The sequence below is a fragment of the Pseudomonas sp. I3-I5 genome (assembly GCF_022699445.1).
Taxonomy (GTDB): domain Bacteria; phylum Pseudomonadota; class Gammaproteobacteria; order Pseudomonadales; family Pseudomonadaceae; genus Aquipseudomonas; species Aquipseudomonas fulva.
This window is the reverse complement of sequence record NZ_CP093940.1, coordinates 1,954,904-2,011,574: the sequence shown is the minus strand read 5'-3', so window position 1 is coordinate 2,011,574 and position 56,671 is coordinate 1,954,904. Positions and strand designations below refer to the sequence as shown.

General features: G+C 60.8%; 57 protein-coding genes and 2 pseudogenes (1 of these 59 only partly in view). 32 read left to right on the top strand and 27 right to left on the bottom strand.

Features of this window, described 5'->3' with window-relative positions; genetic code table 11:
- From MOP87_RS09145 to MOP87_RS09135, 3 genes are all read left to right on the top strand, one after another.
- A protein-coding gene (locus MOP87_RS09145; RefSeq protein WP_128611111.1) for a catalase family peroxidase crosses the window boundary here: on the top strand, positions 1-404 show its final stretch. The gene continues 649 nt to the left of window position 1, outside the view; the window shows 404 of its 1,053 coding nt (coding positions 650-1,053); its start codon lies off the left edge, out of view; it ends in the stop codon at positions 402-404.
- Positions 401-928, top strand: coding sequence for a cytochrome b (locus MOP87_RS09140; RefSeq protein WP_027915557.1), 528 nt, complete (start codon positions 401-403; stop codon positions 926-928). Before MOP87_RS09145 ends, MOP87_RS09140 begins: the two co-directional genes overlap by 4 nt.
- 139 nt (positions 929-1,067) lie before the next feature.
- Positions 1,068-1,613 carry a cupin domain-containing protein gene (locus tag MOP87_RS09135; RefSeq protein WP_027915556.1) on the top strand — a complete coding sequence of 182 codons (546 nt, stop codon included), beginning with the start codon at positions 1,068-1,070 and terminating at the stop codon, positions 1,611-1,613.
- A 50-nt stretch (positions 1,614-1,663) separates the two neighbouring features.
- Here the strand turns inward: MOP87_RS09135 and MOP87_RS09130 are convergent, their stop codons facing one another.
- Positions 1,664-2,656 (bottom strand): bile acid:sodium symporter family protein, encoded by a 993-nt coding sequence (locus MOP87_RS09130; protein ID WP_027915555.1) that lies wholly within the window; start codon positions 2,654-2,656, stop codon positions 1,664-1,666.
- Between the two features lie 119 nt (positions 2,657-2,775).
- On the opposite strand from MOP87_RS09130, the gene ampC reads away from it, so the two are divergent.
- Both ampC and MOP87_RS09120 read left to right on the top strand, forming a co-directional pair.
- Complete coding sequence (gene ampC, locus MOP87_RS09125; protein ID WP_110607490.1) at positions 2,776-3,918, top strand: class C beta-lactamase; 1,143 nt, start codon at positions 2,776-2,778, stop codon at positions 3,916-3,918.
- A 297-nt stretch (positions 3,919-4,215) separates the two neighbouring features.
- Positions 4,216-4,548: a hypothetical protein gene (locus tag MOP87_RS09120; protein WP_023533476.1), complete on the top strand. Its 333-nt coding sequence runs from the start codon at positions 4,216-4,218 to the stop codon at positions 4,546-4,548.
- A gap of 41 nt (positions 4,549-4,589) precedes the next feature.
- Here the strand turns inward: MOP87_RS09120 and MOP87_RS09115 are convergent, their stop codons facing one another.
- The 3 genes from MOP87_RS09115 to MOP87_RS09105 form a co-directional block, all read right to left on the bottom strand.
- Positions 4,590-4,889: a hypothetical protein gene (locus MOP87_RS09115; RefSeq protein WP_027915553.1), complete on the bottom strand. Its 300-nt coding sequence runs from the start codon at positions 4,887-4,889 to the stop codon at positions 4,590-4,592.
- Positions 4,890-5,018: 129 nt separating this feature from the next.
- On the bottom strand, positions 5,019-5,903 hold the full coding sequence (locus MOP87_RS09110) for an EamA family transporter (protein ID WP_028687733.1): 885 nt from the start codon (positions 5,901-5,903) through the stop codon (positions 5,019-5,021).
- A 192-nt stretch (positions 5,904-6,095) separates the two neighbouring features.
- The gene (locus MOP87_RS09105; protein ID WP_028687732.1) at positions 6,096-6,707 is read right to left on the bottom strand and encodes an FMN-dependent NADH-azoreductase; all 612 of its coding nucleotides are present in this window, start codon (positions 6,705-6,707) and stop codon (positions 6,096-6,098) included.
- Positions 6,708-6,837: 130 nt separating this feature from the next.
- Between MOP87_RS09105 and MOP87_RS09100 the strand changes: the two genes are divergently transcribed.
- Positions 6,838-7,740, top strand: coding sequence for a LysR substrate-binding domain-containing protein (locus MOP87_RS09100; RefSeq protein WP_049696089.1), 903 nt, complete (start codon positions 6,838-6,840; stop codon positions 7,738-7,740).
- A gap of 75 nt (positions 7,741-7,815) precedes the next feature.
- On the opposite strand, the gene MOP87_RS09095 is transcribed toward MOP87_RS09100, so the two are convergent.
- Together MOP87_RS09095 and MOP87_RS09090 are read right to left on the bottom strand one after the other, a co-directional pair.
- Positions 7,816-8,229, bottom strand: coding sequence for a DUF1294 domain-containing protein (locus MOP87_RS09095; protein ID WP_049696090.1), 414 nt, complete (start codon positions 8,227-8,229; stop codon positions 7,816-7,818).
- Positions 8,222-9,052: an undecaprenyl-diphosphate phosphatase gene (locus MOP87_RS09090; protein ID WP_242810539.1), complete on the bottom strand. Its 831-nt coding sequence runs from the start codon at positions 9,050-9,052 to the stop codon at positions 8,222-8,224. The genes MOP87_RS09095 and MOP87_RS09090 overlap by 8 nt, the downstream gene beginning before the upstream one ends.
- A 297-nt stretch (positions 9,053-9,349) precedes the next feature.
- On the opposite strand from MOP87_RS09090, the gene MOP87_RS09085 reads away from it, so the two are divergent.
- The 10 genes from MOP87_RS09085 to MOP87_RS09040 all read left to right on the top strand — a co-directional run bounded on the left by MOP87_RS09085 (position 9,350) and on the right by MOP87_RS09040 (position 20,210).
- Complete coding sequence (locus tag MOP87_RS09085; protein ID WP_028687728.1) at positions 9,350-10,984, top strand: methyl-accepting chemotaxis protein; 1,635 nt, start codon at positions 9,350-9,352, stop codon at positions 10,982-10,984.
- Between the two features lie 112 nt (positions 10,985-11,096).
- Positions 11,097-11,663: a nicotinamide riboside transporter PnuC gene (gene pnuC / locus MOP87_RS09080; RefSeq protein ID WP_242810427.1), complete on the top strand. Its 567-nt coding sequence runs from the start codon at positions 11,097-11,099 to the stop codon at positions 11,661-11,663.
- A complete protein-coding gene (locus tag MOP87_RS09075) occupies positions 11,660-12,214 on the top strand; it encodes an AAA family ATPase (protein ID WP_027915545.1) in 555 nt (184 codons plus the stop codon). Before pnuC ends, MOP87_RS09075 begins: the two co-directional genes overlap by 4 nt.
- Positions 12,215-12,513: 299 nt before the next feature.
- Positions 12,514-12,948, top strand: coding sequence for a hypothetical protein (locus MOP87_RS09070; RefSeq protein WP_027915544.1), 435 nt, complete (start codon positions 12,514-12,516; stop codon positions 12,946-12,948).
- A 1-nt stretch (position 12,949) separates the two neighbouring features.
- The gene (locus MOP87_RS09065; protein WP_242810426.1) at positions 12,950-13,528 is read left to right on the top strand and encodes an adhesin; all 579 of its coding nucleotides are present in this window, start codon (positions 12,950-12,952) and stop codon (positions 13,526-13,528) included.
- Between the two features lie 49 nt (positions 13,529-13,577).
- The gene (locus MOP87_RS09060; RefSeq protein ID WP_242810425.1) at positions 13,578-15,002 is read left to right on the top strand and encodes a heme utilization protein; all 1,425 of its coding nucleotides are present in this window, start codon (positions 13,578-13,580) and stop codon (positions 15,000-15,002) included.
- 61 nt (positions 15,003-15,063) lie between these two features.
- Positions 15,064-15,744 carry a C39 family peptidase gene (locus tag MOP87_RS09055; RefSeq protein ID WP_027915541.1) on the top strand — a complete coding sequence of 227 codons (681 nt, stop codon included), beginning with the start codon at positions 15,064-15,066 and terminating at the stop codon, positions 15,742-15,744.
- A 45-nt stretch (positions 15,745-15,789) separates the two neighbouring features.
- Positions 15,790-16,548 carry a hypothetical protein gene (locus tag MOP87_RS09050; protein WP_242810424.1) on the top strand — a complete coding sequence of 253 codons (759 nt, stop codon included), beginning with the start codon at positions 15,790-15,792 and terminating at the stop codon, positions 16,546-16,548.
- Positions 16,549-16,593: 45 nt separating this feature from the next.
- Positions 16,594-17,874, top strand: a complete 1,281-nt coding sequence (locus tag MOP87_RS09045) for a hypothetical protein (RefSeq protein WP_027915539.1) — start codon at positions 16,594-16,596, stop codon at positions 17,872-17,874.
- 134 nt (positions 17,875-18,008) lie between these two features.
- Positions 18,009-20,210 (top strand): LTA synthase family protein, encoded by a 2,202-nt coding sequence (locus MOP87_RS09040; protein ID WP_242810423.1) that lies wholly within the window; start codon positions 18,009-18,011, stop codon positions 20,208-20,210.
- A gap of 68 nt (positions 20,211-20,278) precedes the next feature.
- On the opposite strand, the gene ureG is transcribed toward MOP87_RS09040, so the two are convergent.
- The 14 genes from ureG to MOP87_RS08970 all read right to left on the bottom strand — a co-directional run bounded on the left by ureG (position 20,279) and on the right by MOP87_RS08970 (position 35,662).
- Entirely contained in the window at positions 20,279-20,902 is a 624-nt protein-coding gene (ureG, locus tag MOP87_RS09035; protein WP_027915537.1) for an urease accessory protein UreG, read from the bottom strand.
- 11 nt (positions 20,903-20,913) lie between these two features.
- Complete coding sequence (locus MOP87_RS09030; RefSeq protein WP_027915536.1) at positions 20,914-21,588, bottom strand: urease accessory UreF family protein; 675 nt, start codon at positions 21,586-21,588, stop codon at positions 20,914-20,916.
- Positions 21,588-22,133 carry a HupE/UreJ family protein gene (locus MOP87_RS09025; protein WP_027915535.1) on the bottom strand — a complete coding sequence of 182 codons (546 nt, stop codon included), beginning with the start codon at positions 22,131-22,133 and terminating at the stop codon, positions 21,588-21,590. The genes MOP87_RS09030 and MOP87_RS09025 overlap by 1 nt, the downstream gene beginning before the upstream one ends.
- Positions 22,134-22,150: 17 nt before the next feature.
- Positions 22,151-22,636: an urease accessory protein UreE gene (gene ureE, locus MOP87_RS09020; protein WP_027915534.1), complete on the bottom strand. Its 486-nt coding sequence runs from the start codon at positions 22,634-22,636 to the stop codon at positions 22,151-22,153.
- 10 nt (positions 22,637-22,646) lie between these two features.
- A complete protein-coding gene (ureC, locus tag MOP87_RS09015; protein ID WP_049696098.1) occupies positions 22,647-24,350 on the bottom strand; it encodes an urease subunit alpha in 1,704 nt (567 codons plus the stop codon).
- Entirely contained in the window at positions 24,347-24,664 is a 318-nt protein-coding gene (locus MOP87_RS09010) for an urease subunit beta (RefSeq protein WP_242810538.1), read from the bottom strand. Before MOP87_RS09010 ends, ureC begins: the two co-directional genes overlap by 4 nt.
- 19 nt (positions 24,665-24,683) lie before the next feature.
- Positions 24,684-24,986, bottom strand: coding sequence for an urease subunit gamma (locus tag MOP87_RS09005; protein ID WP_003253929.1), 303 nt, complete (start codon positions 24,984-24,986; stop codon positions 24,684-24,686).
- Positions 24,987-24,997: 11 nt separating this feature from the next.
- Positions 24,998-25,831 (bottom strand): urease accessory protein UreD, encoded by an 834-nt coding sequence (locus MOP87_RS09000; protein ID WP_049696099.1) that lies wholly within the window; start codon positions 25,829-25,831, stop codon positions 24,998-25,000.
- Between the two features lie 282 nt (positions 25,832-26,113).
- Positions 26,114-27,028 (bottom strand): tyrosine-type recombinase/integrase, encoded by a 915-nt coding sequence (locus MOP87_RS08995; protein ID WP_196110648.1) that lies wholly within the window; start codon positions 27,026-27,028, stop codon positions 26,114-26,116.
- A gap of 243 nt (positions 27,029-27,271) precedes the next feature.
- Positions 27,272-29,533, bottom strand: a complete 2,262-nt coding sequence (locus MOP87_RS08990) for an ATP-dependent DNA helicase (protein ID WP_242810422.1) — start codon at positions 29,531-29,533, stop codon at positions 27,272-27,274.
- On the bottom strand, positions 29,530-31,179 hold the full coding sequence (locus MOP87_RS08985) for a VRR-NUC domain-containing protein (protein ID WP_145281133.1): 1,650 nt from the start codon (positions 31,177-31,179) through the stop codon (positions 29,530-29,532). The genes MOP87_RS08990 and MOP87_RS08985 overlap by 4 nt, the downstream gene beginning before the upstream one ends.
- Positions 31,180-31,311: 132 nt before the next feature.
- Positions 31,312-32,640: a GntR family transcriptional regulator gene (locus MOP87_RS08980; protein WP_242810421.1), complete on the bottom strand. Its 1,329-nt coding sequence runs from the start codon at positions 32,638-32,640 to the stop codon at positions 31,312-31,314.
- The gene (locus MOP87_RS08975; protein ID WP_059184083.1) at positions 32,640-34,019 is read right to left on the bottom strand and encodes a hypothetical protein; all 1,380 of its coding nucleotides are present in this window, start codon (positions 34,017-34,019) and stop codon (positions 32,640-32,642) included. Before MOP87_RS08975 ends, MOP87_RS08980 begins: the two co-directional genes overlap by 1 nt.
- A gap of 620 nt (positions 34,020-34,639) precedes the next feature.
- Positions 34,640-35,662 carry a zinc-dependent alcohol dehydrogenase family protein gene (locus MOP87_RS08970; protein WP_027915525.1) on the bottom strand — a complete coding sequence of 341 codons (1,023 nt, stop codon included), beginning with the start codon at positions 35,660-35,662 and terminating at the stop codon, positions 34,640-34,642.
- A gap of 204 nt (positions 35,663-35,866) precedes the next feature.
- On the opposite strand from MOP87_RS08970, the gene MOP87_RS08965 reads away from it, so the two are divergent.
- From MOP87_RS08965 to MOP87_RS08920, 10 genes are all read left to right on the top strand, one after another.
- Positions 35,867-36,781 carry a LysR family transcriptional regulator gene (locus MOP87_RS08965; RefSeq protein WP_023533541.1) on the top strand — a complete coding sequence of 305 codons (915 nt, stop codon included), beginning with the start codon at positions 35,867-35,869 and terminating at the stop codon, positions 36,779-36,781.
- 347 nt (positions 36,782-37,128) lie between these two features.
- A complete protein-coding gene (gene hxsD / locus MOP87_RS08960) occupies positions 37,129-37,428 on the top strand; it encodes a His-Xaa-Ser system protein HxsD (RefSeq protein ID WP_039612946.1) in 300 nt (99 codons plus the stop codon).
- Positions 37,425-38,912 carry a His-Xaa-Ser system radical SAM maturase HxsB gene (hxsB, locus tag MOP87_RS08955; RefSeq protein ID WP_145281139.1) on the top strand — a complete coding sequence of 496 codons (1,488 nt, stop codon included), beginning with the start codon at positions 37,425-37,427 and terminating at the stop codon, positions 38,910-38,912. The genes hxsD and hxsB overlap by 4 nt, the downstream gene beginning before the upstream one ends.
- Complete coding sequence (gene hxsC / locus MOP87_RS08950; protein ID WP_242810537.1) at positions 38,912-40,147, top strand: His-Xaa-Ser system radical SAM maturase HxsC; 1,236 nt, start codon at positions 38,912-38,914, stop codon at positions 40,145-40,147. The genes hxsB and hxsC overlap by 1 nt, the downstream gene beginning before the upstream one ends.
- Positions 40,144-40,752: a His-Xaa-Ser repeat protein HxsA gene (hxsA, locus tag MOP87_RS08945; protein WP_027915521.1), complete on the top strand. Its 609-nt coding sequence runs from the start codon at positions 40,144-40,146 to the stop codon at positions 40,750-40,752. The genes hxsC and hxsA overlap by 4 nt, the downstream gene beginning before the upstream one ends.
- Before the next feature lie 51 nt (positions 40,753-40,803).
- Entirely contained in the window at positions 40,804-41,217 is a 414-nt protein-coding gene (locus MOP87_RS08940; protein ID WP_140174372.1) for a hypothetical protein, read from the top strand.
- Positions 41,218-41,290: 73 nt separating this feature from the next.
- Positions 41,291-41,554 (top strand): hypothetical protein, encoded by a 264-nt coding sequence (locus MOP87_RS08935; protein ID WP_241194973.1) that lies wholly within the window; start codon positions 41,291-41,293, stop codon positions 41,552-41,554.
- A gap of 140 nt (positions 41,555-41,694) precedes the next feature.
- Positions 41,695-42,450 carry a hypothetical protein gene (locus tag MOP87_RS08930; protein WP_218570351.1) on the top strand — a complete coding sequence of 252 codons (756 nt, stop codon included), beginning with the start codon at positions 41,695-41,697 and terminating at the stop codon, positions 42,448-42,450.
- Positions 42,451-43,157: 707 nt separating this feature from the next.
- A complete protein-coding gene (locus tag MOP87_RS08925) occupies positions 43,158-43,475 on the top strand; it encodes a type II toxin-antitoxin system PrlF family antitoxin (RefSeq protein ID WP_088523700.1) in 318 nt (105 codons plus the stop codon).
- Entirely contained in the window at positions 43,475-43,936 is a 462-nt protein-coding gene (locus tag MOP87_RS08920; protein ID WP_027915518.1) for a type II toxin-antitoxin system YhaV family toxin, read from the top strand. Before MOP87_RS08925 ends, MOP87_RS08920 begins: the two co-directional genes overlap by 1 nt.
- A 198-nt stretch (positions 43,937-44,134) precedes the next feature.
- Here the strand turns inward: MOP87_RS08920 and MOP87_RS08915 are convergent.
- Positions 44,135-44,563 (bottom strand): annotated as a pseudogene (locus tag MOP87_RS08915) (IS5 family transposase); the annotation flags it as partial.
- Between the two features lie 535 nt (positions 44,564-45,098).
- On the opposite strand from MOP87_RS08915, the gene MOP87_RS08910 reads away from it, so the two are divergent.
- A complete protein-coding gene (locus tag MOP87_RS08910; RefSeq protein WP_242810420.1) occupies positions 45,099-46,262 on the top strand; it encodes a DUF3472 domain-containing protein in 1,164 nt (387 codons plus the stop codon).
- A 232-nt stretch (positions 46,263-46,494) separates the two neighbouring features.
- Here the strand turns inward: MOP87_RS08910 and MOP87_RS08905 are convergent, their stop codons facing one another.
- Positions 46,495-46,755, bottom strand: coding sequence for an SMP-30/gluconolactonase/LRE family protein (locus tag MOP87_RS08905; RefSeq protein ID WP_027915516.1), 261 nt, complete (start codon positions 46,753-46,755; stop codon positions 46,495-46,497).
- Positions 46,752-47,597 (bottom strand): annotated as a pseudogene (locus MOP87_RS08900) (SDR family oxidoreductase). The gene MOP87_RS08905 and the pseudogene MOP87_RS08900 overlap by 4 nt, the downstream one beginning before the upstream one ends.
- A 315-nt stretch (positions 47,598-47,912) precedes the next feature.
- Between MOP87_RS08900 and MOP87_RS08895 the strand changes: the two are divergent.
- Complete coding sequence (locus MOP87_RS08895; protein ID WP_242810419.1) at positions 47,913-48,698, top strand: LysR family transcriptional regulator; 786 nt, start codon at positions 47,913-47,915, stop codon at positions 48,696-48,698.
- A gap of 126 nt (positions 48,699-48,824) precedes the next feature.
- Here the strand turns inward: MOP87_RS08895 and MOP87_RS08890 are convergent, their stop codons facing one another.
- The gene (locus tag MOP87_RS08890) at positions 48,825-49,010 is read right to left on the bottom strand and encodes a DUF1289 domain-containing protein (RefSeq protein ID WP_023533540.1); all 186 of its coding nucleotides are present in this window, start codon (positions 49,008-49,010) and stop codon (positions 48,825-48,827) included.
- A gap of 100 nt (positions 49,011-49,110) precedes the next feature.
- Positions 49,111-50,433 (bottom strand): APC family permease, encoded by a 1,323-nt coding sequence (locus MOP87_RS08885; RefSeq protein ID WP_033695113.1) that lies wholly within the window; start codon positions 50,431-50,433, stop codon positions 49,111-49,113.
- A gap of 266 nt (positions 50,434-50,699) precedes the next feature.
- Between MOP87_RS08885 and cyoA the strand changes: the two genes are divergently transcribed.
- Genes cyoA through cyoD form a run of 4 tightly spaced genes read left to right on the top strand, consistent with a single transcriptional unit; the run spans position 50,700 to position 54,515 of the window.
- Positions 50,700-51,584: a ubiquinol oxidase subunit II gene (gene cyoA / locus MOP87_RS08880; RefSeq protein WP_145281149.1), complete on the top strand. Its 885-nt coding sequence runs from the start codon at positions 50,700-50,702 to the stop codon at positions 51,582-51,584.
- Between the two features lie 4 nt (positions 51,585-51,588).
- Positions 51,589-53,562: a cytochrome o ubiquinol oxidase subunit I gene (cyoB, locus tag MOP87_RS08875; protein ID WP_104926106.1), complete on the top strand. Its 1,974-nt coding sequence runs from the start codon at positions 51,589-51,591 to the stop codon at positions 53,560-53,562.
- Positions 53,563-53,565: 3 nt separating this feature from the next.
- Positions 53,566-54,177, top strand: a complete 612-nt coding sequence (cyoC, locus tag MOP87_RS08870) for a cytochrome o ubiquinol oxidase subunit III (protein WP_027915511.1) — start codon at positions 53,566-53,568, stop codon at positions 54,175-54,177.
- Positions 54,177-54,515, top strand: a complete 339-nt coding sequence (gene cyoD, locus MOP87_RS08865; RefSeq protein WP_242810418.1) for a cytochrome o ubiquinol oxidase subunit IV — start codon at positions 54,177-54,179, stop codon at positions 54,513-54,515. The genes cyoC and cyoD overlap by 1 nt, the downstream gene beginning before the upstream one ends.
- A gap of 50 nt (positions 54,516-54,565) precedes the next feature.
- Here cyoD and MOP87_RS08860 read toward each other — a convergent pair whose 3' ends face one another.
- Positions 54,566-55,798 carry an MFS transporter gene (locus tag MOP87_RS08860; RefSeq protein WP_242810417.1) on the bottom strand — a complete coding sequence of 411 codons (1,233 nt, stop codon included), beginning with the start codon at positions 55,796-55,798 and terminating at the stop codon, positions 54,566-54,568.
- A 70-nt stretch (positions 55,799-55,868) separates the two neighbouring features.
- Positions 55,869-56,546 (bottom strand): RraA family protein, encoded by a 678-nt coding sequence (locus tag MOP87_RS08855; RefSeq protein WP_027915508.1) that lies wholly within the window; start codon positions 56,544-56,546, stop codon positions 55,869-55,871.
- Positions 56,547-56,671: the final 125 nt, after the last annotated feature.

Below are 56,671 nucleotides of genomic sequence, written 5' to 3'. Positions count from 1 at the left end.
CCCACCCGGTGCGCTGGCAGCTTGAACCGCTCACGCCCTACACCGCGTTGCCGGCGCAGGTAGACGACCCCCTGTTCCTGCAACATGACCTGCAGCGACGGCTGGCGCAGGGGCCCTTGCGCTGGACCCTGCGTTTGGTACTTGCCGAGCCGGATGACGCCATCGACGACCCCGCCAAACCCTGGCCTGCGAACCGGCGCAGCGTCAACGCAGGCACGTTGGTGCTTGAACAGGTCGACGCACCGGAACAGGGTGCCTGCCGCGACCTCAACTTCGATCCCTTGATCCTGCCCCGCGGCATCGAACCTACCGCCGACCCTATACTCGCGGCCCGCTCAGCGGCCTATTCCGAATCGTTCAACCGTCGTAGCCGCGAGTCCTTGAGCACTGGAGCCCGACCATGAAACCCACCGTCTTTCATCCCGTCGCCCGCGTGCTGCACTGGTCGATGGCGATTCTGATCCTGGCCATGCTCTTCATCGGGGTAAGCATGGTCACGGACCTGTCGGTCCGTCATCCAGTGCTGGTCAGTTTGCACAAGGGCACAGGGCTGGCGCTGCTGGTACTGGTGATAGCGCGCATCATCGTGCGCCTGAGTATTCCCCATCCGCCCCTGCCCCAGGACCTGCCAGCTGTCCAGCGCCTGGCTGCGGGCGCTTCGCATCTGCTTCTGTACGGCCTCATGCTTGCCATGCCCTTGCTGGGGTGGGCCATGCTCTCGGCCGGCGGGTACCCTCGCCCGCTCGACCTGCCGGCGATCGCGCCTCATGACGTGCAGCTGTATGCCGTGCTGCGCCAGGCGCATGGCTGGGCGGGTTACCTGTTGTTTGCCACGGTACTGGTACACGTGGGCGCTGCGCTGATGCACGCCTGGGTTCGCCGTGACGGGGTGCTGCGCAGCATGTGGCCAGGCCCGAGAGCGGAATAAGGGCGCCGTATCTCGCCTGGCGATGACCCATCCGGCATCGCCAACGGCCTGCACTGGCAAACCGCAGCGCGCAAGGCTTGAGAGTATGTTTTAATGCGCCTCGCTCATTATTCTTGACACCTCTTATCACAAGGCGGCTATGGACACGGGGACGCGACTCAAACTAGTGCGTGAACGCAACAACCTCTCGCAGCGAGAGCTGGCGCGCCGCAGCGGGCTCACCAACTCGACCATTTCGCAGATCGAGCAGAATCGCGTCAGTCCTTCAGTCAGCTCCTTGAAAAAGCTGCTGGAGGGCATTCCGATGAGCCTGGCAGAGTTTTTCAGCTTCGATGAACCCGTGCGTGAGGAGCGATTTGTGTTCCGGGCAGGCGAGCAGCCCGACTTGGGTCGCAACGGGTTGCGCATGCTGCTGGTGGGTGCCAGCGTCGAGGGCCGGCAAATGCGTATGCTGCGCGAGCTTTATGCCCCAGGAGCCGACTCGGGCGAGCCCATCGTGCACGCCGAGGGTGAAGAGTGCGGGCTCGTCACCCGAGGCACCGTCGAGCTGTGGGTCGATGGCCAAGTCAGCGTGCTCAATGCCGGTGACGGCTACTACATCCCAACCACGCTGCCCCACAGTTTCAAGAATATTGGCCAGGACGAAGCGGAGATCATCAGCGCCAATACCCCCGCGAACTTCTGATTCAGGCGCCGTGATGGTTGCAGCCCAGGTCGGCTGCAACCATCACCGGTTCATCGGACCGTTGGCACCTCGATATCATCCTGCTCGCGGCTCGCGTAATGTTGCGCCAGCACGGCGCAGACCATCAGCTGGATCTGGTGGAACAGCATCAGTGGCAGGATCATTGCGCCAATGCCGCTCCCGACGAACAGCACCTGCGCCATCGGCACCCCGGTTGCCAGGCTCTTCTTCGAGCCTGCGAACAGGATGGTGATTCGGTCTTCCAGGTTGAAGCCAAACACTTTGCCCAGCAAGCTCGTCCCCACCAACACCACGGTCAGCAGGATGCCGCAGACGGCGAACAGGCCTGCCAGGTGCTGCGGCGAAACGGTGTGCCATAAGCCTGTGACCACCGCTTCGCTGAAGGCGGTGTAGACCACCAGCAGAATCGAGCCCTGGTCGACGATCTTCAGCCAGCGCGCATTGCGCTTGACCCAGGCACCAATCCAGCGGCGGGCGAGCTGCCCGGCCACGAACGGCACCAGCAACTGCAAGGTGATCTTGAGCACTGCGTCCAGACCTGAGCCGGTGTCCCCGCTGGCGCCCAGCAACAACATCACCAGCACTGGGGTCAGGAATATGCCCAGCAGGCTGGAGGCGGCTGCGCTGCAGATGGCCGCCGGCACGTTACCCCGCGCCAGCGAGGTGAACGCAATGGCCGACTGGACGGTGGCAGGCAACGCGCAGAGGTACAGCACCCCCAAGTAAAGCTCATCTCCCACCAGTGGCAGGAACAGCGGCTTGAACGCCATGCCCAGCAGTGGAAACAGCACAAACGTGCAGGAAAACACCAGCAGATGGAGGCGCCAATGCCCCGCCCCAGCGATGATTGCCTCCCGCGAGAGCTTGGCCCCGTGCAGGAAGAACAACAAACCGATCGCCAGGTTGGTGAGCCAGCCGAAATACACAGCCCCCTGACCTGAGCAAGGCAGCACGGTGGCAATCGCCACCACGGCCAGCAACGCCAGGGTGAAGTTGTCGAACAGCATGCGCAGATACTTCATCACAGTTCCGTTCCGTCTTGTCTTTGGGCAAGCACGGAGGATAAGGTTTTGCGCCCCCAGGCGCTAACGCCGGAACCCCTGCCGGTATCGCGCAACGGACACTCAGCCAAGGAACTTCAATGATCTGCTCCCGCTCCGTCTATATTGCGGTCGCCCTCATGCTCGGCGCACCCTGGTCATCCGCCTACGCCAATGATCCGCTGCGAAGTAAAGTCGACACCGTCATCGGCCCCCTGATGCAGGCCGAGGGCATCAGCGGCATGGCCGTCGCGCTGTATGCCCATGGCCACGCTCATTACTTCAGCTACGGCGTCGCCAGCCGCGACGGCGGCGTGCCCGTTAGCCGCGACACCCTGTTCGAAATCGGCTCGCTGAGCAAGACATTCACCGCCACGTTGGTAGCCGTGGCCAATGCCGAAGGCCAGCTCGCCCTCGACGCCCCTGCCAAACGCTATCACCCGGCCCTGGGGGGTACTCCCATGGGGGACGCCACCGTGCAGGACCTGGGCACCTACAGCGCTGACTGCTTGCCCTTGCAGTTCCCCGACACCGTGAACTCCCCCCAGCAAATCGTGACGTTCTTGCGGCAATGGCAGCCCAAAGGCACGCCAGGTGCCCAACGGTGTTACTCCAACCCGAGCCTGGGCCTGTTCGGCGACCTGGCCGCCCGTGCCCAGCATCAACCGTTTGCCACCTTGCTTGAGCAAAACGTGCTCAAGCCCATGGGCCTGCACAGTACTTACCTGAATGTGCCCAGTGATGCACGTAGCCTGTATGCCCAAGGCTACGATGCCAGCGACAAGCCTGTGCGCGTGAACCCTGGCCCTTACGCGCAACAAGCCTACGGCATCAAGACCAGTGCCAGCGACCTGCTGCGCTACGTGCGCTTGAACATGCAGCCCGACGATCTGCCCGCGCCCTTGGCCCGCGCCGTCCTCATCACCCGCAATGGCTACGCCCAGATCGGTGAGATGACACAAGGCCTGGGCTGGGAGCGTTATGCGTACCCCGTCACATTGCGCACCCTCCTCACCGGCAATGGTCCGCAGATGATACGAGGCCCCCAGCCGGCACAACGGCTGCAGCCGCCAGCCGCTCCGTTGGCGGCAGCGTGGTACAACAAGACCGGCTCCACCAACGGTTTCGGTTCATATGCAGCGTTCGTCCCATCAGAAGGGTTGGCCATCGTGCTTCTGGCCAACCGCAACTACCCCAACGAAGCCCGGGTCCGCGCGGCATTCGAGATTCTTTCAGGGCTCTGAAACCAAGGATTGTCGGACAACTCTACGAAAATGTAGTGAGCAAAAATAATCACTACAAAACGGTTGACGCCGTTCATCGCGCTTGTGCATGATGAGGCCGTCTCCCTGATCGGGAGTCGTGGCAAGGGTGTTCCAGGCCGCCTGCGCGGTAACGCAGGCGGCCCGTGGAGAGGGAACTGTCCAAAAGGCAGCGTGAGAAAGCCCCTGTTGCAAAGCTGCAGTAGCAGCCTTGGAAACGCGCTACATCGCGATAGCGCCAACTGTGAATATCACCTGAAACTGGGTAATGGGGGCTTTATGATGAACTTGAACGACAATCCGACCATCGATCAATTGGCCAAGCTGTTCGCCACGCGCAAGGACAGCCTTGATGACCATCTGCTGTGGGTGAGCCAAAGCGGCGAAGTGCGCCTGGACCGCTTGCCACCCAACACGATTGAAGATGAATTCCAGGAGCACCTGCCAAGCATGCGTGCGCGCTTCAAGGCCTACCGCCGAGGCCAGGGCTATGTAGGCAAGAAGGCGGCTGCCGATACCGAGTTCGTCGGCCGTGTCTTGCAAACCCTGCAACAGCAATGGCCAGAGGCGCGTACGCAACATGCCGTGAAGGTGATCGAAGCGCAGTACTGACCCTCACGCGGTCTCAAGCCCGGCCACCGCGCCGGGCTTTTTCATGCGCGCCTTTTTGCCTTATGGGGTAACGGCGTGGCGCCCGTGGCCAATGCCCGAGCGCGCTCCACACCCCACACCAGCGCGCGGGTCATGGTTTCGCCGCAGCGGGCGGGATAATACTCCTCCACCAGAGCCTGCCCGTCGCGAGCGTAAAGGCCAAGAAACAGTTGAGTTGCGCCTTGCCTGGACAGGCGCACCTGCACATCGAGGGTCGTGCCGTCGCTGAGCGCCTCGTCGTGGCAGCGGCTGTGCAGTTGTGCATCGGCCCACTGCCAATAGATTTCGTCCCTGACTCGCATCGTTTGCGGTCCTCCCTACCAAAACGTAGCCAGGGAAGCATATCCGTGCCTGCTGGGCGACTGTAACCGACCAACAACATGAGCCTGGTCAATCAAAACTCGAAAAAAACGGGTAGCGCCCGCAGTTACTCAGGCCCTCGCGGCCCTGAGCCGCTGGCCGAGTCGGGCACCAAACACGTTCACCAGCAAACCACACATGACCAGCAAGGCACCCCAACCCTGGGTTTCGGTCAGGCGCTCACCCAGCAGCAGTGCCGACGAACTCAGGCCTATCACAGGCACCAATAGCGAAAAAGGCGCGACCTTGCCAGCCGGATGGCGCGACAACAGCGTGCTCCAGAGGCTGTAGCCCAGGATGGTGGCGACAAATGCCAGGTATGCCAGCGCGGCAATCGAGTGCCAGCCGATGTGCGTGAGCGCCTGGCTGATGCGTTCAGGCCCCTCCAGCCAGCCAGAGAGCAGCAGAAAGGGCAGCGGAGGGATCAAGCCGCCCCAGATGACCAATGCCACCAGGTCAATCGATCCGAAGCGGCGGGTAATGATGTTGCCCAAGCCCCACATCGCCCCGCCACACAAGGTCAATATCAGCGCGAGCGTGGGAACATGGCTGCCGTCTTCACTGCCGATCAGCGCCAGTCCACCAGCGGCCACCAGCAGCCCGAGCACACTGGCCACGCGCAAGCGCTCGCCCAGAAACAGCGCGGCGAAGCCCAGGGTGAAGAAGGCCTGGGACTGCAGGACCAATGAAGCCAGCCCCGGTGGCATGCCGCTGGCCATGGCCTGGAACAGAAATGCGAACTGCCCCAGGGAGATGGTCGCACCGTACGCGATCAGCCAACGCCAGGGCAGGTTTGGCCGCTTGATGAAGAACACCGCGGGGAATGCCACAAGGAGAAAACGCAGCGCCCCCAGCAACATGGGCGGCAACCCATCGAGCCCGACCTTGATCACGACGAAGTTGACGCCCCAGGCGATGATTACCACCAGAGCGATGAGCAGGTCCTTGAGCGGCATTGCGGCTTCCTTCTTCAGCGCTTATACATATTTCGTTACAGCATAAGGCTATTCCTCGATGACCCACCATTACAGTTGAGCCCTAGCGTTGCGCAACAGTAGGCTATGTCGCCGTTAGCGGAATGCGGTGGCCGCGCATGAAAAAGGGCCGCCTAGGCGACCCTCAACTTGCGCTAAGGCGAACCCCCGCCGTCACGCAACGGCGAACAGATCGTTCTCGATGTGCGCCTGTGCAGCGGTAATCGCTTGGATACGCTGCTCCGGACCGTAAGCCAGGCCGTGAGCCCGAACCACCTGCAGGTCGGTAATGCCGATGAAGCCCAGGAACACCTTGAGGAAGTCTTCATGGCCTACCCCGGTAGGTTGATCGGCGTGCACACCACCTGCCGTGGAAACCAGCACCACTTTCTTGTCACCGCACAAGCCTTCCGGGCCAGCTTCGGTGTAACGGAAGGTCTTGCCGGCGACGGCGATGCGGTCGATCCACGCCTTGAGTTGGGTCGGCACGCTGAAGTTGTACATCGGTGCGCCAATGACCACCGCATCGGCGGCCAGGAACTCTTCGAGGGTCTCGGCACTGAGCTTGGCCTCGAAGGCCTGGGCTGCATCGCGCAGCTCTTCACCCGTGCCGGCAGCCATCAGGGTAGCGGCCGAGAAATGAGCGATGGCATCGGCTGCCAGGTCGCGATAGACCACTTCGACGTTTGGCTCAGCGGCCTGCCAAGCGGCTACGACCTCACGGCTCAGTTGGCGCGAGGCCGAGTTGTCACCCAGGATGCTCGAATCGATGTGCAGCAGTTTCATGAGGTGCTCCTGCGAAAGGGGTTGAAGCGGAGAATGTTTGATGGGAACGATGTTACCTAAGCGAGTAATGGATGATAAGTGCCCCCAATCGCGTTAGTTTGTCCTATCCCTGGAACAATGAGCATTGCCCATGCAGGATTTGAACGATCTGTTCTACTTTGCTCGCGTCGTCGAAGCAGGCGGCTTCGCCGCCGCCGGACGCCAACTGGGCATCCCGAAATCAAGGTTGTCCCGTCGAATCGCCGAACTGGAAGAACGCTTAGGGATGCGCCTGCTACAGCGCACTACACGCCAGGTGAAACTGACCGCCGTGGGCGAGCGCTACCTGCATCACTGCCAGGCCATGCTTCTCGAAGCCGAGGCTGCCGAGGAAGCGGTAGCCAGCATGAGCAGTGAACCGCGTGGCAGGCTACGCGTATCCTGCCCGGTGGCCTTGGGTCATGCGTTCTTGCCGGACGTGGTGACCCAGTTTTTGCGGCAATATCCGCTCGTACAACTGGACCTGGTCTTGCTCAACCGTCGGGTGGACCTGATCTCCGAAGGTATAGATGTAGCGCTGCGTGTGCGTGACCTGGGCGATGAGGACCCTACGCTGGTGACCCGGCGACTTTGTCAGGCACAGATGCAACTGGTTGCCGCGCCGGGTTTTGCCCCACAGGTACGCAAGCCTGAGCAGCTAGCCGACCTGCCGGTGCTCGGCGCACCCGAAGCCGACCGCCTGGTACACCTGAGGCTGCAAGGGCCTGGGGGCCAGCTGCGCGCCTTGGCGCTCGAACCCAGGCTGTCAGTGGACGATTTCGTGGTACGTAATGCAGCTGTACGCGCGGGCCTGGGCTTCACCGCCCTGCCCAGCCTGTTTTGTGAAGAGCAGCTGCAGCGTGGAGAACTTGTCAGGCTGCTCCCGGACTGGTCCTTGCCAGGCGGCTACCTGCAAGCGGTATACCCTCACAGACGCGGTGTCACGCCTGCGGTGCGCGTATGGATCGACCATTTGGCCGCCTCATTCGAAACGTGCGGGGAACGCTATGTCTGACAGGTCACTGAGCAAATAGAGGAGTGGCCGGGAAATGTATTAAGCGCGCTCGCTCCCGTGTGTGATAAAGCGGTTTCACGCCAATGCCGCAGCTCGCCCCTGGAAGAACAGCCAATACGCCCAGGCGGCCTGGTGCACGACCACGATTGCCCAGAAGGTAACCTGGTAAGGCACCTTGCGTGTCTTGTGCCTGAACAACTGCTGCGCCAGCAGAGCGCCAGGCCAGCCACCGAACAGTTCTGTACCGTGCAACAGCTTCTCCGGGATGCGCCGCGCCTGGGTGCGGGCCTGGGCCTTGTCGTGCCAGTAGAGCAACACGCTGACCAGGCTCATCCCTGGGTACACCACCAGCGGCCACCACGCCTGCGCGTCGTAGGCCAGGCACGCTACACCCAGCACCGGCAGCACACACAGCAGCCCCAGCAGCACCCCCTTGAACCGGGCGTTGCGTATCTGCGCGGGGCGCTGGCGATCTGGCTGCTCAACCATGGGCAACGGTCCAGTCGACCCAGCCGAACAGCCAGCTGGCCAGAATCAGCATGCCGAAGACGATCCGATACCAGGCAAAGGCTGCATAACTGTGGTTGGCGATGAACTTCAACAGGCCGCGTACGGCGATCATCGCGAAGATGAACGAGGTCACGAAGCCCAGCGTAAAGATCGGTAGATCATCGGGCTGGAACAGATGACGGTACTTGTAGCCCGAGTACACGGCAGCCCCCACCATCGTCGGCATCGCCAGAAAGAAGGAAAACTCCGTCGCAGCAGTACGCGACAGGCCAAACAGCAGGCCACCGATGATGGTCGAGCCGGAGCGCGAAGTACCAGGAATCATGGCCAGGCACTGCACAAAACCGATTTTCAGCGCATGGCTCCAGCGCATCTCATCGACATGCGTCACCTCAACCGTATGTTGCCGTCGCTCGGCCCAGAGCATGACCACCCCACCCAGCACCAGCGCAGCCGCCACGGTGACCGCGTTGAACAGGTACTCATGAATCAGGTCGGCGAACAATACACCCAATACCAGCGCTGGCAGAAAGGCCAATAGCAGGTTACCGGTGAAGCGCTGGGCCCTGGGCTGGATGGGCAACCCGCGGACCACGTCGACTATCTTGCCGCGAAACTCCCACATCACCGCCAGGATGGCGGCCAGCTGAATGATGATGTTGAAGGCCATCGCCCGCTCACCTGTGAACCCGATGAGGTCGGCGACGATGATCTGGTGGCCGGTACTGGAAATCGGCAGGAACTCCGTCAGCCCTTCCACCACGCCCAGTATGATTGCCTGAAAGGCCGTCCAAAAATCCATCATCCCCCCGATGGAGCCTGCTCGTGGCAAGCTCCTTGTTCTTGATTTGCCTGAATATTGCCGCACGCGGCCCGGCTGTTTTACAGCGTCTGTTGGTCGCAAAGCCAGTGGAAAAGTTCACGGTTACTAAAGGTTTCATGTTGCGCCGCCGAAATGCTGGCAGAACCCCTTTGCACTGTCATGACGTTGCAGGCAACAGACTCCACGGCACATGGCACTTAGCCATTGGTCGAGTGGGTCCATGGCCACAGGCGTGCTTGGATGCAGGTGAAAACAAGAACAAATGGAGCATGCGCAATGAAGACGCTTAGATCGATGTCGATCAGCAGCCGCTTGTGGCTGATCCTGGTAGTGGCGATAGCCATGCTGTTGGCGCTTGGTCTGCTGATGCTGCGCCAGATCCACGGCGACTTGTACCAGGCCAAGGCTGAGAAAACCCGGCATGTGGTGGAAACGGCCACAGGTGTATTGGTGCATTTCCAACAGCTGGAGGCCGCCGGCACGTTGAGCCGCGACGCGGCCCAGCAACAAGCCCTGCAGGTGGTGAGGGCGCTGCGCTATGACCATGACGACTACTTCTGGATCAACGACCTGACCCCGCGCATGATCATGCATCCGGCCAATCCCAAGCTCGATGGCCAGGACCTGTCGGGCATCCGCGATCCGGATGGTTTTGCGGTATTCAACGAAATGGCTGCGCTGGCGCGCCAGCAGGGGGCGGGGCCTGTGAATTACCGCTGGCCCAAGCCCGGGGCTAGCGAACCTGTTGCCAAGACGTCCTTCATCCAGCTGTTCAAGCCCTGGGGCTGGATCATCGGCTCTGGCGTCTACGTGGACGACGTACAGGCCGAGTTCGCTCGACAGCTGCGTGACGCTTCGCTGCTGGGCGTGGTGATCGCGCTGCTGATGGGCCTGATGGTCTGGGTCATCGCACGCAGCATTGCCCGCCCGCTGCAGGAAGCCGTGCAGGCCATGGGCAATATCGCCAGCGGCGAAAGCGACCTGACCCGGCGGCTGGATACCCACGGGCGTGATGAACTCAGCCAGCTGGGCGAGCACTTCAACCGCTTCAACGGCAAGCTGCAAGGGGTGATCGGACAACTGCAAGGGGCGGCGCATGCGCTGGCCAGATCGGCCGACCATGTAGGCGACAACGCCGGTGCGGCGCAACAGCAAAGCGCGCAGCAATCACTGCAGATGGACCAGGTGGCAACGGCCGTGAACGAGGTGACCTACGCCGTGCAGGATGTTGCCAAGACCGCCGAGCAGGCCGCCGGGGAGATGCACACCGCTCAGCAACAGGTCGCGCAGGGGCAGCAGGCGATCCATGGCAGCCTGGCTCAGATCGACCGGTTGTCCATGACCATCGAACAGGCAGTGCAGGTGATCCGCGATCTGGCCGGGCACAGTACCCGCATTGGCGGCGTACTGGACGTGATCCGCTCGATTGCAGAACAGACCAACCTGCTGGCCCTCAATGCGGCGATCGAAGCGGCTCGCGCAGGCGAGCAAGGCCGGGGTTTTGCCGTGGTAGCCGATGAAGTGCGCCTGCTGGCGCAGCGCACGGCCCAGTCCACCGCCGAGATCCACACCATGATCGAACACTTGCAGAGCCAGTCCGATGCCGCCGTCAAGGCGATCGACACCAGCAGCGAGGCCTCACGGCAAACTGTCACGCAAGCCCGTGAAGCAGGCGCCAGCCTCAATGCGATCAACCAGGCCCTGCACACCCTGACAGCGTTGAATGCTTCCATTGCCAGCGCCACCCTGCAGCAATCCCACGTAGTGGAAGACATCAACCGCAACGTGCTGGACACGGCAGGCCTTTCCCAGCAGGCGGCCGATGCGGCGCGTCAGTCCAGTGAAGCCGGCGTGGCGCTGGGCCGGCTCAGCCAGGACCTGGAACAACTGCTGCGCCAGTTCAAGGTCTGAAGCCGACACCGGCTCAGGGCTGCAAGACGGCCCTGATGCCGGCAACGCCCTACACCTTCCTTGAGCTAACCGCTACAATCGCGCCCCCCGCTCAATTCTCCAAGGATCGCCGATGTCCGGCCTTGAACTCATCGCCGCCGTCCTCGGCGTCATCGCTGTGTGGCTCACGGTCAAGCAGAACGCCTGGTGCTGGCCCAATGGCCTGATCATGGTGCTGATCTATGCCTGGCTCTTTTACGAGGTCAAGCTCTATTCGGGCATGCTGCTTCAAGTTGCCTATGCGCTGTTGCAAGTGTATGGCTGGTGGCAGTGGAAGCGCCCTGAACGCCAAGATGCGGCACGCCAGGTATCGAGCTTGCGACCCGGCGCGCTGCTCACCCACCTGTGCCTGGGCGTGCTGCTCAGCGCAGCATTAGGTGCTGCCATGGCCACCTGGACCGATGCCGCCCTGCCCTGGCTGGACGCCAGCCTGACCGGCTTCAGCCTGGTGGCGCAGTGGTGGATGGCGCAAAAGCGCTTGCAATGCTGGCCCCTGTGGGCCGTGGTGGACATCATCTATGTCGGGCAGTACCTGCACCAGCACTTGTACTTCACCGCAGCGCTGTTTGCGGTGCTTACCCTCATCGCCCTGCGCGGATGGCTGGAGTGGTACCGGGACCCAGCGTTGGTGAAGGCATGAGCGCTGTGACGAGCACTCAGGTGGTGGTGCTGTGCGGCCCCGAATCCAGTGGCAAGAGCTGGTTGAGCGGCCAGATCCAGGCGCGTTTCGGTGGGCTGGTAGTGGGTGAGTACGTGCGTCACTTCATCGACCAGCACTGCCGCGACACGTGCTACGCCGACATCCCCAGCATCGCCCGTGGGCAATTGGCCTGGGAAGACGCTGCACGCGCAAGCTCGCCGTCGCTGCTGATTCTGGACACTCATCTGCTCAGCAATATGCTCTGGAGCCAGACCTTGTTCGGCGATTGCCCACCTTGGCTGGAGCAGGCTCTTCTCGATCGTCACTACGACCTGCACTTGCTGCTTAGCCCTGAGGGCGTGCCCTGGGTTGCCGATGGTCAGCGCACCCAGCCGGATGTGCGAGAGCGCCAGCAGTTTTTCGGGGCGAGCCTGCACTGGTTGCAAGACCACGATCAGCCTTACCGCATCATCGAAGGCGACTGGGCAACACGGCAGGCCCTGGCGCTGGAGCTGGTCGCTTCAATGCTGCGTCGCTCGGCCCCGGTGTAAAGCCCCTGACACACCCCCGCCGCAGCCAACCCTGCAAGCATGCGGCTTACGCCGTGAAGTGCGGTAAGTGTCACGCCACCGAAACACTGCCTGCCACTGTGATCAAACCCTCTCCCAGAGGTGACCGCTCGGTCACCGGTATCTGCTCGTTGTATCAGCCCTGACACAACGCAGGCCTGCACGACGGCCTTTATTACGCTAACCCCCTGAAATACCGCGACTTCTCAAAAGCGGCACGGCTCCTGCTCTTGCTAGCGCAACGCTGAACAAGGCCAGCGGCTGAAGAAGGAACCGCCGTCGTGAGGAACATCGACAAACGCCTGGGTTACCTGTTGCTGCTGGGGTGCGTGGTCAGCTCGCTCAGCGCAACCACCCAAGCCGACAATGGCACCATCGTCATCACCCGCGACGTGCAGACACGCAATGCCGTGATTCCCCCACTGCGCCCGGACCCCACACCTACCACCGTCAATGCCAACCCGGTCAATCATGTGCTGCGCCAGACCAACGAGTTGAGTGACGGCGACTTCGCCAGCATCAGCAGCGGCTCAGGCATCAACGCCATGATCACCCAGCAGACCGACCACCTGGGCGGCAACCTCGGCCACCAGACCCAATTGCCCAACCTGGCAGGCGGACGTGGATCAGGCTCGGGCAACGGGATCTCCAACATGGTCAATTCGAGCGTGCAGAAAGGCCTCGCGCCCCTGCAGATCCTGACGGGGGGCAAATGACATGAAGCCTGCCATGCTCGTAATCACCCTGCTGTGCAGCGCGTCCGCCATCGCCCAGCCACCGGCTGCCGTCAGCAACAACGCCACCATCGACGACGCCGGCCGTGCCTATCAGGGCAACATGACGGTCAACCAGGCTGCCGGAGACCTGCAGCAGCAGGCCAACGCCCGGGCGTTCGCCCTGGGCCACGGCGCCAGTGCCACGACACAGATCCGGCAGCGGCTCAATACACCTCCGGACGCTGCCATGGATACCCAGGCCAATATTGGCGGCGCCTCGTTCAGCCACGGCAATGGCGCGCTTGGTGTCAACCAGAGCGCCGGTGCAGGCACCCAGCAGGCCAACGCCCTGCGCATCAGCGTGGGTACACAACCGCAAAGCATCGACGACAGCGTCCTCCTGCAACAGAACGTGACGCTGCTCAACACCTTTGACTCAGCTGCTACCTCGACGGGTCATCGCCAGGTCACCACCAGTGACCAAGCGTTCACCGGTGGCCGTGGCGTGGTTCAGCTGAATCAGAGTGCCGGGGTGGGAAACCGCATGGCCAACACCTTGAGCATACGGGTCGCCGACTGACCGTTTGAGTCATGAACGACACTTAACCTTTAGAGTACGGAGAATCACCATGAAACCTTCGATGGCACTCAAGCCTCTGGTTTTCGCAATTGCTGCGGTCATGGCCGTTGCTGTACAAGCCGATCAGAACCGTCGCAGCTACAACGGCAACAGCACCACCTGGCTGCCCATCTCGGCCAAGGCCGATGCGCTGGACACCCAGCGTAGCACCGGCAACACCATCACCAACCAGGGCACCGTCAACGAAGCTGAAATGAGCAGCTCGGCAACCGGTGCCAGTGGCAACGTGGGTGTCAACGTGGCGTCTGGTAACGGCAACCAGCAGGGCAACGCGTCGGCCATCGCCAATGCCGCTGCCGACTCTACCCTGGATAACAGTTTCGTCTTCGGCACCGCCGAAGCCAACGCTGACGTCAGCCAGTACAGCAACAACAACCGTGTCGACAACTGGTCGACCCAGTCTTCGGCAGTGATGAGCGGCTCTGGCGAAGGCAGCTCGGGTAACGTGGGCATCAACATTGCCGGCGGCGACCTGAACCAGCAGAAAAACAGCATGGCCATCGCCAATACCAACGCCGGTATCGGCAATGCCACGGCTACGGCCAAGGCCGATCAGAACGGCCCAGGGCTTGTGGTCAACAACGGGGCCGACCGCACGTACCGCGTCGATACCCTGACCTTCACCACCTCGGCCACCGGTTCCAGCTCGCGTGAAGGTACGCTGAACTCCACCGATGACCGCAGTGCCTCGTCCAGCTTCAACCTGGCGGGTTCGCAAAGTGCCAGCTCCAGCGGCTCCAGCGGTTGGAATTCAAGTGGTTCGAGTGCCAATAACGCCAGCGGATCCAACAGTGCCAGTGCCAGTGGTTCCAACAGCTGGGGCATGAACGGTTCGGCAAGCGGCAGCGCCAGCGCCTCGAGCAGCGCCAGCCTCAGTGCCAGCCTGGCAGCGGCTGCGGCTGCCGATGCCACGCGTACCCTGACCCTGACCAACGGCGATCGCGAGCGCACCCGCACCAGCAGCGTAGACGGTTCGCTCAATGCATCCCTGGATGCTTCGGTGAATACCTCGCAGCAAAGTGCATACGACTCTTCGTTCGAAAAAGCCTTCGACTCCAACTACGACAAGTCGCGCGAGTCGTCCTATAACCATTCGCGGGACTCGTCGTACACCAAGTCGCATGACTCTTCCTACGAGAACGCTTCGGCTTCGGCGTATGAAAAGTCTGGCGAAACCTCCAGTCAATCCTCCAACGACGTCGCCAAGAGCTACAGCGAAAGCAGCGCTTACGACTTGAGCAATACCGTGTCCTTCCAAGTGCTGACCCCGACCGGCTGGGCCAACCCTGTGACCAACACTGCAACCCTTAGCGGTTCGGTCAATGGCGGCAGCGGCAACCTGGGCGTGAACGTGGCGGCCGGTGTGGGCAACCAGCAGAGCAACTCGCTGGCCATCTCCAACACCTCGTTCTGATGCCAGACCCCAAGGCCCCCTTTTTGGGGGCCTATCTTCAACGCACCCAAAGGCGTCGATCATGCGCGTATTCGCCCTGGCGTTCCTGCTGTGCCTGGCCAGCATGGGTCAAGCAGCCCAGATGCCGCTGTCCGTCCTGCCTGGCGGAGCGGTGGTGTTCAAGCCCATCCAGAGCATGCGCGAACGCAAGTTCGCCGACTTGGTGCAACAGAAGACCGATTTCAGCTGCGGCGCCGCCGCGCTGGCAACCATCCTGCGTCAGGCCTACTGGCTGGACGTGGACGAACACCAGATCATCGAGGGCATGCTCACCCATGCCGACCAGAACCTGGTCCGCACCCAGGGGTTTTCGATGCTCGACATGAAGCGCTATGTGGAAAGCCTGGGCATGCGCGCCCGGGGTTACCGAGTGGCGCCCGAGACACTGAACAGCGTTCGAATCCCAGTGGTGGTGCTGATGGACATCCGCGGCTACAAGCACTTTGTGGTCATGCAGAAGGTCGACCGGGGCTGGGTCTACATCGGCGATCCGGTGCTGGGGCACAAGCGTTACAGAACCGAGGACTTCCTAAAGGGCTGGAACGGCATCATCTTCGCGGTGATCGGCCAGGGCTACGACAAGCAAAACGCCCTGCTCGACCCTCCGCTGCCGCTGACGGCCAAAGGCCGCCTGGACGGCTTCACGCCGGTCAAGGATGCCGATCTGCTGGACTACGGCTTCATTCGAAGCGATTTCTTCTAACGCCTTTTCCAAGAACAAGGTGCACGATGCGCCGGGGAGCATTGCATGAAGACCCCTATCTGGTTGGTTCTGGCCTGCATGACGGCCAGCCTGCCTATCCACGCCGAAGTGCTGCACCCTATCGAGCTCAAGGACCAGGAACTGGCGAGCTTGCGCGGACGCTACGTGATGCCGGGTCGAATCGTGAGTTTCGGCATCGTCATGAGCAGCACCTGGCAGAACGCGCGCGGTGAAGTGATAGGCGCCAGCAGCACCTTGCAGGTGCAGCTGGCCACGATCAAGCCGCAATTCTACGTCTCGTTGATCGATGAGCGCGGCGCGCCGACGGCCCAGGGAAGTGCCCAGCCGGTTGCCCAGGGCAGCGGTACGGTGAGCGGCGGTGCCGGGCTTGGTACTACGCAGGGGGTGACCCAAGTGGTCCGCGCGGCCGGCGACGACAACAGTGCCTACAACAATGTGAACGTCAATGTGACCAAAGCCGACCAGGCTCCCACGGTGCAGCCCCATGGGCAGGTATTGGCCGCCGGACAGACGCTGATGGCCGAGAACGGCGCCGGCGCGCTGAGCGTGTCGTCCACAGGCGTAGGCGTGCAAATGAACATAGATGCCCACGGCAATCAGGGCAACAGCGTGCAGCGTCTGGCCCAAGGCGGGTTGATGCAGAACACCACCGTGCTCGGCAATGGCAACCTGGTGAACAACGTCACCTCTCTGAACGTGGTCATGCGCCAGAACCTGCCAACCGCCGCTTCGCTAAATGGCAGCCTGGACCAGCTCAAAGGGCTTCGCTCTGTCGGATACTGATCTACGCTCAGTCTCATCACAGCAGTCGGAAGGGACGGCATCTTCATGCAACGATCGTTAGCACTCAAAGCGGTTGTGTGTTTGACAACCTTGGCACCCGCCACATCGCTATACGCCGCTGTAGATCCGCAAGTCGAAGCACTCAAACAGGAACTGACCGAACTCAAGCGCCGCTACGAAGCCCAGCAGCAGGCGCTGATGGTGCTGGAGCAGCGGGTTCGCCAGGTCGAAGAAACCCCGGCAGCCCCCCCGCCCAAACGCCTGGTGCGATCGCCCAGCGAACGGGTCAAGGGGGGCCAGACCGTCGCTGCCGGGGCGCCTGGGACCACCGGCGCCTCGTATGGGCAGGCGCTGGCCGCAGACTCCGAGCCTGCGCAGAGCGTCTCCAACTTGTACGACGAGGCCAGCGGGTTCTTCGGGGGTGGCAAGTTCAGCCTCGAAACCGGCTTGACCTATACCCACTACGACACCCGCGCCCTGACCCTCAACGGCTTCCTGGCGCTGGATTCGATCTTCCTGGGCAATATCAACCTGGACCGTATCAAGGCCGACAACTGGACCCTGGACCTGACGGCACGCTACAACCTGGACCAGCGTTGGCAGTTTGACATCAACGTCCCGGTCATCTACCGCGAGTCCACCTATTCGTCTGGCGGCGCTGGAGGGGCCGGGCCGAGCACCTCGGACGCCACGGTCACGCGCGACCCGGAAATCGGCGATATCAACGTAGGTGTCGCCTACAAGTTCCTGGACGAATCCGAGACCTGGCCAGATGCCGTAGCCACCTTGCGGGTCAAGGCGCCGACCGGCAAGGACCCCTACGGGATCAAGCTGCGCGAAGTGGCGGGCAACGACAACCTTTCGGTGCCTGAGAGCCTGCCGACCGGCAACGGGGTCTGGTCCATCACGCCGGGTATCTCCCTGGTCAAGACGTTCGACCCGGCCGTGCTGTTCGGCAGCTTGTCCTACACGTACAACCTGGAAGACTCCTTCAGCGACATCAGCCCGCAGGTGAACAGCAAGGTACCCGGTGACGTGAAGCTGGGCGACTCGTGGCAAATCGGTGCGGGCATTGCCTTCGCGCTGAACGAGAAGATGAGCATGTCGTTCTCGGTCTCCGACCAGTTCGGACGCAAGAGCAAGATCAAGCCCGACGGTGGTGACTGGCAATCGGTCTCCAACAGCGACTACAACGCGGCCAACTTCAACGTCGGCATGACGTTTGCGGCGACCAACAACCTTACGATCGTGCCCAATCTGTCCATCGGGCTGACCGATGATGCGCCCGACTTCTCGTTCAGTCTGAAATTCCCCTACTACTTCTGATGATCGACGCACCGGGCCCGCTTACGCGGGCCTGGCTTTTGTGTGCCAGCGCTTTGCACGCCCGCTTTGCCCGCCCTTGGCCTGTTATCATCAGCCACAGATTGATGACGATTTAATGGCAAAGGAACGTTTTTGTGAAAAGCCTCTCAGACCCCTCACACAAGCGGCTCGCCGCCTTGGCCGTGTTGGTGCTGGTGCTACCCTTGGGCGCACGTGCCGCGTTGGGCTGGTCCAACCCGCTTGGCTATCTCTCCGACCTGGCCCTGGGCGGCGCGCTGTTGCTGCTTTTGCATCGTCGGCCCTGGTGGCTGGCGCTGCCGGTGCTGCTGGCGTGGGCCCTGCTTTGGGTCGCCTCGGCCGAACTGGTGAGCGCGGTGGGACGGTTGCCCACCAGCGCAGACCTCGCCTACCTGGTCGACCCGCAGTTCATGGAAAACTCCACCGGGGGCGGCCTGGCCCACGCCTGGCTGGCTTGGTCCATGGGTGCCGGGCTGCTGGCCTGGTTGGCCTGGGCATGGAAGACCCGTCGCCAGCCTGGCCGGCCGTTACCACGCAAGGCGTGGGTAGCGGTACTGGCCTTGTTCGGCGTGCATTGGGCCAGTCAACACCTGGCACCCTCCGATGCCGAGCAATGGCGCCAATACAACCTGGGCCATCAGCTCGCCTCTGCGGCGGTGGGCGATGTGCAGCGCCAAGTGCAACGCTGGAGCGGCCAGGTGACGCCGTTCACCCCCCTGCCCAGCGCCGGCCTTACCCAATCAGACCTCAACGGCCAACGCTTGCTCGATGGCCCAGGCAGTGCGCGCAACCTGCTGGTCATCACGGTCGAGGGCATCCCCGGTGCCTACCTGCGCCCCAATCGCGAGGCGCTGCACAGCCGCTTCGACGAAGACTTGATGCCGCGCTTGAGCCAGTGGGCTACGCGGGGCATGAATACCCCGGACTATGTCCTACACAGCCACCAGACCATACGCGGGCTGTATGCAATGCTCTGCGGCGACTACGACAAACTGGCCAACGGCACGCCCAAAGGCGTGGAGTTGTTGACCCAGGCCGAGCGCAACCAGGCCTGCCTGCCGGCGCAGTTGCGCCAAGCTGGTTTTACCACCCATTACCTGCAAGGCGCTGGACTGCGTTTCATGGCCAAGGACCGCATCATGCCCCACGTAGGTTTTGATTCGGTACATGGCGTGGAGTGGTTCGGCAACCGCAATTACCTGGACTTCCCATGGGGCAAGGATGACCGAGCCTTTTTCGAAGGCGCGCTGGATTACGTCGGGCAATTGCGCAAGCAAGACCAACCGTGGATGCTCACCCTGCTCACCGTCGGCACCCATCAGCCCTACTCCGCCCCTGCCGATTACCTGGCGCGCTTCGACACCCCCAAGCAGGCCGCCGTGGCCTATCTGGACGACGCCTTGGGCGCTTTCTTGGACAACCTGGAGCGCCAGGGCGTGCTCAAGGATACCTTGGTGGTGGTCACCTCGGATGAATCCCACGGCATCGATGGGGTGCGCTTGGCTTCTTCCTGGGGCTTCAACCTGACCCTCGCACCCGATCAGGCCCAGTTGCCTCACCTCAAGGGCGGTACCTACGGGCACGTCGACCTGGCCACTTCGCTGCTCGACTATTTCGCGCTGCCCATCCCGCTGGCCCTTGGCGGGCGGTCGATGTATCGAGACTACGACACCGGCCGCGAAATGATCTCGTTCACCAATGGCATGCTCCGCTACCACGACGGCAAGGGCGTGTTTACCGAGTGCGATTTCCAGCAGCGCTGTCGCCGTTACGCCAGTGAAGGGTTCATTGCCGATCGGGCCCGCTACCTGGACCAAGGCGACAATGCGCTGGGGCAGCAATTAGGTGCATTGGCCGGCGTACTGGACCAATCGCTGATGCAAAGCCCCCTCAATCTGCGCTATCAATTTGGCGGGCCCTCACCCATCCAGCTCAGCAAGCGCATCCATGACGACTGGGCCGATAACCTGATCGGCGCGCAGTACCTGGAGATGCCCGAAGGCTCGCGCACGCGTGTCAGGGTCAAGGTGCGTGCGCTGGACGCCCGGCACGCCGCTTACATCCAGCTCAAGGCCAAGCAACTGGAGCAGGATGTGCCGCTAGGCTTGCCGGAGGAAGTCAGGGTCACCGCCGACGAACCGTTGGAGATAGAGTTCGGGTTCGACAACCCAGTGGAACGCAAGGCCTTCTCGTTCCACCTTCTGGGTTATGGGGGTGGGCAGGTCGAGGTGAGTGACTTCAGCGTCATCACTGCATTGCCTGGCGAGGCGGATTTTCAGGATGAACTGACGCCGGAGCACGTTGCGCACTCAGGCTGATGCGCTGCCTGGTCTTGTCTACCCAGCCTGGCGTACGGCCCAGGCTGGGGGTTGCACATCAAGCGGAGTCAGGTCCGCACGCCCAGCATGCCTCGCTCGATGATGAAGTCGATCACCGCCTGCAACCCCTCCCCTTTTTTCAGGTTGCTGAACGTCCAGGGCCGCTCGGGCCGCATCCGTTGGGTGTCACGCTCCATTACTTCGAGTGAAGCCCCAACGTACGGTGCCAGGTCGGTCTTGTTGATGACCAGGAAGTCCGACTTGGTGATGCCGGGTCCGCCCTTGCGCGGAATCTTCTCCCCTTCGGCGACGTCGATCACGTAGATGGTCAGGTCCGCGAGCTCGGGGCTGAACGTGGCGCTCAGGTTATCGCCGCCACTTTCGACAAAGATGACTTCAAGGTTGCCAAACTTGCGCGCCAGCTCCTCGACGGCTGCGAGGTTCATCGACGCATCTTCACGAATGGCCGTGTGCGGGCAGCCGCCGGTTTCCACGCCCACGATGCGCTCAGGCTCAAGTGCGCCGGCTTCGGTCAGAATACGCTGGTCTTCCTTGGTATAGATGTCGTTGGTCACCACCGCGATCTGGTAATGATCGCGCATGGCCTTGCACAGCGCCTCGAGCAATGCGGTCTTGCCGGAGCCCACAGGGCCACCCACACCGACACGCAGGGGTTGTTGATAGCTTTGCATTCAGGCAGTCCTCAAGAGCGGAACAAACGGGTGTATTGGGTTTCGTGACGCGACGATGCGATGGCCAGCAGCGGCAAGCCGCCGCCAAGCTGGTCGTCGCCAAGGGTCAGTGCATGATCGAATGCGTCGGGCAGGTCGTTGCTGAGCGCATGCAGCAGGGTCTGGGCAGCCTGTTGGCCGAACGGCACCAGCTTGACGCCGGCCATCACCGCCCCTTCGAGCCAGGCGAAGCCGTAGCCCATGGCCAGTTGGCGCAAGGGAATCGCCCAATGGACAGCCAGCCAGGCCATGGCACCGAGCTGGGTGAGCCCTAGGCTGTCACGCCAGGCCGGGACTTGTGCCAGTTGCCAACCGTCGAGCAGGCGCGCCAGCGCGGCCCCGCGCTGTCCCTCTTCCAGGCGCAGCTCTGCGGTTTCGCGATTGGCCAGCAAGAACCGGCACCAGCGGGCGTAAGCCTGGGCATCGCTGGCCAGGCAGGCGTCGTATAGGCGGACAAGCACGGGCCAGTCCAGGCACGCGAGGGTGTCCTGGACCTGTTCGCGTTGCCAGGCTGCAAAGCCAGCCGTGTCCTTGACCCACCCTGCTTCAACTGCCCATTCCAGGCCTTGCGAGTAAGTGAAGCCCCCGACTGGCAAGCCGGGGCTTGCCAGCTGCAACAATCGCAGCAACGCCAGATCGGTGCTCATCAACCGGCCAGCACCAGGGCTGCACCGGCCAACAGCCCACCGCCGAACGCTTTCTGCAGCCGCGCATGACGACGCAGCAGCAGGCCTGCGGCGTAGCCACAGGCCAGTAACAGGCCGCTCACTGCAACGAAACCTGCGCTGAACTGCCAGAACGCGCTAGGCGTCGCCTCCACCCCATGTGCCCAGCCATGGAACAGCGCGAACACCGGCATGGCCAGGGCCAGCAGCAGTTGCCTTGCTGGCAGCAGCATTGCTGCACCAGCCACCACCAGCGAGCCAGCAATCAGGGTTTCCATGCCCAGCACATTGCCGAACACGTGCCCTCCTACAGCACCGGCGAACATCGCCGCCAATGTGGCCAGGGGGAGCAGCAACGTGCGGCCGGTGAGCGCCGCTAACACGCCTGTACCCAGCAGCATCAACAGGTGATCCAGCCCGGTCAGTGGGTGCAACAGCCCGTCCTGTAGCGGGTGGGTATCGTGACCCGGGTGGGCGAAAGCCGGCAATGCCAGCATCAGCAGCAACAACGCGAACATCTTTTTCATAGGTAGCTCCAACAGGGTCAGGAATGAGCAGGCAGGCGCACGAAGGGATGCCCATGGCCATGGGCATGTGGCGCACTCTGGTAGGCGCCGGCCTCCGGTTCGAAAGGCGCCTGTTCGGCCTCCACTGTCAGGCCCAGGCCACGCAGCATGTCATCGAGCACATGGTCATGCTGAAAGCGCAGCAGGCCAGGCTCGATTTGCAAGGGTACGTGTCGATTCCCCAGGTGATAGGCGGCGCGTGCAAGCAGGTGCGGGTCCGCACAGCGCACGGTCGAGACTGCTTCGGGCGCGGCTTGTACTCGGATCAACTGGCTACCGGTGGCATCTGCCAGCAGTTCTCCGCCGCGCAGCAGGTGACCCCGTTCCAGCATCAAGCCCGCTTCGCGGCCATCGTCCAGGGTTACCCGCAAACGGCTTTTGATGCGGCTGTCCACATCCAGGGTGACAGTGCCGGTTTGGGCATGAGTACCGGGGTCGGTGATACGACGGGTAAGGACTAGCATGGGAACTCCTTCAGAACAGGAAATAGCGCTGCGCCAGCGGCAGCTCGGTGGCCGGTTCGCATACCAGCAGTTCACCGTCGGCCCTGACCTGATAGGTCTGGGCGTCGACTTCGATCACCGGTTGCAGGGTGTTGTGGATCATGTCGGCCTTGCGCACCCGTCGGCAGCCGTGGGCCACCCCGATCAGGCTGCGCAGGTTCAATGCCTGGTGCAGGCCGTCGTCCATTGCGGCTTGTGGCAGGAAGGTCATGCGTGTGGCATGGCGGGCCGCGCCCAGGGCGCCGAACATCGGCCGGTAGTGCACCGGTTGCGGCGTTGGAATCGAGCCGTTGACGTCGCCCATGGGCGCAGTGACGATCATGCCGCCCTTGATCACCAACGCGGGCTTGACCGCGAAAAACGCCGGTGACCACAACACCAGGTCTGCCAGTTTGCCCGCCTCGACCGAGCCGACCTCATGGGCGATTCCGTGGGTGACTGCAGGGTTGATGGTGTACTTGGCGATATAGCGCTTGACCCGGAAGTTATCGCTGTAGGCCGTATCGGGCGCCAGGGGTCCGCGACGCTTTTTCATCTGGTGTGCCACCTGCCAGGTGCGTAGCACGACTTCCCCGACCCGGCCCATGGCCTGGGAATCGGAAGACGTCATGGCGAAGGCGCCCATGTCATGCAGGATATCCTCGGCCGCAATGGTCTCGCGCCGGATACGCGACTCGGCGAAGGCGACGTCTTCGGCAATGCTCGGGTCCAAGTGGTGGCAGACCATCAGCATGTCCAGGTGCTCATCCACGGTATTGACCGTGTAGGGCAAGGTCGGGTTGGTCGAGGACGGCAGTACATTGGGCTGCCCCGCTGCCCGGATGATGTCGGGCGCATGCCCCCCGCCAGCCCCTTCGGTATGAAAGGTGTGGATGGTGCGCTCGCCAATGGCGGCCAGGGTGTCTTCGATGCAGCCGGACTCGTTGAGGGTGTCGGTATGGATAGCCACCTGGATGTCCATCTCCTCGGCCACCCCCAGGCAACAGTCGATGGCCGCGGGGGTCGACCCCCAATCCTCGTGCAGCTTGAGCCCCACAGCCCCGGCGGCGATCTGCTCGCGCAGCGCCTCTGGCCGCGAAGCATTGCCTTTGCCCAGCAACCCGATGTTGATGGGCAGGCTGTCAGCTGCCTGGAGCATACGCGCCAGGTACCAGGGGCCTGGTGTGCAGGTGGTGGCATTGGTGCCGGTGGCAGGTCCGGTACCGCCGCCAATGAAGGTCGTGACGCCGCTGTTCAGGGCTTCATCCACCTGCTGTGGGCAGATGAAATGGATGTGCGAATCGATGCCGCCGGCGGTGACGATCTTGCCTTCGGCCGCAATCACCTCGGTGCCGGGACCGATTGGCAAGGTGACGCCTGGCTGCACGTCAGGGTTGCCGGCCTTGCCAATGCCTGCAATGCGGCCCTGCTTGATGCCAATGTCAGCTTTGACGATGCCCCAGTGGTCGATGATCAGCGCATTGGTAAGGACCAGATCCATGGCCTCGGCGGCGAGCATCTGCCCTTGGCCCATGCCGTCGCGGATGACCTTGCCGCCGCCGAACTTCACTTCTTCACCGTACAGGGTGTAATCCTTTTCGACGGCCACCCACAGCTCGGTGTCAGCCAGGCGTACCCGGTCCCCCACCGTGGGCCCGAACATGTCGGCATAAGCCTGGCGAGACAGTCGGCTCATGTTTCACGCTCCAGAGGCCCCATGACCTTGCCCTGGAACCCGTACACCTCACGCTTGCCGGCGTAGGCGACCAATTGCACGGTACGAGCCTGGCCGGGTTCGAAACGCACGGCGGTACCTGCCGGAATGTCCAAGCGAAACCCGCGGGTAGGGCCACGCTCGAAAACCAGGGCCGCGTTGACCTCGTAGAAATGGTAATGCGACCCGACCTGCACGGGGCGGTCGCCGTGGTTGGCAACGCTAACGCTGACGGTGGCACGGCCGCTGTTGAGCTCGATGTCGCCGAGGGCGACCTGGATTTCACCTGGAATCATCAGGGGCTCCGGTGGGGTTTCAGACAATGGGGTCATGCACCGTCACAAGCTTGGTGCCATCGGGAAACGTTGCTTCTACCTGCACGTCGTGCAGCATCTCGGCGATGCCGGGCATGACCTGCTCGCGGGTCAGCACCTCACGGCCGAGGCTCATCAGCTCGGCGACCGTTCGCCCGTCGCGTGCCCCTTCGAGCACCGCCGCGCTGATCAGCGCCACCGCCTCCGGGTAATTGAGCTTAAGGCCACGGGCCAGGCGCCGTTCGGCCAGCAATGCGGCGGTGAACAGCAGCAGTTTGTCTTTCTCTCTAGGGGTCAGCTCCATCGGTACTCTCTTCAGGTGGCCCAGATGCGTGGCGGGCAGGCGGACAGCCCCAGGACGGCCGGACGCAGCACTTGCCACAGGCGTTGCAGGGTGTGTTGCAGGCGTTGGTTATCGTGATCGAGCAGGCGAATCACCAGCAGCGAGCCGAGCAACGTCGCGCCTGCCGGGATACCTAGCCCATCCAGATGCGGGCGTACGGCGTCGAGGGTGTCTTGATTGGCGGGCGCAGCGCAGAAGGTTGCCAGCAACGGATGACCGCCAAGCTTCTCCAGGCGTCCACCGCGCACCCGCAAGCGTTCGTGCAAGCCGATTTCGTCTGCCTGCTCAATGCTCAGCAGGCTGTCGAGCGCGCCTTGCTCGAAGCGCTCCTGCATGACCGGCCTGCCCAGGCACAGGGTTTCCCAGGCCAGCAGTCGAGCACCTGCTTCGAGGGTGAAGCGGCTCTCGAGCGTTGCCTTGGCACCATTGAAAAAAATGCTGTCCTGCGGCAGCCACTCCAGTGTGCTGTCCGCTGCCAGGCGAAAGCGCTGGGTCAGGCGCGCCGTCGGCCCCACGCTGCGGTAGAACTTGCTCGCCCCCGGCATGGTGAGCAGTGCATGGCTACCGGGTTCCAGGCTGATGTCCAACTCCAACCGGTCACCGGCAACGATGCCGCCTGGCGGATGCAGGACATAGACATGGCATGGCGCACCTTCTGGATAGAATGGCCGTTGCACCAAAAGAGGTCCGAAATGCCGGCGCGCACCAAGGCGGGTCACACCCTCACGTAGGACGAAACGCAATTGCAGATGAGCGCTCCACCCGCTCGGGTCATCCAATGTATTCAGCGGCTCTGCGAGCATCATCCTGCAGCCCTTGTAATGCGTGGCCTGGTAGCCGTTGGGAGGGCATTGGGCGGGAACGGCTGCCCGCCCCTGCCTGACCACTCGATCAAAATTCTCGAAGTGGACTTAGCAGGGAATGGGCCAATTCAGTGGATCAGTCACAGACGCTGATATCAGACAGCTGCGCCCGCATCGGGCAGCTTGATGTCGCGTGCACTAGGCAGGGGCAACCACGAGCGCTATTGAGGTGCTCGTGGCCATGGGCGTAGGGTCTTCCATCCTCAGGACAAAGGATGGGCGTGTTCAGTAGTCGAAGCGGTCCACAGCACGCCGACGTTCATTGTCATCGCGCCGGTCATAGATGGCAGTGGTCTGGATGTTGGCGTGGTGCGCCAGCTTCTGAGCGATGGACAGGTCGTGCTCTTCGATGACCCGCGTGATGAAGGCCCGACGAAAATCGTGCGGCATGATCTTCACGCCTACCTGCGTGCCGCGTTGGCGGGCAATGTAGTAGATCGCATGCTTGGTGATCCGGGCCCGGGTGATGTGGTTGCCCCGCCGGATACGGTTGAACAGAAACGGATCGTCCTCGGCGCCGGCAGGCAAGTCAGCGCGCCGCAGGTCAAGCCAGGCCTGCAGTTTCTCGAAGGCCCAGGGTGGGGCGTACTTGATCAGCTGGTGATTGCCCTTGCCCACCACCTGCAAACTGCGGGCCTCGAAATCCACCTGGTTCAGATCGATGTCCACCGATTCCGACTTGCGCATGCCAGTGCCGTACAACAAGGCAATGATGGCGGCGTCACGAACCCCCTGCGGGCGCGGGTCAGCGGCGCACACATCCATCAGTTCACGAATCAGGCTGCGCCGCAGGTTGCGACCAGGCGGTAGTCGCGAGCCAGTGGCAGGTTTGACTTCGCGCATGCGCAGCAGGTGCTCGTGGTCGATCAGGCCCTGTCGCCAGGCCTCGTTCATGACGCCGCGAATGGCATTGACATACAGTGACGAGCTGTTGGGCGCAAAACCATCACTGCGCAGCGCGGCGACCAGGCCTATCACATGGCCAGGCTCAAGCTGGTGCCACGGCACATCGACCAGGTTGCAGTCCACGAACCCTAGCCGGTCGGCAGCGTCCTGGAGGATATAGCGCATGGTCTGCTGACTGGAGGGCGCCAGCCGGTCCATGTACTGCGAGAGCGGGTTTTTCGGAAGTTCGGACAAAACATAAATCCTGTAGCAGTGTTGCAGCGCAGGCGGGCGATGAGTGCAGGCTACCCATTCTCAGGCTTTTGAGACAGCGCACGGGCCAGGCCACTGCGAACCTGACACGCTCAACCGCCCTCCAATACAACGGATTGCGGATCGGTGTGGTCGCTGATCTTACCGCAAAGGCTCGACCAGAACGAACGCAGGGCCTCAAAGCCGCCTTTTCATCAGTTGAGGAATCGGGCCCAAGCAGTAGGGTCAGGCAATCGCTGGCGGCCACCAGCCTGGGAACATCTGCTGGACGCGGGGTTCGGCAAAGCGCTCGTCGATGAGCACCAGCACTCCGCGGTCCTGGTCGCCCCGGATGACCCTGCCTGCGGCCTGGATGACCTTGCGCACACCTGGATACAGGTAGGCATAGTCAAACCCGGCGCCGAACTGGCGCCCAAGTCGCTGCTTGAATTGCTCGTTGATCGGGTTGACCTGGGGCAGGCCCAAGGTGGCCACGAATGCGCCGATCAAGCGCGTTCCCGGCAGATCGACACCTTCACCGAATGCCCCGCCCAACACCGCAAACCCTATGCCGCGGCCGCCTTCGACGAACCGGTCCAGGAACGCCTGACGCTCACCCTCGTCCATGCCTGGCGCTTGCGACCACAGGGGGATCTGCCCGTGCTGGCGCGCCAGCAGCTCGGCCACCTGCTGCAGGTATTCGAAGCTGCTGAAGAAGGCAAGGTAGTTCCCTGGAAGGCGCTGGTACTGCTGCGCAATCAGCTCGACGATCGGCGCTAACGAGGCGCTGCGCTGCTGATAACGCGTGGAAACCTGGCTTGCGATGCGCACTTGCAGCTGCTCGGCGCGAAACGGTGCGGCCACCTCGAGCCAGGCGGTGTCCGCCGGCATGCCCAGCAGGTCGTGGTAGAAGCGTCGGGGGCTCAGGGTGGCTGAAAACAGGGTCACGCTGCGGGCCGCCTGCATGCGGGGCGAGAGCAGCCGCGCCGGGTTGACGTTACGCAGGCACAGTGTGGAATAGCGCTTGTTGCGTGGGCCGTTGCGCACACTGATGTCGAACATGAAATGCTCGTCGAACAGTTCAGCCACCCGGTTGAACTGCAACGTACTGAAGAAAAACTGCAGCAGTTGCGGATCGGTGTGCGCCGGGGACTGATTCATCTGCTCCTGAATCAGGCTTATGCATTGCTGGAGTGCGCGCAGCAGCGCTTGGGGCAACACGTCACTGGCCTGGTACGGTGCGCGCTGCTCTTTGTGCAGCGCATTCCACTGCCGGTTCAAACGGTCCAGCGCCGTGGTCAGCCCGGCCGGCTTGCGCTGGCGTAAAGCCTGCAGCTGGCCCTGATCGAGGCTGGCGCTGTACATGCTGCGGCCTCGATCGACCAGGTTATGAGCCTCGTCCACCAATACGGCGGTACGCCACTGGTTGGCCTGGGCCAGGCCGAAGAGCAAGGCGTGGGCATCGAAATAGTAGTTGTAGTCGGCAATGAGCACATCGACCCAGCGCGCCATTTCCTGCCCCAGGTAATACGGGCATACCTGGTGGGCCAATGCCACTGCGCGCAGGCTGCTGCGGTCGAGCAAGGGCTGGGCAGCGGCGGCTTCGCGTGCAGCGGGGAGCCTGTCGTAGAAGCCCGCCGCCAACGGGCATGACTCCCCATGGCAGGCTTTGTCCGGGTGTTCGCAGGCCTTGTCGCGGGCGATCAACTCCAGCGTGCGCAGGCCGGGCTGGGCCTGGGTGTCGGTCAGTTGACGAAGTGCATCAAGGGCCAGCGCGCGTCCCGGTGTCTTGGCTGTCAGAAAGAACAGCTTGTCCAGTTGCTGCGGCACCATGGCCTTGAGCAGGGGAAACAGCGTCCCCAGGGTCTTGCCGATGCCAGTGCTGGCCTGGGCCATGAGGCAGCGGCCAGTGCTCACGGCCTTGTACAGGGTCTCAGACAGCTGTCGCTGCCCTTGACGAAACTGCGGATAGGGAAAACGCAGCGCCAGTAGCCCTTGGTCGCGCTGCGCAAGGCGCCGTTGCTGACCGTGAGCCCAGGCCAGAAACCGCTGGCACTGGTCGTCGAAGAAGGCCTGCAGATCCGTCGCTGTGCAGTGCTGGGTGATCAGCGTCTGCCGATCACTGTCGACGTCCAGGTATACAAGGGCGACATCAAGGGCTGCCAGGCCACGCGCCTGGCACAGCAACCAGCCATAGACCTTGGCTTGAGCCCAATGCAATTGGCGATGATTGTCAGGCTGACGAGCCAGGTCACCACGGTGGGTCTTGATTTCTTCGAGGCGGTTGCAGGCCGGGTCATAGCCGTCGGCGCGTCCGCGCACGCGCAAGGTTTCGAACTGACCTTCCAAGGGGATTTCCGATTCATAGCCCGCGCCCCGCCGTGCGACCACGCGCCGATGGCCTTCGATGCCTTCCTGGGCTGTGGGCGACGGCGTGAAGCGCAGGTCCAGGTCACCCACCTTGGCGCTGAACTCACACAACGCCCGTACGGCCACACTGTAGCTCACGCCGCCTCGCTCCAGCGCACATGGCACACCGCAACCGGCAGGCCGTGCAGGCGGCAGAATTCCAGCCAACGCAGCTGGTTATCCTGCAGGCGATCACCCGGCCCCTTGACCTCCACCATGCGGTAGCTGCCCTGCTCCGGCCAGAACTGAATCAAGTCCGGCATGCCGGTGCGGTTATTGCGGATGTCCTGCAGCAGCCTCAAAAAGCATTGTTTCAAATGAGCGCCCGGCAAACAGCCCAAGGCTTGGTCCAGCAGGGTTTCACTAAGCATGCCCCAGAACACGAACGGCGATTGCAGACCGCGCTTGGTGGCATAGCAGTCCCGAATGATTTGCCGATGCGTACCGTCGTCCAGCCGGCTCAGGCAACGCTCGAACACGTCGCTGCGCCGATGCTGGAAGTCGCTGTCGTGCAGGTCTTGGGGCGCCGACTGGAACGGGTTGAAGAAGGCCCCTGGAACCGGGGCGAACACAGCCTCCCAGCACAACAGGCCGAACAAGCTGTTGAACAAGGTGTTTTCCACATAGTGCACTTCGCCACCCGACGCAGCCAGGTGCTGTCGCACCGCTTCCTCAACGCCAAGCTCGGCGTGGGCCCTGGGCAGTTCCAGCTCGATCAACTCGACTGGCTTGAGGCGCTGGCGACGCTGAGGTGGCCCGCCAAGCTTGCGCGCCAAGCGCGGCAACATGCGCTCCAGCGCCTGTACCTCGAGCGCATTGGCCGGCGCTGCTGCCAGTTGCAAGGCCAGGGCATGGGCCTGCTCCCAGGACTGGGTGCGTTCCAGTACGCGCACTTGACGAATGCGCGCCTGGGGGTGGGCGCACTGGGCGTACACTGCCATGGCCTGATCCCATTCGCCCCTGCGTTCACACTGCTGGCCCAGCGCGAACAGTAACCGCGCCCGGCGCCTGGCCAGCCATGCATTGCCACTGTGCAAGCCTTGCAGTGTCGCCAGGACCGAAGCGGTATCGGCCCCCTCCTCAAGACGCTCGGCGCACTGGTGCAGCGCTAGCGCCAGGTCAACCTCCGAGCGCTGGTGCAAGGCCCGCGAGTCAGCACTGAACGCTACCTGCTCGAAGCGCAATACACCCAGGTCGGCCAGCACGAAGTCCGACCAGTCTTGATAGAGATTGCCGAAAAACAGCAGCCGGATCCGGTCACAGACCGGCTGTCGGCACCACTGCACGATACGCAGTTCGCTGTGGGCGAACCATTGGCGCAACGAACGGGGCGCCAGCTCCAATGCTTGCAGCTCGGCCAGCAACTCATGCTTGGCCGCACGCGGCCGGCTGAGCTGCGTTGCGAAACACTGCGCCAGTTCATCCTTGCGCAAGAGCGTGAACAACTGCTCCAGGGTCAAGTGCTCGGGCTCGCACACCCAGCCAAGCCCCATCAAAGGTGCCAGCGCCTGCCCGATATCACCAACCTCGGCATACTGCAGGCGATCATCGCGAAACAGCTCACCCTTGCGCATGACCATGCGCACCATGATCGCCTGTGCAGGTGCGTCGAGCTCGGCGAACGTAGCGATGAACGCCTGCTCGCTCAGATCGAGCAGGTCTGCGTAGCGCTGACCCACCCAGCACAGGACCTGGCGGAAGTTATGCAGGTAATACAACGGATCTTCGACAGAATGGGCAATCACGGAAATCGGTCGGACGGCAGCTTTACGGGGTACTGGTTATACATACAGACTAGCGCGTGTGACAAGTGCCGCGGGTCGGGCCGTGCATCTTCGCGCCCTGGCAGCATGGCCGGTGCAGGCCTGGGGCGGTCATCAAGGGTGCCCGACGACCTGAGCCAGTCGATCGACGGCAATCTGTAGCTCTACCGGGTCATCACCCGTCCAGCCCAAGGCCAGATGATGCTGAAAGCGGCCGTGCAAGCTGAAGTGCTTGCCAGGCATGGCATGCAGCGGCGTACCGGCCAGGGCCTTACTGATGGAATCCCAATGGACAGGCTGGCGCAACCTTGCCCAGAGCAAGCCGCCACCGTCGGGCAAGCGCAGTTGCAGCTGTGGCCCAAAGCGTAACGCGAGCACGCGTGCCAATGTTCGGGTACGGCGTTGCAGGGCCTGGCGAAGCCGGGCCCATTGTGCATCCACCTCCCCCTTGTCCAACATGCAGGCCAACGCTTGCATGCGTAAGGGTGGCAAGCGGAAAGCCCGTTCGCAGAAGCCTCTGGTCAGGGCACCGGTCGGTCCTAACACGTAGGCATACGGGGCCTCGGGCCCAAGCACTGCCTCGAACCCACCCACCACCAGCAGTTGCCTGACATCCACCCAGTCTCGCTGGCGGATGACAGGCGGGCCTGCGTGACAGAGCTCGCTGTCCAGGTCGCTTTCCAGCACCCATACCCGATACCGCGAGAGCAGATGGCCCAACTGCTGCTGGCCCGCCGAGGTCACCAGCCGGCCTTGTGGCGTGCTCAGACAGGAGGGCAGCACCACAAGCCCCACTGGCTCGCTTTCCAACAGACAGGTCAGCGCATACAGATTGAGATCACCCCGAGTATCCACTGGCACCTCAAGCACGGGCACCCCGGTGCGAGCGAGCGCCTGCAATAGCTGCCAGCAGCAAGGTGAATGAACCACCACTGCCGCATGCTTGAGCTCAAGCGCTGCCCACACGGTATCGAGCAACGCAGTGAGGTCCGGCGCCACGTGCACATCCTTGGCGCACCAGTAGCGGCTGCTGGAATGGGTGTAGCGCTCGGCAAGCGTCTGACGCAATCTCACGCTGCCCGGGTCCTGACCCCAGCCCATGGCTCGCAGCCGCTGACGCGCCAGCCGGCGTTCATGATTGTGCAAGTTCAGCTCGAACAGCGATGGCTCGAATACCGGCGCTTGCCGGGGCGTGAGGGCCACCTCGCTGCTTGATGCACTGTGCACGAAGTAGCCCGACCTGGGCAGACGCTCAACACGACCGGCCTCCTCCAGCAGGTTATAGGCATGCTGGACAGTGCCCAGCGACACCCGTAGCCTCGAAGCAAGGCCTCGCAGCGAGGGCAAACGCTGCCGTTGCCCGGGCGGCGATTGATCAATGAGTGCTTCGATGTACCGGTAGACCTTGCGATAGGCAAACTCGCGATGCGGGGCCTGCGGCATCACGGCCGCTCCACGTCGCAGCCTTGCGCCGGCAAGGGCGCCTGGCACAGCAGACGCAAGTTGATGTCACGCCGGGCCAGGTGCCTCAACACGCGCATGGCCGAGGCAGGCAAGTTGGTTTCATACAGGGCCCGCAGCTGTGCAACAGGCAAGCCACTGACATTGACGAGCCAAGCCTTCACGGCTTGTGGACATGGCTCGCCGCGCAAGGCGTGATGCAGGTAGGGCAATGCCACCAGCATGTCGGTATGCCGGCACTTGAGGAAGCGCTCCAAATGCTTACCCCTGCGAGCAAAGGGTGTGAACAGCAAGCACATCAGCTGATCGTGGCTCAACCCCAACACGCCGCCCACCTGCCCAGTGCGGCCCCGGCCCGGTTTGTCCACCTGATGCTTGAGCGACAATGCGGGCCTGCACCCCTGGGCTTGCTGAGCGCGGGCCTGCAGTTGGTGCACCTGCGCCAACGCCTCAGGATCCACGAAAGCCCCCAATGGATAGGCATCCTGCGGCACTGCGCACGGATTGCCGAGCATCGATTCAAGTTTCTGTCCTTCAAGCAAGTCTGCCAGAAGCTCATCGATCGCCATGACCCGCAGTGGCGTGCGTACCTGCTCCTGCCGGCCTGCCGGCCTGACTTCCTGTCCACCAACACCCTCCAGCCGCTGGCCCAGTTGAGCGAGCCCGTCAGCCAACGCAGCCAGGCAATGCTGCGCCTCGGGCAAGCCGCTTTCGCCGGCAAGATGAAAGATGCGCCGGAACCAGGCCAGAAAACGATGCCGCTCTTGAGCCGGTATTGCCGTGATCATCACGTCGACAGGTGTTTGGAACTGCACGGCCTCGCTGAATGTGTTTGCCAGGTCCAGATAAAGCCAAGCGCCCAACAATCCCTCGGGCCTGGTCCCTGCCAGATGCCCCAACAGCAGCATGGCAGTGCTGGCCAGAGGGACGTCGTCCCTGCTGGGCACCCAGTCTCGCGAAAAGGGTCTGACCGCCCGACCCTGGACCATGAGCAGCTCAACGCGTGGATCATCCTGGAGGAACAAGGCATTGAACGCACGCTCGTGACATACCAGGGTGTGAGAACCAGGAGCGGGTTGACTGATCACCAACACACGCAACTGGAAGGTGACCGGCCCGCGTGTGGCGATGCTCAATTGCGCAGCCCGCAGCATGGCCAGCAATCTGGCACTACGGCGGTCGTTGCCATGCAGAACCAATACACGAAACGTCCCGATATATTCAGCGCCTCCGGCAGCTATCAGCAATCGCTGAATCAACAACTGCAAGGAAGCACGTTGTGATTGGGACATATGATTCAACAAGCGCTCCAGCACTTGCCGATAAATATGATGCATTGCCTGATCGTGAATAGCCGTCACGATATTACCTCGTCCAGTTCATGCGGCCAGTCGATGCACAAGCACTCGGCATCAACCCTGGCCGGGATATTCCGAATGGTCGTTACAGTCCACGCACAACGAAGTTCATCTTCACTGTCGACACACGCCGGAAGCCCTCACCGCATACCCATGGCACACCGGCTTTTCACGCCATTGCCCAGCCAGCTCAGCCCTGCTCATATCACGCTCCTTGCGTAAACTGTCATTGCGCCATTATCGATATGCAACAGAAGAATTGAAGATACAGATCAGGGGAAAAAAAGTAGTCAGAGCTGTTGAAACGACAGCTTGACCTTGAAACTTGAAGACTTCAATCAAAGATAAGAGGCGAGATATTTCCCAAACTCCATAACACTGAAACTTTATGTAGTATCAGTCTTGGTGCGTTGTAGGAATTATCCTTTTATAAAATTCATGCACAGGATCGCCGGCCACTTGCCAAACCGAGTGAATGGCCAGGAACAGTCAGTCGCCGCCGGCCAGGACGCCGACGACAGCTGAACGTTGGGATAGATATCGGCGGGTCAAGCCCGATGCGGTCGGCGACGACCTGTGGACGCCCGCCTAATGAAGCGCGCCATCATTGCGCGCACAGCCTGTCAGGCAGGCATCAGGTCCAGCACCACGCGCCCACCGCAAGGGCACTGATCCATGTAGCGATGGGCGTCGACCACTTGCTCGAACGGGTACACCTTGATGATCTGCGGGGTGAGCAGCTTGTCGGCCGTGAACTGGTTGATATCGCGCAACGCCCTGTGCAAAGCCACTTGGTCCTGGCTGATGCCCAGTTCAGGCTTGCCCGTAAAATTGCCAATGCAGTGTACATAGAACTGAATGTTCTTCTGAAACGCAGCACAGGCCGGAAATGGGGTCTGGTTGCCGCCTTGCAGGCCATACAGCACAAGGCTGCCACGCGGGGCCAACACATCACCGAGCAACGACATCTGCGGCCCACCCAGGCCATCGAGCACCATGTCCACACCGCGACCCTCGGTGTACTTGCCTACCTGCATCACCAGGTCTTGCTCCTCGGTGACGATCACCTTGTCAGCGCCCAGGCCGAGCAGATAATCACGTTGCTCGCCATCCTTGGTCGCAGCAAACACCGTCAGGCCAAGCGCCTTGCCCAACTGCACGAACGCCGGTCCCGCGCAATGACTGGCATCGGTAACCAATGCCGTCTGCCCACTTTTTGCACGGGCCAGATCGACGTACGCGAAATAGGCGATCAGCAATGGCGTGTAATGCACGCTCGCTTCAATCGGTGTCAGCACCTCCGGATAGCGGGTGATGGCTGAACGGGGCAAGACGATAACGTCACCGTACACGGGGTGATCGTTGGCACTGGTGGCTGGGAAGCTCGCGACCCTGTCTCCGACCACGATGTCGTCGACCGCATCGCCCACCGCCGTCACCACGCCGGCCATTTCATGACCTATACCGGCTGGCAGCCGGGCACGGGAGGACGCCAGGTTCTGGCGCCAGAGCACGTCGTACCAGCTGACACCGATCGCCTCGACGCGGATCTGTACCTCACCGGCGGCAGGCATCGGCTCGGCCTGCTCCTCGCAACGGAGCACATCCGCAGCGCCGAACTTGTGGAACCGAATCATGCGGGACATCGCCTACCTCGCCTAGTGAAACATCAATTACCACTGACTCTATCCGGGCTTTACGCATCAGACCAGCCGCGGTCATTAATAGTCGACATGCCTGTCATCGATTGGGCCCCGCATTTTCCCTGCTATTGGCCCCCTGGATGGGTGCAGATTACCAGCCTTTGGCCTTAATATTCACCCCTGCTCCTTTTCTGGCGAAGCGCCCCGATGAATCGAAACGACCTGCGTCGCGTAGACCTCAACCTGCTGATCGTGTTCGAAACACTCATGCATGAGCGAAGCGTGACCCGTGCAGCGGAGAAACTGTTCCTCGGCCAGCCCGCCATCAGCGCCGCCCTCTCGCGCCTGCGCAACCTGTTCGATGATCCGCTTTTCGTGCGCACTGGGCGCAGCATGGAGCCGTCCGCCCGCGCCAACGAAATCTTCGCCCTGCTTTCGCCCGCGCTGGATTCGATTTCCACGGCCGTCAGCCGAGCGGCCGAGTTCGACCCGGCCACCAGCAACGCCGTGTTTCGCATCGGCTTGTCGGACGATGCCGAATTCGGCCTGCTGCCGCAGTTGCTCAAGCGCGTACGCGCCGAGGCGCCAGGCATCGTGCTGGTGATACGACGCGTCAATTACCTGTTGATGCCCACCCTGCTGGCCTCCGGCGAAATCTCGGTTGGCGTCAGCTACACCAGCGAACTCCCGGCCAATGCCAAGCGCAAAGTGCTGCGCCGCAGCCGGCCAAAGCTGCTGCGTGCCGACAGCGTACCGGGCAGCATCAGCCTCGATGATTTCTGCGCACGGCCCCATGCCCTGGTGTCTTTCGCCGGGGACCTGTCGGGTTTTATCGACGAAGCCTTGCAGGCGCTTGGGCGCAAGCGCCACGTGGTCCTCGCCGTGCCGCAGTTCAATGGCCTGGGCAGCCTGCTGGCCGGCACCGACATTGTCGCCACCGTGCCTGACTACACGGCCGATGCCCTGACGGCGGCCGGTGGGTTGCGGGCTGAAGAGCTGCCACTGGACGTGCGCAGCTTTGAATTGCACATGGCCTGGCGTGGGGCGCAGGACAATGACCCGGCGGAGCGGTGGTTAAGGTCTAGGATTCAGATGTTTTTTGGGGATCCTGAGAGTCTCTAGTCGCCGCCGGATAGGCTGTTCGGCTGATCATTCCTGCCTTTCCACAAACCATGGAGCTCTATGTACTTCCAGTGGATTGCTACATTGGTGGGCATATATGACGGCATGCTATGGATGGTTTGAAAAGGATGCCCCTAGCCTGAGGCCAAGCAGGTTATAGATGGCAATGGGTGGACTGAGGGAGATATGAACCCGCGACCCTACCCCGTCTCAATGACCGAGCCGTAGTGAGCTCACCACCCGCCACGCTGGACAAATGCGTGCAAATGTAAAAAATTATGATGGCATAATGCCTCGTCAACCGGCAAAATCCACACGCTCCCAACGGATTTGAAGGACCGGTTCCGATGACATGGCCAGTCACGCTCAAACTCGACAGTGCAGCCTACCCGCTCAGCGTGGTGCAACGCGCCGCTTATTCCCTGGCCGACACTGTCACGATCCAGGTCGGTATTGAAGCCAATCAGATAAGCCTCACGGCCCACCCCGCTGAAGCAAGGCTAACGCTTTCCCCGGAGCAAGCTCACTCGCTGATCCTTCAGCATCTGAACGACTTCGCCCTACGCGACCATATCAACCGCGAAACAGTAGGGTTGCGCGAAGTCCTGGCCCGAGCCGCGCTCGCTGGATGTGGGATTTCACAGTGACACTGATTGCGACAGACGCCAAGCACTACCGCTTGCTGCCTTTTCGATTCATGCGCATGAACACGGGAAATGACCGTGACATCCTGCTCACCTCCGATACCGGTGAGTACATGCACGTGAACGACGCGCAATTACGAGCCCTCAGTTACTTCGACCTTCAAGCAAGTACGCCTTTTTACAAGGACCTGCTGGCCCGCCACTTCATCTACGAACCAGGCCGCCACGATCCGTTCCCGGAAATGGCCGCGCAATATCGGAGCCGAAAGGACTTCCTCTTCCAGGGCCCTGCACTGCACTTGTTCGTGGTTACATTGCGCTGCAACCACACCTGCCAGTACTGCCAGGTATCGAGGGCCCCTCTGGGAGGATCCGGCCACGATCTATCGGAAGCAGATGCACAGGCGGCGGTCGATCGCCTGTTCGAATCGAACGCTCCCGCCTTGACTGTGGAGTTTCAGGGTGGCGAGCCGCTACTGGCCTTCGAGCGCGTCCGCCAGATTGTCGAATGGGTCGTTGAACGGAACGTGGTCGAACAAAGGGATATCCAGTTCGTCATCACCACCACGCTGCACCACCTGACGGAGGAAATACTCGACTTCGCAGAACAAAATCGCATCCAGTTTTCGACTTCGCTCGATGGGCCGGCGCCCTTACACAATGCCAACCGCCCTACCCCGTCACGAGACTCCTACGAACGCACTGTAAAAGGTATCCAGTGGGTCCGTGAGCGCCTTGGCCATGATGCAGTTTCCGCGCTGACCACGCTGACTTCAAGAAGCCTCGAACAACCTGAAGCGATCATCGATGAGTATGTAAGCCAGGGCTTCTCCAGCATTTCGCTTCGGCCTCTGAGCCCTTATGGGTTTGCCACCAAGAGTGCCCATCGACTTGATTACCCTATTGAACGATACCTGGCCTTCTACAAGAAGGCACTGGCCTATTTGCTGCATATCAACCAACAGGGCGTATATATCTCAGAGAGTTATACAAGCCTGCTGCTGAAAAATATCCTGACACCCTTCTCCTCCGGCTACGTAGACCTGCGGTCCCCTGCTGGCGCTGGCACTGCGGCGCTGGTTTATAACTATGACGGTTACGTCTATCCCTCGGACGAAGCCCGAATGCTGCTGGAAATGGGTGAAGACGGCTTGAGGCTCGGCACCGTGCAGCAACCCTTGTCAGCATTGCTCGCATCGCCAGTTATGAATGCGTTGCTCGCCAGTGGAATAGCAGAGGCGCTGCCGGGCTGCTCCGACTGCGCGCTTGTCCCGTACTGTGGTGCTGACCCCATCGAACACTATGCTCGCCACGCTGACCCGATCGGACATCGAGCGTTCAGCAGCTTCTGCAAGAAGAACATGGGTCTTCTGAAGCATCTTTTCGGCCTGCTTCGCGATGGCGACGACAACGTGCAGAGGGTGCTGCTGTCCTGGTTGAACAGGCGCTCTTACAGCGATGTCCGGATCCCGGGTTACAGGGGCTGATTGCGATGCTGCGCAAAGATACCCACTTCGAAATCCATCACCTGAATGAGCCGAAACTGCTCAAGGTCATCACGCTGGATGAGTTCATCGAACACGGCCTGGCTGCTTGCGCCGGAACTGCCGCGTTCGATGACCTGCTGCTTTGGCTGCCAAACGAAGAACGGCTACGCAGCCCGCATCTGCTCTCGCTGCCAGTAGGTGGGTTCCTGATCCCGGAGCCATTGATCGGCGACTTCGACAGCGCGCGGCCATACCTGCACACTCCCAAGGATGCGGATGTCGTGCAGCCCGGCGATGTCATTGCCATCACTCCAGGCAACACGTTGGTGCGAGTGCTCTATCGACGAGGCTCGGACAGCAACCTGCTGTTCATGACCGATCGTTGCAACAGCCTCTGTCTGATGTGCTCGCAGCCGCCCAAGGATATCGATGACCGTTGGCACATTGAAGAAAACCTACGGCTGATCGACCTGATGGATCCGGGCGAGGAAAATCTAGGTATCAGCGGCGGAGAACCAACACTTTATCGCGATGGCCTGCTGGAAATCCTGGCCAAGTGCAAAGCTGTTTTGCCGCAGAAATCCATTCATGTGCTCAGCAACGGGCGCCTGTTCCGAGACCCAAGCTGGATCGCAGCGCTCTCTGCAATCGGTCACCCTCAGTTGAGCTGGGGCATCCCCCTGTACGCCGACAATGCCGAAGACCATGACCATGTGGTGCAGGCCCCAGGCGCGTTCAGCGAAACCCTGCAAGGTCTTTATAACCTGTCGCGGGCCAACCAGATCATCGAAATTCGCGTAGTGCTCAATCGCCTGACCACACCACGCTTGCCAGAGCTCGCCCACTATGTATTCAGAAACCTGCCCTTCGTGCGGCATGTTGCGCTGATGGGCATCGAAAGTACCGGCCTGGCGAGGAAGAACTATGAAGAACTGTGGATTGACCCGCTGGACTATCAAGGGTCGTTGACCCAGGCCGTGTATTTCCTGTCCAACCGTGGCGTGCCGGTTTCGATCTACAACTTGCCCCTGTGCCTGATCCCGTCCCACCTCTCGCGCTTCGCCCGCCAGAGCATCTCGGACTGGAAAAACCTGTTCATCGAAACCTGCCAGCATTGCGCTGCCGTCAAACATTGCTCTGGCTTTTTCAAATCCCATACCGACCGTTGGCAGAGCCGCGGCGTACAACCACTATCGACCGAGGCCTTCAGTGCCTTTGCAAGGAGTGCACAGTGAAATTGCTCGAACGCTGGAAAGTCCTGATCAGTGGGATCAGCCTGCTGCCAATGGCAGGTACTACCCTGGCACAGCCGGGACATCTGTCACTGGCCGATGCGAACTGGCAACCCAATGACAAGCTCCAGCCCCCAGTATTTACCGATACGCTCAATGCGCCAGATGCCGTCAACATCTATGCAGCACATCGCTCACACAGTTCACACCGGTCCCACAGTTCGCACAGTTCTCACTACAGCGGCTCGGGTGGCTATAGCGCACCTCGCTACTACAGCCCACCTGCTACCAGTACCCGAAGCTACAGCGCGCCGAGTGCTTCGAGCAGCACCTCAAGCAGCAACAGCCTTTATCAGTCGTCTGGCACTACCAGCGGGACAAGTTCGAGCACTTCAAAGAGCCGCGCGACCAATGAGCAAAAAAGCAACCTGGTCACCCGTGTGCAGACCGCGCTGATGGTGCGCCAGTATTACCAAGGCACCATTGATGGGGTGATGGGCAAGGCGACACGAGGTGCGTTGATGGCCTTTCAGATGGACAGTGGGCTGACCGTGAATGGCCGGATGGATACGCCATCGCTGAATGCGTTGGGTATCAAGATTCCATAAATCGCTTCAGGTTAAAGCTAGCGTCCGTTCAGTAACGAAAGAAATTATCCCATGCAGCACATCATTCAAATCGACAACACTCTCTGGGCATTGATCAGCCGCCTGCAAGGCAAGGAACTGCAAACACCGTCGCGTAGCGCCCGTTTCCGAATCACGACCGTTGATGCAAATCGCGTTGTGATTGAAACCGGGTCGGAAGACTCGCAGTTGGCGCTGACTCGAGCAGCTTTCCAGCAAACGTTGGACTACCTAGCCGGTAACAATCATTTCGGCCAAGCACAAGCTGTGGAAATCAGCTCTAACCATACCTACGAAAAAGCAGGCCCACTTTGCCAGGCGGCTCGTTACAGAGCAGAAGGCAAGCCGGGGCGTACCAACATCACCTACATTCTGCCGATTCTGGAGCAGTGCCAGGCAGTCGGCATCCGGTCCACCACCCCAAACAGTACTTGGCTGCTGCCCTGAACAGCTCCTGATATCTTTACAAGGACGCCAACATGTACGCCAAAATGGACACCTTTCGCCCCGGCAGTGCCGCGTGTTTGATCAACCCTGCAAGGTGACGATCGACATCGAGTTTATCACCGTCTCCTATGACGACGCGGGGCAGCCCTGGCAATACCGAGGCCAGGCAAAAGGCCTGGGGCATTACGAACTGCAATCAGAAGGTTTCGACGGCAGAGCAACGCTGTACCGCTTCGAAGGCTCGAATGTACTGGAAGGCACTTGGGTCGAAGACGGCGTACGCGGGATGTGGCGGATTGTCTGCCAGCCGATTGATTCGTCATTCGTGCCCACATAAATAAGCTGAACTCGTGGGAGTTTGATGGGCCGCCACGAGGTCATCCACCTCAAATGGCAGAACAAAACGTACATCAAGGCGGCCAAGCATTGCTATCCGCATGGATTTGGAAGCACTGAAAAGAAGTTCAAGGATGAAAAATGATAGCTCTGAAAGCAAAACTGCTCGCCAAATTCCAACAATATTCCGTATCCCAACGGTTCTATCTCGCCTCGGTAGTTACGTACCTCATCACGATCGCAGCTTCTCAAAATACGGGCATATCCGCGCTTACCATCGGGACGACGGTCGCGGCTGCATTGATAATTTGCGGATTCATTGCCTGGTGCATCCCTTTCGCCCGCTGGCTCCATACAGCATGGGAGAAGCCATTCGCCAAAACGCCCATCATCATTATGCATCTGCTTGCACTGCTGATATCCACAGCATGCGCGCGTTTCGCGGTTGCCGAGGCGTTAGGGCTGCCTCCTCAAAGTTTTGATCTGACAGTCGGCTTTCTCGCGTTGCTATTTTACATTCCATCGTGGCTGCTTGTGGTGGCAATACTCCTTGGTCTGACAGCAATACTGATCATGGTCATCGCGATGATCAGCCTGCCATTCGAAGCAGCCTGGCAACACATGACCCGCTTGGCCGCGCTCCTCAGCTTTCAGGCTAAGCTCAAGCAATCGCGCAGTATGATCATGTTCCATGGTGCAGGGGCTCTTATCATTAGCGTGCTATTTGCCATGAGCTACGACTATCTTACCGACAACTTCAGCCCGGCCTTCAAGGCCGTGACCAAAGTCATTGCACTACGAAGTGATTTCCACAAAGCCCCAAACTATCCCGACGTGCGGAATGGAGAATATGTGCATCCGTTGGAGAATGGCTTTATTGCTTACGCCCGCGAATAAGAAGACAAAAGTGTCATCATTGGCGTTCGTTTACAGCCTACTGAGAATTACGATGTCGTGGTGTCGACTATTCCCCCTCTCAAGGTTGCAATGACAACCATGGCAGAACACGTCAAGCAATCCCCTGCCCTGATTTGGCTGCTCAGCAGCGCTGCTTCAGAGACTGAGTCTGACTCGATACTGCGTTAAACCTGGTTGGCCACGATCAAAATACAGGCGAGCACCTTGAGAAACGTACTACTGGCGGGTACTTTGAGCATGGCTAACAAAATCACCAGCAATACAAAGGCGACCAGAGCGAGTGGATTACTCACATAGGGCGCCAATGCGTTTACATCTATCATGTCCAATAAGATCCTCTTTTGAGAAAGAACAGTGTTGCCGATCTCGAGTGACCGGTTTGTTAGTAAGCCATGCGAGTCGTTCGAGAATTTGCAGAGAACTCCTTTTCTAGAATTTGGCAGCAAACCTCGAGGTGCCAAGCGCCGAAAAGCGACCACGCTCACACTACAGAATTGACGCCGCGAGTAGGCCAAGCCTACGCACCGAAGTCAATACGCCATCCTGGCATGTCGCCGCCGAGGTGGAAAGGCAGACGTAGCCCTTCTTCTGATCAGTGTCAGCATCTCGCTCCTTGGCCAGAAACCAAGATTGACCACGTAAGGATTATTCCTTACCATTCGCTTAGTATATCTGGGAGAACACTCATGCCTGCCATCCACGAAATCGCCACGTTGACCTCGAAGGGGCAGGTCACACTGCCCAAATCCGTTCGCCAGTTACTGGGCATTGACACAGGTGGCAAGATTGCATTCGACGTACGCGGCGGTGAAATCGTGGTCAGCCGCGTAGAAACCACCCACGAAGACCCTGCAATCGGTGCGTTCCTGGGATTGCTGGAGGCTGATATCCGAAACGGACGCAACCTCACTACCCTGTCGGAAGACTTGGCGCAAACCATGCTCGCCAATGCAAAACACCCTGTAAACCTGGACGAAGATATCGATGGTGAGGTCGCGATCTGATGGTGCGACATGGCTGGACACTGTTGTTCCATGAAGGTGTGACTTTACAGCTACGCAAATTGCAAGAAGCCGCCGCCCGGGCCGAGCAAAACGACCCGCAAGGTTTTGAGAGCAATGCCAACGTCAAGCTGTTTCGGGCATTGAGCCATCTGATCATGGAGGCTGTGCCTGCCGACCCGGGCCGTGATGAGTTCCGCCAAGGCAACACGCTGGGCACCGCCTACCGACATTGGCGGCGGGCAAAGATCGGTAGGCGCTTTCGGCTGTTCTTTCGCTACGACTCAAGATCCAAGGTCATCGTCTATGCATGGGTCAACGACGAAAATACCCTCCGGTCTGCAGGCAGCAAATCCGATCCCTACGCTGTATTCGAGAAGATGCTTAGCCGCGGCAACCCTCCTGATGACTGGGATGCGCTGACTGCTGCGACGCGTAGCGACTGGGACGAGCCCAAAGCGTAGGCGGCACGCTTTGGCGAGTGATAGCACGTTCAACACCGCGCCTCAGTGCGTCCACTATCGTCCACTCGGAACCACTGCAAAAAGGGGTACTTCTGGGGGTACAAATTGAATTTCTCACTCGTAACTTGGTGATTAGCATGATTGCCCAAATGTTTTTTGGGGATCCTGAGAGTCTTGAGGCATCTTCTGGCAGGCTGGTGCGTCGCAGAGCATGTGGATTCTGGTTGTCAGGCCGCCACGACTGCGGCCTAGAGCGTGATCGGCAGGTTCGTCAGCCCCCTTTTTCCCGGCGCCAGATGAGGCTCGGGTTGCGCGTACTGCGGTTGAGTCGATCCTCCAGGCTTGCAGATCGATCAAGCCCAGCTCATTCAATCCCAGGTGCAGACGTTTGAGCATCTGCTCGAAAGTCCCTTGGTTTCGCCAGTCCCGAAACCGTTGATACACCATTGACCATGGACCGAAGCGCTCAGGCATAGCTCGCCATGCAGCCCCTGAGCAGAGTACCCAGAGGACGCCATCGAGCATCAGTGGGTCGCTCAATCGCGGCCGGCCCCGGCCATGGGTTTCGATGAAGAGATCGGAGACCACATCCCAGGCCTCGTCCGCGAGTTCGTAGCGCCTTGCCATCACAGGGTTCCCTTCCGTTGATGGCGTGTGACTCTACAAAATCTCAGCGCTGAAGGGGCAACGATTAGGTTTCTCGTGATTTCGCAGAGAGCCTAGGCTCCGTGTGAACAGTCTTGAGACGAAGCTCAGGCAAGGCGAAACAGCCGAGGAACGATTGGAATCGGGCTCGACTTAACGGGTTGTAAATGAGCAATCCGACCGGGCTGGCGCACTAGGCTGTTTTCGACGCAGCATCACCGAGTATCAAGGCTTTTCACCCAGGGCCTAAGGTCTGGGCACCAACCGGCATTGAGTACCACCAATAGACCGGAGACTTCCCTGATGCATTAGGTTATGCAGCACAGACGTCGCGCCCCTCATAACAGCGGCTTCTTCTTACTGCCCTGCTGACTCCGGTCGACCTAGCTCAGGAGGTCGCGGTTGTACCGTGTTGCAAGATGAAGACCTGTCAAAACTGCCAGTTGTGGGCACAAGGGATCCGAATAGCATGACTTTCATCGCACTATCGCGACGTTTACATAACGAGGAATACTCAATGGATACCCGTCAAGCACAGTCCATGACCGCAATATTGCGAGATGAACACGCTGACCTGCCTGAGCCTGCCAACGACGTACCAGCGTGGGGACCTTACATCACCGCCCACTTCAACCCGCGCAAAGGGGTTGAACTGTTCTATGCCGAGATACATGTGCCGCAGGCCGGGGCCCAGCGCTACATCTACTGGAGCCTGATGAATCCAAACTATGGAAAGAACCCCAGTTATGCTGGAATACAGATGGGCCTAGTGCCGGGTAACGATGTTTACGGAAACAACATCTGCTCCATCTGGGATTCTGATGATTTGCCCGAGGACACCTTGCCCGAGGCAACACTTATCAGCGGTAGACCTGGTATATACTGGGATCACTTCGGCAATGAAGGAACTGGTTTGCACACCAGTAATCAGAATGCATGGAAACCCGGTGAGCGCTATGCCATGGTCATACGCCGCTGGACACGCAAAGGTGATGACAAGTACACCTACACGTCGATGTTCATGTATTCGTTCACGGCCAAGACATGGACGCATTGGATGTCTGCACGGATTGCAGGGCGCGCGCTGATGCTTGAGGGTAATCCCGCTGGCTTCGTAGAGCGCTATGGAGGCAATGCACAGCACTACTACGGGCATTTTGGCAACTACTTCATCATGGTCGAGGGTGGCGAGTGGCAGTCACCCCACAAATACACCGTCGGGGCCGGCAAAGCACCATGGCGAGCCTCCTTGGTCAATGGTCACTCCGGACAAGACGTCAAAGTCCAAGTTGGGCAAACGCCCGAACGAGATCAAGAAATCACATTGAGGCCAGCGCAGCAAAACCGGCCCACCACCATCACGCCGCCGATCATTGAGTCATTCACCGTGACCTACCATGTGCGTGCGCAAACAATTGAATGGGCGTGGACCATCAAAGACAGTTCGCCTCCTCCCATCAGGACCTTGCTCTCCATTTCACGTGATGAAGTATACGGACAGGACGTCTATCTCCATGAAATCAACGGACCCAGTGGCCGCAAGGCTATCACCAATGACCTGCTGCTCAGGGAGAACGATTACAAAGGAACGTACAGGTACTTCGCACGTATCGAGTACTTCGACATCTTTGAGCAGAAATCCAATAATGGGTACGTTCAGGTAGTATTTGATTACGCCTAACCTGAATGGCGACGCACATAGGCGGCCCATCTGCTCAACCCGACACCGGCGGTGGCTCTGATTGTGGACACTAGGCTTTGTATCAAGCGCCTTGATACTCGGTGAGGCTACGTTGAAAACAGTCTGAAGCGGCCGCACGGTCGGAAGGCTCATTTGCAACCCGTAAAGTCGAGCGCGACTTCGGCCGTCCTTCGGCTGTTTTCGCTTTGCCTGACCTTTGTCTCAAGACTTTTCACACAAAGCCTAGGATGGCAACGCCAGCATGCTGGGAGACAATCAGGTTGCCCTTTTCAGTCAAAGCCAAGGCGCCAATGCGCGCAGGCGATTCATACAGTCGCGTCAGTTGCCCATGCAGGTCCAGCGCATTGATCTGGCCGCCACTGATGTCGACGAAGCGCAGGCACTGATGAGCTTCATCCCAGACCGGGCTTTCCTCCAGATCGGCCTGGCACGGTAAGAAGCGTTTGAGGTTTTCCTGAGGAGGCCTATTCATCGCTCCTTAATGTGGTCCCACCGCTGGGCAACTTGTTCGGCGCTAGTGGCCTTCACGCGGGCCAGATCGACCGGGTAATCGACATTTGGATTTTCCACAAACCGCGTGGCCGTAAATTGGCCATTGCTGGCACGCAGGACATAACCTGTGTCCTGGCACTGCGGCGACGCCAGGAACACCACGCCGGGCGTCACCCATTCAGGCTTGAGATTCTCCGGTTCACCCGTCACGCCCCACATACGGGTCTTGGCCACTGGAGATACAGCATTGACGAGAATGCCGGCTTCGGTGCCTTCCATGCTTAGCGCATTCATGATGCCCAGTTGTGCCATCTTGCCGGCGGCATACGCCACCAGCCCCGGTTGGGCATATTGCTGGTACATCGCGCGGTCGGATGAGGTCAGCACGACCCGTGCGGCAGCAGACTGTTTGAGGTGTTTCCATGCATGTTTGCATCACCACACGGGGGTATAGATATTGATATCCACGGCGCGGCCAATGAATGTCGCATCAGCGTCTTCAATCGCTTGATAACCGACCCAACCGGCGTTATGAATCACGATATCGAGTTGACCAAATGCCTCGATGGCCATTGCCACCAGTTGCTCGCAACCCTGCTCACCGGACAAGTCCCCATGATGCCCCAACACGTTGAAACCTTTGCCCCGGAGCGCTTTCGCAGCCTCCATGGCAATGGAGCCATCGCCCCCGGCGCCCAGCTTATCTGCGCCGATATCACTAATTACCACATTGGCGCCCAGTGTCGCCAAAGCGTGCGCATAACTGAAACCGAGTCCTCGGCCAGCACCCGTTACAAGGGCGGTCTTTCCTGTAAAGTTCATGGTCTGTTTCCGCTTGAGTACCGCCCTACCTTAACAATGAATGTTCACGTTGTTTAATACTAACGGCAGCGCAGGTTGATACCTGGTGCCTATCAAGTTGCTGGTAAATCCGAATAATTTCTTGATGATTACTCTTCTGAGGCCCATTCGTAAGCCACGCCACCGAACTCGGACCTGGTCGAGACCGCTTGCGGGTATTGGATCCAATGATTAACTTAGCTCTACTGTTTGTTTAGTATTTAGTCGGGGGCCTGTTAACCGGTAACCTTGCCGCACCCCCGTCCTCAGATCAATTCAGATGAAGGAACAGAAGAAATGATCGAAACCCGCCTGCTGCGCCAATTCATCGCCGTGGCTGAAGAGCTGCACTTTCACAAGGCCGCTATTCGCCTGCACATGGCCCAGCCCCCGTTGAGCCAAGCCATCCATCGGCTGGAAGACAAACTGGGGTTCAGTCTGTTCACGCGCAATAAGCGCGGGGTCAAACTGACCCCCGCCGGCAGTGCATTCCTGAGTGCGGCCTACAGCACGTTGAAGGCGCTTGAGCTGGGCATCGAACACGCACGCCAGGTGTCCGAGGGCATTGCTGGCAAACTCACAGTAACGGCATTGCCGATCTCGACGGAAAACGTCGAGTCGCGCCTGTTACTGGACGAAGAGATCGTGATGGCCCTGCCCGCCCATCACCCGAAGGCAAAGGAAGGTCAGATCGACTTGAGGGACTTCGCCGGGGAAGACTTCGTCTTCACCCCCAAAGCGCTGGGCACCGGCTATCACAGTCAGCTGACCGCCTTGTGTGAAGCCGCCGGTTTTTACCCCAAGGTGGTGCAGGAGGCCGCGCAGATCCATACCTTGATAGGCTTGGTGGCCTGCGGTTTCGGCGTTGCTTTGGTGCCTGAGTCGATTGCCAACTCGATCATGCGCGACAGGGTCGTGTTCCGCCGTATCCACCCCGTGACCGCCTCCCCCAACCCGGCCATCGGCCTGTACATGAGCTGGAGCACCCACAACGAATCACCGTTGATGGACAGCTTCATTTCCATGTTCGACCTCGATGTCGCTGCCCAGGTCGAGGGGATGCTGGCCGCTCGTGTCAGTTAGAACGCCAGCTGGACATCCTGGAGCCATGCGGCAAGGACCAAGGTGATTGATGCCCATGCACAGGCCGCACGCCGATAAATTGCGCCTACCAACCGTTCCGGGCTGTCAACAAACCCTGCACACCACTCACCCCTTGCCCTTCTTTTTGATCTTCTTCAAGCGCGCAGCCGCTTTCTCGACCGTCGCCTTCTTCTCGGAACGCTTCATGTTTCGCCAGCCGCGTATCTCCTCCTTGCTGCGCCCGCAGCCGGTGCACACTTCATGCTTGAGCTTGCAGCTCGACACGCAAGGGTTTTCAATCTCTTTGGCCATTGAACGGTTCCTGATGAGTAGCAGCGCAAGTCTGCGCAGGGGCGCGGTTGGCTAGCGAAGTATGGGACATTCAAAGCTCGCACATGATCGCTTGCCCCCGTCACTGTCCCGCATCACCCTCGCTAATGGTCCGACCAATGCCCTTGCCCGCCAGCCAGTGCAACACCGCCCCCAAGCCCAGCAATGCCCCTGCCCTCAGCCAGTTCTCGAAAGGTTGCTGACTCAGCACCAGCAGGCACGACAGGATACCCAACACAGGGACCACCGGATGAACCGAGAAATGCTCGGCATCGACCTTTTCCTTCTTGAGCACCAACACCGCTACGTTCGTGCTCAAAAATACGAACAACAGCAACAGCACGACGGTTTCGGCCAGCACTTCCAGCGAGCCAGTAAAGGTCAGCAGGATGGCCAGCAGCGTGGTCGCGGCTATCGCATAACCGGGTGTGCCGCGGTTGGGTAGCACTTGGCCCAGAACGCGCGGCAGCATGCCATCGCGGGCCATGCCCCAGGCAAGGCGGCTGGCCATGATCATGGTCAACATGGCGCCGTTGGCCACCGCCACCAAAGCGATGATGGCGAATACACCGTGGGGCAGCCCCAGGTCAGCGTTGTGCACGATGTCCATCAAGGGCGTCTTGGCGTCGATCAGTGCCTGCACTGGCATGACCAACGCGGCGCCGGCGCCGACTGCCAGGTAAACCAGGCCGGCCACCAGCAAGGCCCCGAACAGCGCGCGTGGGTACGTCCGGCGTACGTCCTTGATTTCCTCGGCCAGGTTGGCGGACGTCTCGAACCCCACGTACGAATAAAATGCCAGCAAAGCGCCGCCCAGTACCGCACTAGCCGGGCCCTGTTCGCCGAAATCCAGCAAACGGGTAGGCTCGGCCTGCCCTTGGCCGCTCAACACCGCCACAGCGACGATCACCAGCACCAAGCCGCTGAGTTCGATCAGGGTCATGACCAGGTTGGCACTGAGCGACTCCTTGATACCCCGGGCGTTGAGCATTGCCATCAATACTAGAAACAGGGGCGCCAGCACCGCCGAAGGCCAGTCGATAAACACGCGCAGATATTCCCCAGCAAACGCCAGCGCCAACCCTGCGGCACTGGTGATGCCTGCCGCCAACATGGCGAACCCCACCAAAAAAGCCAGCAACGGCGAGCCGAACGCCCGCCGTGCGAACACCGCCGCACCGCCAGCCCGGGGGTATTTGCTGACAAGCTCGGCGTAGGACGCCGCAGTCAACAGGGCGAAGAACAGTGCCAGGGCCAGAGGCGCCCAGATGGCGCCACCGGCCCGGTCGGCGATGGCGCCTGCCAGTGCGTATACCCCGGCGCCCAATACGTCCCCGAGGATGAAGAACACCAACAACGGCAGGGTGATCACGCGTTTGAGTGAGGCGGTTGCGTCGCTGGCCATCATGGCGCTCCAATCGTCTGGTCAATGGCGCTGTGACTGCCCCCCTGCGCGCAAGGTTCAGTGCCCTGCCCAGGTGGCGCGCCAACTGCCAGCCACCCATGGGCATAAGTTCCCTGACCTGGGCTGCCATTCGTCGACCAATCGCGCATTGCAAACAACCTTGGGAGCATTGGGTTCATCTCAGATGTGATAGCCGAAACATCTGACAACACATACGGGATGCTCACATGGCCAGGGAACCGAAAACGGCAAGGCGACTGCTCTGGATGATGGCGCTGGGCACCGTAGCACTCCAGCTCTCGGGCTGCGACATGGTGTTATTCAACCCCAAGGGGCAGGTGGGGCTCGAGCAGCGCAACCTGATCATCCTCGCCACCTTGCTCATGCTGATCGTAGTGGTACCGGTGATGATCATGGCGCTGGTGTTTTCGGTGCGCTATCGGGCCTCGAACGAAAAGGCCCGCTATACCCCCGACTGGAGCCACTCGCGGCTGATCGAAGCGGTGGTATGGGGCGTGCCGCTGGCCATCATCATCGTGCTGGGGGTTGTCACCTGGCGTTCGACCCATGCGCTGGACCCGTACCGGCCGCTGGCATCCGACACCCCTGCGCTCAAGGTCCAGGTCATCGCCATGGACTGGAAGTGGCTGTTCGTCTATCCCGAACTCGGCATTGCTTCGGTCAACGAAATGGCGATGCCTGTAGACACGCCCGTTGACTTTAGGGTGACTTCCGACGGCGCCATCACTTCGTTCTTCATTCCGGCCCTGGGCGGCCAGATCTACGCCATGGCCGGGATGCAGACACGGCTGCACCTGATCGCCAACCACGCAGGCGACTACACCGGGATCGCCGCCAACTACAACGGCCCGGGGTTCTCCGACATGCACTTCAAGGCGCTGGCCCTCGACCCGCCGGGCTTCGATGACTGGGTCGAACGCACCCGCGCCGCCGGGCGCCAGCTCGATGGGGCTGCCTACACGCAGCTGGCCAAGCCCAGTATTGCCCACCCGGTAGAACATTACGGCAAGGTCGACCCGCACCTGTTCCAGTCGTTGATCGACAAGTACCAGGGCGTCAACCGCTCCCGGGAGGTCGAACGCCGCCTCAGCGATTCCCAGGGCCAGAGCCCCCAAGGCAGCAAGGAGTAAGCGCATGTTCGGAAAACTGACCTGGGACGCCATCCCCCTCCACGAGCCGATCATCATGTACACGCTGGCCGTCGTCGGGCTGCTGGGCCTGGCGGTCGTAGGGGCCATCACCTACATGGGCAAATGGAAATACCTGTGGCAGGAGTGGTTCACTAGCGTGGACCACAAGCGCATCGGCGTGATGTACATCGTCGTCGCCCTGGTGATGCTGCTGCGCGGGTTCGCCGACGCGTTGATGATGCGCACCCAGCAGGCCATGGCCTCGGACGGCTCGCCTGGCTACCTGCCGCCTGAGCACTACGACCAGATCTTCACCGCCCATGGGGTGATCATGATCTTCTTCATGGCCATGCCGTTCGTGGTCGGGCTGATGAACGTGGTGGTACCTTTGCAGATCGGCGCCCGCGACGTGGCCTATCCATTTTTGAATGCCGTCAGCTTCTGGCTGTTCGTTTCCGGCGCCGTGCTGGTGAACCTTTCCCTGGGCATTGGCGAGTTCGCACGCACCGGCTGGGTGGCCTACCCCCCGTTGTCCGGTATCGGATACAGCCCCGGGGTGGGAGTGGACTACTACATCTGGGCGTTGCAGATTTCCGGGGTAGGCACCCTGCTCACCGGGCTGAACTTCTTCGTCACCATTCTGAAGATGCGTACCACCGGCATGACGCTGTTTCGCATGCCGGTGTTCACCTGGACAGTGTTGTGCACCTCGATCCTGATCCTGGCTGCCTTTCCCATCCTCACCGCCACCTTGTTCATGCTCACGCTGGACCGCTATTTGGGCATGCACTTCTTCACCAATGAACTGGGCGGCAACCCCATGATGTACGTGAACCTCATCTGGGCTTGGGGCCACCCCGAGGTGTACATCCTCATACTCCCAGCGTTCGGTATCTTCTCGGAGGTGGCCTCGACGTTCTCGCGCAAGAAGCTGTTCGGCTACTACTCCCTGGTGTGGGCGACCATCGTCATTACGGTGCTGTCCTTCATCGTCTGGGTGCACCATTTCTTCACCATGGGCGCAGGACCCAACGTGAACGCGTTCTTCGGCATCATGACCATGATCATCGCCGTCCCCACCGGGGTGAAGATCTTCACCTGGCTGTTCACCATGTACCGGGGTCGGGTGCGTTTCGAGACGCCGATGCTGTGGACGGTTGGCTTCATCGTCACCTTCAGCATCGGGGGCATGACCGGGGTCCTGCTGGCGGTGCCCGGTGCGGACTTCCTGTTGCATAACAGCCTGTTCCTGATTGCCCATTTCCACAACGTGATCATCGGCGGCGCGGTCTTCGGCTACCTCTGCGGCCTGACGTACTGGTTCCCCAAGGCCTTCGGCTTCAAACTCCATGACCCACTGGGGCGTGCTGCCTTCTGGTGCTGGTTGGCTGGATTTTACTTTGCCTTCATGCCGTCCTATTTCCTGGGGTTCATGGGCATGACCCGGCGCCTGAATCACTTCGACGTACCCGAGTGGCGGCCCTTCCTGCTGCTGGAAATGGTCGGTGTATTGATCATCCTGTGTGGCGTGGCCTGTCAGGTCATGCAACTGGTGGTGAGTATCCGCAAACGTCATGAGAACCGCGACACGACGGGCGACCCCTGGGACGGGCGCACGCTGGAATGGGCGACCGCTTCGCCGCCCCCGTTCTACAACTTCGCCGAGCAACCTGTCGTGGGCGGCATCGACGCGTACTGGGGCATGAAGGAGAAAGGCGTGAAAACCCTGGCCGAGATGGATTTCCGCAAGATCCACATGCCTCACAACACCAGCCTGGGCCTGGTGCTAGGCGTTCTGTCCACGGTGCTGGGCTTTGCGTTGATCTGGCACATCTGGTGGTTGGTCATCGCCAGTTCACTGGCAGTCATCGCCACCCTGATCGTGCGCAGTTACGACCCCAATACCGACTACTGCATCCCGGCCGAAGCGGTCGAACGGATGGAAACCGAGCGTCGCCAACGGTTGGCGGAGGCCTGAATCATGTCCCATGTCGTGCACAACGAAACGGCCCGCGAGCAAGAGCATGGCCACGAAGACGCAGGCTCCCTGAGCCTGTTCGGCTTCTGGGTCTACCTGATGACCGACTGCATTCTGTTCGCCACCCTGTTTGCTACCTATGCGGTGCTGGGACAGTCTGTGGCAGGTGGGCCCAGCGCGGCGGACATCTTCGAACTGCCTTATGTGCTGGTGGAGACGTTCCTGTTGCTCTTGAGCAGCATCACCTACGGCTATGCGATGCTCGCCAACCACCGCCAGGACAAGCGCTGGGTGCTGCGCTGGCTGGGCGTCACGTTCCTGCTCGGCCTGGGCTTCATCGCCATGGAGATCAATGAATTCCATCATCTGATCAGCGAGGGCGCAGGCCCCCAACGCAGTGCGTTTCTGACGGCGTTCTTCACGTTGGTGGGCACTCACGGCCTGCACGTGCTGGTGGGGCTGATCTGGATGGCCCTGTTGATGATGCAGGTTCACCAGCGCGGCCTGACCTGTGTCAATGCTACGCGCTTGAGCTGCCTGAGCCTGTTCTGGCATTTCCTGGACATCGTGTGGGTCTGTGTGTTTACCGTCGTTTATCTGTTCGGGGTGATCTGATGAGTCGTCAAAGCCATGTACCTAGCAGTGCCGGCGCTAGCCAGAGCAGCCACCGTTCGTATAACACAGGGTTCGTGCTGGCAGCCCTGCTCACCCTGCTGCCCTTCGGGCTGGCCATGTACCCCAGCCTGCCGCGTCACCTGACCTTCATGACCGTGCTGGTGTGCGCCCTGGTCCAGATCGTGGTGCACATGGTGTTTTTCCTGCACCTGACCACAGCGCGAGAGCAGCGTTGGAACTTGATGGCGCTGGTGTTCACGGTGGTGATCATCACGCTGTTGGTGGGGTTGTCGCTGTGGATCATGTACTACGTGCACTACAACATGCTCGGGTTATGACTGTCTTCCCATCCGGGCTGGCCTGCCACCAGCAGGCCGGACCGGCGCGCTCATGCAGCCCGACGGTTGCGCCATGCAAAAGTCCCCGCGACACCCAACAGCAACACTGCCCCGGCTGCACCCAAGGTGGCCGGGGCGCCCACACGAGCAGCCAGCAGCCCGGCGGCCATGCCACCCAACGCCTCGAAACCGAAGCGCATGGCGATGTAGAACGCAATGACACGTCCGCGCAGATGGCCCGGCGCTTGGCTCTGCAACTGCATGTTGGTGCTCACGTTGCTCAGCGTGATGCCGAACCCCAGCACCAGAAGCGCCAGCAATGCCAGCTGCCACTGCCCTGCCCAGCACACACCCAGCAGTGCCAGGGCGCAAAGCCCTGCGCCCACTTCGATGAACTGCCGAAGGCGAGGCAAGGCTCCGCCCACCGCCAGCACTAACGTGGCCACGAACGCGCCAGCGCCTGCCGCGCCCCAGAGCCAGCCCAGCACCCGTGCGTCACCGGCGTACACGCGCTTGGCCAGGATCGGCAGAAGCGCTGCATAGCAGGACGCCAGGAGGTTGACCATGATGACATTGAACAGCAGTTGCCTGACGCCCTGTTCCCGCCATAGATAAGCGAGGCCCTCACGAAAGACCTGGGCAGTGGAACCTGTCGCCCGAGGGCTGGCTGTGGCTTGCACCTTCAGCAACCCTGCCAGCAGCGCGGTGAAGGCGACGGCGGTCAAGGCGAAGCAAGCCGCCTCCCCCGCCACGGCTATCAGCCCACCGGCCAGTGGCGGGCCCACGAAGCGGGCGGCGTTGATAAGCATCGCGTTGAGGACCAGCGCGTTGGGCAGGTCAGCTGGATCTTCCACGAAAGAGCCGATCAGGGCCTGACGCAGGGGTGTTTCGACGGCATTGAGCAAGCCCAGCAGCAGTGCCATTGCGGCAATGAAGGGGCCATCTACCCAACCAGCCCAGGTCACTAGCGCAAGCGCGGCCGATTGCGCCACCAGCATCGACTGGACCACGATCAGCAGTCGACGCTTGTCGTGGCGATCGATCCAGGCGCCTGCGAACGGACCGACGATCAACTGCGGGGCGAGAGAAAGAAAGGTGATCAGGCCCAGCAATACAGCTGACCCGGTCAGGTGATAGGCCAACCAGGACAGCGCGACTTGCTGAACCCACTTGCCCAAGGTCGAAACGCCTTGGCCGGCAAAGTAAACCTGGAAATGATGGTGGCCCAATGCGCGTACAGCAGAAGGCCAACGGGTACGAGGGGGCGGCGTCAGGTCAGACAAGTGAGCGAGTCCTCAGGTGAGAAGCAGCCGCCATTGAAGGATCTTGCTCGGACCACGTGCGGGTCGATCCTCAGCCTGGCAGCAGGCAGCCTTTCTTTTTCAAGGACTCCAGGACCCAGGTGCGGTCATTGGTACCTTGAGCGATATGTTGCATTTGCGCCGTTTCGGCAGCGTGCTTGGCCGTGGCGCGTTGGTAGACCTCTGCGACATGGGCATAGGGTACGCACAGCAAGCCGTCATCGTCACCGATGATCAGGTCCCCGGGTTCGATCACCATGCCATCGATGGCGATGGGCACGTTGATCTCGCCCGGCCCGTCCTTGTAAGGGCCGCGATGGGAAACACCGGCAGCGAACAGGGGGAAGTCACCGGCCTTGATGCTGCCAGCATCGCGGATCGCACCATGGATGACGATGCCCGCTACACCGCGCTTCACGGCGTACGCCACCATCATCTCGCCGATCAGAGCATTGGTCAGGTCGCCGCCGGCATCGACCACGATCACATCACCTGGCTCGGCGCTGTCGATGGCGTAGTGCAGCATCAGGTTGTCACCAGGACGGGCCTTGACCGTCAGAGCCGCGCCGCACAGCACACCTTCCCGGTGCATGGGGCGCAAACGCGCACCACCCGCCGTCATGCGATTCATCGAGTCGCTGACGTTGGCGACCGGCACCTCGCGGTAGCGCGATACCCACTCATCACCGATTTTTCGCGTGCGCTCAAGCACCTGGAAACCAATGCTCATGTGACCTACCTCTTCTTGGATTTATTGGGCGCGCTCAACGTCGAAGTAGAACGCCATTTCAGAATGGCATTTCATTAAACAGATTTCAAGGGTTTGAAATCTCAGTTATTCGGCAATGTGACTGA

Coding starts and splice junctions, on each gene's coding strand:
- MOP87_RS09030 (WP_027915536.1), bottom strand. CDS start 21,588: ATGAGCACCGATCTGGCGTTGCTGCGATTGTTGCAGCTGGCAAGCCCC.
- MOP87_RS08920 (WP_027915518.1), top strand. CDS start 43,475: ATGGTGCGACATGGCTGGACACTGTTGTTCCATGAAGGTGTGACTTTA.
- ureE (WP_027915534.1), bottom strand. CDS start 22,636: ATGCTAGTCCTTACCCGTCGTATCACCGACCCCGGTACTCATGCCCAA.
- MOP87_RS09135 (WP_027915556.1), top strand. CDS start 1,068: ATGGACACGGGGACGCGACTCAAACTAGTGCGTGAACGCAACAACCTC.
- cyoA (WP_145281149.1), top strand. CDS start 50,700: ATGATGGCGCTGGGCACCGTAGCACTCCAGCTCTCGGGCTGCGACATG.
- MOP87_RS09095 (WP_049696090.1), bottom strand. CDS start 8,229: ATGGTTGAGCAGCCAGATCGCCAGCGCCCCGCGCAGATACGCAACGCC.
- MOP87_RS08895 (WP_242810419.1), top strand. CDS start 47,913: ATGATCGAAACCCGCCTGCTGCGCCAATTCATCGCCGTGGCTGAAGAG.
- MOP87_RS09120 (WP_023533476.1), top strand. CDS start 4,216: ATGATGAACTTGAACGACAATCCGACCATCGATCAATTGGCCAAGCTG.
- MOP87_RS08970 (WP_027915525.1), bottom strand. CDS start 35,662: ATGTCCCGCATGATTCGGTTCCACAAGTTCGGCGCTGCGGATGTGCTC.
- MOP87_RS08885 (WP_033695113.1), bottom strand. CDS start 50,433: ATGGCCAGCGACGCAACCGCCTCACTCAAACGCGTGATCACCCTGCCG.
- MOP87_RS09130 (WP_027915555.1), bottom strand. CDS start 2,656: ATGAAGTATCTGCGCATGCTGTTCGACAACTTCACCCTGGCGTTGCTG.
- MOP87_RS09100 (WP_049696089.1), top strand. CDS start 6,838: ATGCAGGATTTGAACGATCTGTTCTACTTTGCTCGCGTCGTCGAAGCA.
- MOP87_RS09005 (WP_003253929.1), bottom strand. CDS start 24,986: ATGGAGCTGACCCCTAGAGAGAAAGACAAACTGCTGCTGTTCACCGCC.
- MOP87_RS09110 (WP_028687733.1), bottom strand. CDS start 5,903: ATGCCGCTCAAGGACCTGCTCATCGCTCTGGTGGTAATCATCGCCTGG.
- MOP87_RS09085 (WP_028687728.1), top strand. CDS start 9,350: ATGAAGACGCTTAGATCGATGTCGATCAGCAGCCGCTTGTGGCTGATC.
- MOP87_RS08965 (WP_023533541.1), top strand. CDS start 35,867: ATGAATCGAAACGACCTGCGTCGCGTAGACCTCAACCTGCTGATCGTG.
- MOP87_RS08940 (WP_140174372.1), top strand. CDS start 40,804: ATGCAGCACATCATTCAAATCGACAACACTCTCTGGGCATTGATCAGC.
- MOP87_RS09065 (WP_242810426.1), top strand. CDS start 12,950: ATGAAGCCTGCCATGCTCGTAATCACCCTGCTGTGCAGCGCGTCCGCC.
- pnuC (WP_242810427.1), top strand. CDS start 11,097: ATGTCCGGCCTTGAACTCATCGCCGCCGTCCTCGGCGTCATCGCTGTG.
- MOP87_RS09115 (WP_027915553.1), bottom strand. CDS start 4,889: ATGCGAGTCAGGGACGAAATCTATTGGCAGTGGGCCGATGCACAACTG.
- MOP87_RS08855 (WP_027915508.1), bottom strand. CDS start 56,546: ATGAGCATTGGTTTCCAGGTGCTTGAGCGCACGCGAAAAATCGGTGAT.
- MOP87_RS09045 (WP_027915539.1), top strand. CDS start 16,594: ATGCAACGATCGTTAGCACTCAAAGCGGTTGTGTGTTTGACAACCTTG.
- cyoD (WP_242810418.1), top strand. CDS start 54,177: ATGAGTCGTCAAAGCCATGTACCTAGCAGTGCCGGCGCTAGCCAGAGC.
- MOP87_RS08890 (WP_023533540.1), bottom strand. CDS start 49,010: ATGGCCAAAGAGATTGAAAACCCTTGCGTGTCGAGCTGCAAGCTCAAG.
- MOP87_RS09140 (WP_027915557.1), top strand. CDS start 401: ATGAAACCCACCGTCTTTCATCCCGTCGCCCGCGTGCTGCACTGGTCG.
- MOP87_RS09060 (WP_242810425.1), top strand. CDS start 13,578: ATGAAACCTTCGATGGCACTCAAGCCTCTGGTTTTCGCAATTGCTGCG.
- MOP87_RS09075 (WP_027915545.1), top strand. CDS start 11,660: ATGAGCGCTGTGACGAGCACTCAGGTGGTGGTGCTGTGCGGCCCCGAA.
- MOP87_RS09025 (WP_027915535.1), bottom strand. CDS start 22,133: ATGAAAAAGATGTTCGCGTTGTTGCTGCTGATGCTGGCATTGCCGGCT.
- cyoC (WP_027915511.1), top strand. CDS start 53,566: ATGTCCCATGTCGTGCACAACGAAACGGCCCGCGAGCAAGAGCATGGC.
- MOP87_RS09050 (WP_242810424.1), top strand. CDS start 15,790: ATGAAGACCCCTATCTGGTTGGTTCTGGCCTGCATGACGGCCAGCCTG.
- MOP87_RS09105 (WP_028687732.1), bottom strand. CDS start 6,707: ATGAAACTGCTGCACATCGATTCGAGCATCCTGGGTGACAACTCGGCC.
- MOP87_RS09010 (WP_242810538.1), bottom strand. CDS start 24,664: ATGATTCCAGGTGAAATCCAGGTCGCCCTCGGCGACATCGAGCTCAAC.
- ureC (WP_049696098.1), bottom strand. CDS start 24,350: ATGAGCCGACTGTCTCGCCAGGCTTATGCCGACATGTTCGGGCCCACG.
- cyoB (WP_104926106.1), top strand. CDS start 51,589: ATGTTCGGAAAACTGACCTGGGACGCCATCCCCCTCCACGAGCCGATC.
- MOP87_RS08905 (WP_027915516.1), bottom strand. CDS start 46,755: ATGAATAGGCCTCCTCAGGAAAACCTCAAACGCTTCTTACCGTGCCAG.
- hxsD (WP_039612946.1), top strand. CDS start 37,129: ATGACATGGCCAGTCACGCTCAAACTCGACAGTGCAGCCTACCCGCTC.
- MOP87_RS08925 (WP_088523700.1), top strand. CDS start 43,158: ATGCCTGCCATCCACGAAATCGCCACGTTGACCTCGAAGGGGCAGGTC.
- MOP87_RS09000 (WP_049696099.1), bottom strand. CDS start 25,831: ATGATGCTCGCAGAGCCGCTGAATACATTGGATGACCCGAGCGGGTGG.
- MOP87_RS09055 (WP_027915541.1), top strand. CDS start 15,064: ATGCGCGTATTCGCCCTGGCGTTCCTGCTGTGCCTGGCCAGCATGGGT.
- ureG (WP_027915537.1), bottom strand. CDS start 20,902: ATGCAAAGCTATCAACAACCCCTGCGTGTCGGTGTGGGTGGCCCTGTG.
- MOP87_RS09090 (WP_242810539.1), bottom strand. CDS start 9,052: ATGGATTTTTGGACGGCCTTTCAGGCAATCATACTGGGCGTGGTGGAA.
- MOP87_RS08910 (WP_242810420.1), top strand. CDS start 45,099: ATGGATACCCGTCAAGCACAGTCCATGACCGCAATATTGCGAGATGAA.
- MOP87_RS08980 (WP_242810421.1), bottom strand. CDS start 32,640: ATGCCGCAGGCCCCGCATCGCGAGTTTGCCTATCGCAAGGTCTACCGG.
- ampC (WP_110607490.1), top strand. CDS start 2,776: ATGATCTGCTCCCGCTCCGTCTATATTGCGGTCGCCCTCATGCTCGGC.
- MOP87_RS08930 (WP_218570351.1), top strand. CDS start 41,695: ATGATAGCTCTGAAAGCAAAACTGCTCGCCAAATTCCAACAATATTCC.